The 57671-nt window shown below is 42.5% G+C and carries 54 protein-coding genes, 1 other RNA gene and 1 pseudogene (2 of these 56 running past the window's edge); 10 read left to right on the forward strand and 46 right to left on the reverse strand.

The window, feature by feature from the left end:
* The 4 genes from cls to Q1X33_RS07450 all read right to left on the reverse strand — a co-directional run.
* A protein-coding gene (gene cls, locus Q1X33_RS07435) for a cardiolipin synthase (RefSeq protein ID WP_015509734.1) crosses the window boundary here: on the reverse strand, positions 1-879 show its 5' portion. 588 nt of this gene lie to the left of the window's left edge; the window shows 879 of its 1467 coding nt (coding positions 1-879); its start codon is at positions 877-879; its stop codon lies off the left edge, out of view.
* 24 nt (positions 880-903) lie between these two features.
* The gene (locus Q1X33_RS07440; RefSeq protein ID WP_005231381.1) at positions 904-2046 is read right to left on the reverse strand and encodes a cation diffusion facilitator family transporter; all 1143 of its coding nucleotides are present in this window, start codon (positions 2044-2046) and stop codon (positions 904-906) included.
* 276 nt (positions 2047-2322) lie between these two features.
* Entirely contained in the window at positions 2323-4965 is a 2643-nt protein-coding gene (alaS, locus tag Q1X33_RS07445) for an alanine--tRNA ligase (RefSeq protein ID WP_005226131.1), read from the reverse strand.
* Positions 4966-5316: 351 nt separating this feature from the next.
* The gene (locus Q1X33_RS07450) at positions 5317-6369 is read right to left on the reverse strand and encodes a hypothetical protein (protein WP_005226132.1); all 1053 of its coding nucleotides are present in this window, start codon (positions 6367-6369) and stop codon (positions 5317-5319) included.
* A 70-nt stretch (positions 6370-6439) separates the two neighbouring features.
* Here Q1X33_RS07450 and Q1X33_RS07455 point away from each other — a divergent pair, with 70 nt between their 5' ends.
* The gene (locus Q1X33_RS07455) at positions 6440-6883 is read left to right on the forward strand and encodes a GNAT family N-acetyltransferase (protein ID WP_005226133.1); all 444 of its coding nucleotides are present in this window, start codon (positions 6440-6442) and stop codon (positions 6881-6883) included.
* 31 nt (positions 6884-6914) lie between these two features.
* Here the strand turns inward: Q1X33_RS07455 and Q1X33_RS07460 are convergent, their stop codons facing one another.
* Positions 6915-8261: a DEAD/DEAH box helicase gene (locus tag Q1X33_RS07460; protein WP_005226134.1), complete on the reverse strand. Its 1347-nt coding sequence runs from the start codon at positions 8259-8261 to the stop codon at positions 6915-6917.
* Between the two features lie 58 nt (positions 8262-8319).
* Positions 8320-9483 (reverse strand): VanZ family protein, encoded by a 1164-nt coding sequence (locus Q1X33_RS07465; RefSeq protein WP_034868620.1) that lies wholly within the window; start codon positions 9481-9483, stop codon positions 8320-8322.
* Between the two features lie 93 nt (positions 9484-9576).
* Between Q1X33_RS07465 and Q1X33_RS07470 the strand changes: the two genes are divergently transcribed.
* The gene (locus tag Q1X33_RS07470; protein ID WP_005226136.1) at positions 9577-9903 is read left to right on the forward strand and encodes a hypothetical protein; all 327 of its coding nucleotides are present in this window, start codon (positions 9577-9579) and stop codon (positions 9901-9903) included.
* Positions 9904-10059: 156 nt separating this feature from the next.
* Here Q1X33_RS07470 and Q1X33_RS07475 read toward each other — a convergent pair whose 3' ends face one another.
* The 8 genes from Q1X33_RS07475 to Q1X33_RS07510 form a co-directional block, all read right to left on the reverse strand.
* On the reverse strand, positions 10060-10254 hold the full coding sequence (locus Q1X33_RS07475) for a hypothetical protein (RefSeq protein ID WP_301969610.1): 195 nt from the start codon (positions 10252-10254) through the stop codon (positions 10060-10062).
* Between the two features lie 35 nt (positions 10255-10289).
* A complete protein-coding gene (locus Q1X33_RS07480) occupies positions 10290-10670 on the reverse strand; it encodes a hypothetical protein (RefSeq protein WP_005226138.1) in 381 nt (126 codons plus the stop codon).
* 83 nt (positions 10671-10753) lie between these two features.
* Positions 10754-11413, reverse strand: coding sequence for an HD domain-containing protein (locus tag Q1X33_RS07485; RefSeq protein ID WP_005226139.1), 660 nt, complete (start codon positions 11411-11413; stop codon positions 10754-10756).
* A gap of 146 nt (positions 11414-11559) precedes the next feature.
* Positions 11560-13074, reverse strand: a complete 1515-nt coding sequence (locus tag Q1X33_RS07490; RefSeq protein ID WP_005226140.1) for a carboxypeptidase M32 — start codon at positions 13072-13074, stop codon at positions 11560-11562.
* Entirely contained in the window at positions 13071-14234 is a 1164-nt protein-coding gene (locus tag Q1X33_RS07495; RefSeq protein ID WP_010748389.1) for a class I SAM-dependent RNA methyltransferase, read from the reverse strand. The genes Q1X33_RS07490 and Q1X33_RS07495 overlap by 4 nt, the downstream gene beginning before the upstream one ends.
* Positions 14235-14300: 66 nt before the next feature.
* Positions 14301-14666: RNase P RNA component class B (gene rnpB, locus Q1X33_RS07500), an RNA gene on the reverse strand.
* A gap of 24 nt (positions 14667-14690) precedes the next feature.
* Complete coding sequence (gene gpsB, locus Q1X33_RS07505; protein ID WP_005226142.1) at positions 14691-15101, reverse strand: cell division regulator GpsB; 411 nt, start codon at positions 15099-15101, stop codon at positions 14691-14693.
* A gap of 71 nt (positions 15102-15172) precedes the next feature.
* A complete protein-coding gene (locus Q1X33_RS07510) occupies positions 15173-15718 on the reverse strand; it encodes a DUF1273 domain-containing protein (RefSeq protein WP_005226143.1) in 546 nt (181 codons plus the stop codon).
* A 70-nt stretch (positions 15719-15788) separates the two neighbouring features.
* On the opposite strand from Q1X33_RS07510, the gene recU reads away from it, so the two are divergent.
* Both recU and Q1X33_RS07520 read left to right on the forward strand, forming a co-directional pair.
* Positions 15789-16415, forward strand: a complete 627-nt coding sequence (gene recU, locus Q1X33_RS07515) for a Holliday junction resolvase RecU (protein WP_015509744.1) — start codon at positions 15789-15791, stop codon at positions 16413-16415.
* Position 16416: 1 nt separating this feature from the next.
* Complete coding sequence (locus Q1X33_RS07520) at positions 16417-18738, forward strand: PBP1A family penicillin-binding protein (RefSeq protein ID WP_034857413.1); 2322 nt, start codon at positions 16417-16419, stop codon at positions 18736-18738.
* Positions 18739-18816: 78 nt separating this feature from the next.
* Here the strand turns inward: Q1X33_RS07520 and Q1X33_RS07525 are convergent, their stop codons facing one another.
* The 19 genes and pseudogenes from Q1X33_RS07525 to Q1X33_RS07615 form a co-directional block, all read right to left on the reverse strand.
* Positions 18817-20013 carry a hypothetical protein gene (locus tag Q1X33_RS07525; protein WP_301969611.1) on the reverse strand — a complete coding sequence of 399 codons (1197 nt, stop codon included), beginning with the start codon at positions 20011-20013 and terminating at the stop codon, positions 18817-18819.
* A gap of 2 nt (positions 20014-20015) precedes the next feature.
* Positions 20016-20867 carry a hypothetical protein gene (locus Q1X33_RS07530; RefSeq protein ID WP_301969612.1) on the reverse strand — a complete coding sequence of 284 codons (852 nt, stop codon included), beginning with the start codon at positions 20865-20867 and terminating at the stop codon, positions 20016-20018.
* Positions 20868-20988: 121 nt separating this feature from the next.
* Positions 20989-21468, reverse strand: a complete 480-nt coding sequence (gene lepB / locus Q1X33_RS07535; RefSeq protein ID WP_015509748.1) for a signal peptidase I — start codon at positions 21466-21468, stop codon at positions 20989-20991.
* A gap of 18 nt (positions 21469-21486) precedes the next feature.
* Positions 21487-23283, reverse strand: a complete 1797-nt coding sequence (locus Q1X33_RS07540; RefSeq protein WP_301969613.1) for a glucosaminidase domain-containing protein — start codon at positions 23281-23283, stop codon at positions 21487-21489.
* Positions 23284-23798: 515 nt separating this feature from the next.
* Positions 23799-26852, reverse strand: coding sequence for a WxL domain-containing protein (locus tag Q1X33_RS07545; RefSeq protein WP_301969614.1), 3054 nt, complete (start codon positions 26850-26852; stop codon positions 23799-23801).
* Position 26853: 1 nt separating this feature from the next.
* Positions 26854-27981 (reverse strand): DUF916 and DUF3324 domain-containing protein, encoded by a 1128-nt coding sequence (locus Q1X33_RS07550; protein WP_005226151.1) that lies wholly within the window; start codon positions 27979-27981, stop codon positions 26854-26856.
* 13 nt (positions 27982-27994) lie between these two features.
* Positions 27995-28807, reverse strand: a complete 813-nt coding sequence (locus Q1X33_RS07555; RefSeq protein ID WP_005226152.1) for a WxL domain-containing protein — start codon at positions 28805-28807, stop codon at positions 27995-27997.
* Positions 28808-28848: 41 nt separating this feature from the next.
* A pseudogene (locus Q1X33_RS07560) lies at positions 28849-29651 on the reverse strand (WxL domain-containing protein).
* Positions 29652-29665: 14 nt separating this feature from the next.
* On the reverse strand, positions 29666-30040 hold the full coding sequence (locus Q1X33_RS07565) for an LPXTG cell wall anchor domain-containing protein (protein ID WP_005226154.1): 375 nt from the start codon (positions 30038-30040) through the stop codon (positions 29666-29668).
* A gap of 596 nt (positions 30041-30636) precedes the next feature.
* Positions 30637-31293: an endonuclease III gene (gene nth, locus Q1X33_RS07570; RefSeq protein ID WP_005226155.1), complete on the reverse strand. Its 657-nt coding sequence runs from the start codon at positions 31291-31293 to the stop codon at positions 30637-30639.
* A gap of 24 nt (positions 31294-31317) precedes the next feature.
* On the reverse strand, positions 31318-32019 hold the full coding sequence (locus Q1X33_RS07575; protein WP_005226156.1) for a DnaD domain protein: 702 nt from the start codon (positions 32017-32019) through the stop codon (positions 31318-31320).
* 111 nt (positions 32020-32130) lie between these two features.
* Complete coding sequence (locus tag Q1X33_RS07580; protein ID WP_015509753.1) at positions 32131-32517, reverse strand: RidA family protein; 387 nt, start codon at positions 32515-32517, stop codon at positions 32131-32133.
* The gene (locus tag Q1X33_RS07585; RefSeq protein ID WP_005226158.1) at positions 32514-32954 is read right to left on the reverse strand and encodes a Fur family transcriptional regulator; all 441 of its coding nucleotides are present in this window, start codon (positions 32952-32954) and stop codon (positions 32514-32516) included. The genes Q1X33_RS07580 and Q1X33_RS07585 overlap by 4 nt, the downstream gene beginning before the upstream one ends.
* A gap of 168 nt (positions 32955-33122) precedes the next feature.
* Positions 33123-34052, reverse strand: a complete 930-nt coding sequence (gene cysK / locus Q1X33_RS07590; protein WP_005226159.1) for a cysteine synthase A — start codon at positions 34050-34052, stop codon at positions 33123-33125.
* 198 nt (positions 34053-34250) lie between these two features.
* Positions 34251-35129, reverse strand: coding sequence for a glucosaminidase domain-containing protein (locus Q1X33_RS07595; protein WP_016609285.1), 879 nt, complete (start codon positions 35127-35129; stop codon positions 34251-34253).
* Between the two features lie 309 nt (positions 35130-35438).
* Positions 35439-36827: a hypothetical protein gene (locus tag Q1X33_RS07600; protein WP_301969615.1), complete on the reverse strand. Its 1389-nt coding sequence runs from the start codon at positions 36825-36827 to the stop codon at positions 35439-35441.
* Between the two features lie 12 nt (positions 36828-36839).
* Positions 36840-37850 carry a hypothetical protein gene (locus Q1X33_RS07605; RefSeq protein ID WP_005226162.1) on the reverse strand — a complete coding sequence of 337 codons (1011 nt, stop codon included), beginning with the start codon at positions 37848-37850 and terminating at the stop codon, positions 36840-36842.
* A gap of 378 nt (positions 37851-38228) precedes the next feature.
* Positions 38229-40226, reverse strand: coding sequence for a transketolase (gene tkt, locus Q1X33_RS07610; protein ID WP_301969616.1), 1998 nt, complete (start codon positions 40224-40226; stop codon positions 38229-38231).
* Positions 40227-40326: 100 nt separating this feature from the next.
* Positions 40327-40566 carry a DUF896 family protein gene (locus tag Q1X33_RS07615; RefSeq protein WP_005226164.1) on the reverse strand — a complete coding sequence of 80 codons (240 nt, stop codon included), beginning with the start codon at positions 40564-40566 and terminating at the stop codon, positions 40327-40329.
* 136 nt (positions 40567-40702) lie between these two features.
* On the opposite strand from Q1X33_RS07615, the gene lexA reads away from it, so the two are divergent.
* Both lexA and Q1X33_RS07625 read left to right on the forward strand, forming a co-directional pair.
* Complete coding sequence (gene lexA / locus Q1X33_RS07620) at positions 40703-41323, forward strand: transcriptional repressor LexA (protein WP_005226165.1); 621 nt, start codon at positions 40703-40705, stop codon at positions 41321-41323.
* A 129-nt stretch (positions 41324-41452) separates the two neighbouring features.
* Positions 41453-41665: a hypothetical protein gene (locus tag Q1X33_RS07625; RefSeq protein ID WP_005236082.1), complete on the forward strand. Its 213-nt coding sequence runs from the start codon at positions 41453-41455 to the stop codon at positions 41663-41665.
* Positions 41666-41741: 76 nt separating this feature from the next.
* On the opposite strand, the gene Q1X33_RS07630 is transcribed toward Q1X33_RS07625, so the two are convergent.
* From Q1X33_RS07630 to obgE, 7 genes are all read right to left on the reverse strand, one after another.
* Positions 41742-42254 carry an adenine phosphoribosyltransferase gene (locus tag Q1X33_RS07630; protein ID WP_005226167.1) on the reverse strand — a complete coding sequence of 171 codons (513 nt, stop codon included), beginning with the start codon at positions 42252-42254 and terminating at the stop codon, positions 41742-41744.
* A gap of 11 nt (positions 42255-42265) precedes the next feature.
* Positions 42266-44566 carry a single-stranded-DNA-specific exonuclease RecJ gene (recJ, locus tag Q1X33_RS07635; protein ID WP_034868628.1) on the reverse strand — a complete coding sequence of 767 codons (2301 nt, stop codon included), beginning with the start codon at positions 44564-44566 and terminating at the stop codon, positions 42266-42268.
* Between the two features lie 146 nt (positions 44567-44712).
* Entirely contained in the window at positions 44713-45150 is a 438-nt protein-coding gene (locus Q1X33_RS07640) for a lipopolysaccharide assembly protein LapA domain-containing protein (RefSeq protein ID WP_005226169.1), read from the reverse strand.
* Between the two features lie 12 nt (positions 45151-45162).
* Entirely contained in the window at positions 45163-45951 is a 789-nt protein-coding gene (locus Q1X33_RS07645; protein ID WP_015509761.1) for an SDR family oxidoreductase, read from the reverse strand.
* Positions 45935-46891, reverse strand: a complete 957-nt coding sequence (gene rnz, locus Q1X33_RS07650; RefSeq protein WP_034857404.1) for a ribonuclease Z — start codon at positions 46889-46891, stop codon at positions 45935-45937. Before rnz ends, Q1X33_RS07645 begins: the two co-directional genes overlap by 17 nt.
* Before the next feature lie 72 nt (positions 46892-46963).
* Positions 46964-47539: a hypothetical protein gene (locus tag Q1X33_RS07655; RefSeq protein WP_005231384.1), complete on the reverse strand. Its 576-nt coding sequence runs from the start codon at positions 47537-47539 to the stop codon at positions 46964-46966.
* 180 nt (positions 47540-47719) lie between these two features.
* Complete coding sequence (gene obgE / locus Q1X33_RS07660; RefSeq protein WP_005226173.1) at positions 47720-49033, reverse strand: GTPase ObgE; 1314 nt, start codon at positions 49031-49033, stop codon at positions 47720-47722.
* A gap of 248 nt (positions 49034-49281) precedes the next feature.
* Here obgE and gap point away from each other — a divergent pair, with 248 nt between their 5' ends.
* On the forward strand, positions 49282-50292 hold the full coding sequence (gene gap / locus Q1X33_RS07665; RefSeq protein WP_005226174.1) for a type I glyceraldehyde-3-phosphate dehydrogenase: 1011 nt from the start codon (positions 49282-49284) through the stop codon (positions 50290-50292).
* A 50-nt stretch (positions 50293-50342) separates the two neighbouring features.
* Here the strand turns inward: gap and Q1X33_RS07670 are convergent, their stop codons facing one another.
* Positions 50343-51293: an alpha/beta hydrolase gene (locus Q1X33_RS07670; protein ID WP_034868634.1), complete on the reverse strand. Its 951-nt coding sequence runs from the start codon at positions 51291-51293 to the stop codon at positions 50343-50345.
* 178 nt (positions 51294-51471) lie between these two features.
* On the reverse strand, positions 51472-52563 hold the full coding sequence (locus Q1X33_RS07675; protein WP_005226176.1) for a DUF871 domain-containing protein: 1092 nt from the start codon (positions 52561-52563) through the stop codon (positions 51472-51474).
* A gap of 182 nt (positions 52564-52745) precedes the next feature.
* Here Q1X33_RS07675 and Q1X33_RS07680 point away from each other — a divergent pair, with 182 nt between their 5' ends.
* Complete coding sequence (locus tag Q1X33_RS07680; protein WP_010748413.1) at positions 52746-53495, forward strand: peptidylprolyl isomerase; 750 nt, start codon at positions 52746-52748, stop codon at positions 53493-53495.
* A gap of 50 nt (positions 53496-53545) precedes the next feature.
* Here Q1X33_RS07680 and fabZ read toward each other — a convergent pair whose 3' ends face one another.
* On the reverse strand, positions 53546-53986 hold the full coding sequence (fabZ, locus tag Q1X33_RS07685; protein WP_005226178.1) for a 3-hydroxyacyl-ACP dehydratase FabZ: 441 nt from the start codon (positions 53984-53986) through the stop codon (positions 53546-53548).
* Positions 53987-54192: 206 nt separating this feature from the next.
* On the opposite strand from fabZ, the gene fabI reads away from it, so the two are divergent.
* Positions 54193-54948 (forward strand): enoyl-ACP reductase FabI, encoded by a 756-nt coding sequence (fabI, locus tag Q1X33_RS07690; RefSeq protein WP_005226179.1) that lies wholly within the window; start codon positions 54193-54195, stop codon positions 54946-54948.
* A gap of 147 nt (positions 54949-55095) precedes the next feature.
* Positions 55096-56013: a mechanosensitive ion channel family protein gene (locus Q1X33_RS07695; RefSeq protein ID WP_015509767.1), complete on the forward strand. Its 918-nt coding sequence runs from the start codon at positions 55096-55098 to the stop codon at positions 56011-56013.
* A 35-nt stretch (positions 56014-56048) separates the two neighbouring features.
* Here Q1X33_RS07695 and cbpB read toward each other — a convergent pair whose 3' ends face one another.
* From cbpB to rph, 3 genes are all read right to left on the reverse strand, one after another.
* Positions 56049-56552, reverse strand: coding sequence for a cyclic-di-AMP-binding protein CbpB (gene cbpB / locus Q1X33_RS07700; protein WP_005226181.1), 504 nt, complete (start codon positions 56550-56552; stop codon positions 56049-56051).
* A gap of 109 nt (positions 56553-56661) precedes the next feature.
* Positions 56662-57174 carry a metallophosphoesterase gene (locus tag Q1X33_RS07705; protein ID WP_005226182.1) on the reverse strand — a complete coding sequence of 171 codons (513 nt, stop codon included), beginning with the start codon at positions 57172-57174 and terminating at the stop codon, positions 56662-56664.
* Positions 57171-57671 carry the 3' end of a ribonuclease PH gene (gene rph / locus Q1X33_RS07710; RefSeq protein ID WP_005226183.1) on the reverse strand. 852 nt of this gene lie beyond the right edge of the window, so the window shows 501 of its 1353 coding nt (coding positions 853-1353); its start codon lies beyond the right edge, outside the window — the gene reads right to left on this strand; its stop codon occupies positions 57171-57173. Before rph ends, Q1X33_RS07705 begins: the two co-directional genes overlap by 4 nt.

The following is a 57671-nucleotide window of genomic DNA, read 5'->3' on the forward strand; positions in this document are numbered from 1 at the left end:
CTCGTATTCCAGCTGATCCTCTTCTCTTTTTACAGATGCGTTCCAGTCACGAATAAAAATCTCTTGTAGTGTAAAACTGGCAGTACCTACGATTCTCGCATGGGTGTCTCGCCAATAGCCAAATTTGGCCTTTTTCCCTAAATATTGATCGCCGACATTAAAGCCGCCAGTCCATCCGATTTGACCATCGATCACAACGATTTTTCGATGTAGATGGTAGTTCAATCGTGTGTTGCGGATCAGGTTCTTCGAAGTGATGAAAGGCACGACTTTTCCACCGGCATCAATCAACGGTTGAAAGAATTTCCGATTGGCCTTCGGTGACCCCCATGGATCATAGACCAAACGCACTTCAACACCTTCACGGGCTTTATCGATCAAGATTGACAAGAATTGGCCACCGATCTCATCATTAAAAAACGAATAATACTCCACATGCAGATTATCTTCTGCTTGCTTCATGTCCTCAAACAATGCTGCAAATTTTTCTTTTCCATCTGTATAAAATTCTACTTTGTTTCCTTTCGTCAAGGGCGATTCATCAAGGTTCTTAAAATAGCGCTCTAATAGATGATTGTCATCTGAGTAAGGATGTTCAGGAAAAGAATAATTGTGCACTTTGATGATTTGATTCAACTCATTGATCCTACTTTGGTGGTGCTCACTAAATTTATAAATAATTTCTCCGTCGATCCCCCGACCACAAAACAAGTACAACAAGAACCCGATGCCGGGGATGAATACCAACGTCATCATCCAAGCAAAGACACTTGCAATCGAGCGTGGTTTCCGAAAAACAGTAATAAAGGCAGCGATCGTATTAATAAACAAAAGTGCCAATAATACCGTGGAAATCATGCTCATATCCATTTTTATCATAGTTTCCTCCTATATCCTGTAACCCTATAATAGGTAACTGTGATCGAAAGCAAGCTTCAATTCATAGTCCCCTAGTGTTTCTTTGATTTTTTGTTTCAGCATTTCTTCGATTTCTTGATCACTATACGCCGATTTTGCGGGAATCACTAAATCAAAAGCCAACAGATCTCCTTTGACCTGAAAATCATGCATCCGTAACTGTGGGTCAACGAAGCGAATGATCTTTGACACTTCTTTTTTTAAATGCCGATACTGCTGATCTTGAATTGGTACTGGATCAAGATGACAGACCAGGTCGACCTTTAAAGATTGATGAAAATCTTGTTCAATCGCATCAATCACCTCATGCGCTTCTCGTAAAGACCACGTTTCATCCACTTCGATATGCACACTGGCAAAGCGATTTTTCGGTCCATAATTATGAACCAGTAAATCATGGTAACCGAGAATCGTCGGATAGTGATCCAAGCGTTGCTCCATGGCAGCTACTTCTTCTTGGGTTGGGCGTGCCCCTAATAATTCGTTGATAAAGGAACGAATCATTTTGATTCCGCTAATCAAAATATACAAGGCAATCAGACAGCCGACAAAGCCATCGATACGTAGGCCAGTCAGCCACTCGATCGTCGCTGAAAACAAAACTGCCCCCGTTGTATACACATCGTTGAGACTGTCTTGTCCGCTGGCTTTAAGTGTTTGAGAGCCGATCAGGTTCGCCAGTTTGCGGTACATCGCTCCCTGCCAGATTTTGATCAAAATCGATAAGACCAAAACGATAAACAATAGTGGGGAAAGACGGATACTCGTCGGTTCCATGATGCGTTGCACAGAGCTGATGAGAAATTGGCCGCCAACAAACGTGATGATCAAAGATACTACAAACCCACTGATGGCTTCAAATCGCTCATGACCATATGGATGTTCACTGTCGGCTGGTTTCGCAGAGATCCGAAAACCGATCAATGTTAAAATAGACGAAGCGGTATCTGAAAGACTGTTGATGGCATCTGCCATAATCGAAACAGACTGGGCAGATAAGCCAATGATAAATTTCCCAGCAAATAATAGTAGGTTGGAAAGCAACCCGAGGCTACCTGCTAACTTCCCGATGGCTGTACGTTCGTAGACACCATTTTTTTTGCTGCGATTTAAAAAAAAGTTTAGCAAATCATCACCCTCTCAAAAAACCATCTTTCTTATTTTACCCCGAAGGAATTCAATTAAACAACTATTCGTATCGTTTTTTCGAAAAAAAAGCGAATTCCCTTCAATTATCAAACGCATTTTCAGATAACACGTAGGAAAAAAGGAAAAAGATAACGGAAGGGTCTCCCCCTCCGTCATCTTCGTTCAAAAAAGGAATGTGTTAAAGACCTACGCTCCTCTTTCACCTATCTTCTTAAAGGAAAGGAACTCGCGGGTACAGATTCAACCATAGTGTGCTTACTTGGCAGCTAACCACGCTGCTGCTGTCTCAAGTGCTGCTGCGATTCCTTCTGGATTCTTCCCGCCGGCTTGTGCCATATCAGGACGGCCGCCACCGCCGCCGCCAACTTTAGGTGCGATCTCTTTGATCAAATCGCCTGCTTTCAATCCTTTTTCGTTGGCTGCTTTGTTCATGGCAGCTAAAAGATTCACTTTGCCATCATTCGCGGTAGCTAACACTAAAATATCAGAATGGTCTTTTTGTTTCCATTGGTCAGCTAGTTGACGTAATTGGTTCATGTCCTTTACAGTCACTTTGGCTGTGATCAGACGCAGACCATTTACTTCTTTGACATCCTTGAAAACATCCCCTGCTTGCTGGTTTGCTAACTTGCTGGCAAGAGCTTCGTTTTCTTTTTGCAATTCACGCAGCTGCGCTTGCAGTTGTTCTGTTTTGGCAACGACTTCTTTTAATTGGGCGGATTTAACGATCCCTGCAATTGCTTTTAATTGCGCTTCTTCTTCATGCAATAACGTATAAGCTTCTTGACTAGTCACTGCTTCGATCCGACGAACACCAGCACCGATCCCTGATTCAGAAACGATTTTGAAAATACCGATATCCTCCGTATTTGCTACATGGGTTCCCCCACATAATTCGATCGACCAATCGGCAACATTGACGACGCGAACGTCATGCCCATATTTTTCACCAAAGAGTGCCATCGCTCCCATGCCTTTTGCGGTATCGATATCCGTTTCGATCGTCACAACAGGAAGAGCTTCCCAAATTTTCTGGTTGACGATTTGTTCCATTTGGCTCAGCTCTTCGCTGGTCACTTGCCCAAAATGACTAAAGTCAAAGCGCAAATGTCCTGGAGCAACTAATGAACCTGCTTGGTTCGCATGGCTGCCTAATACTTCTTTTAAGGCTTTATGCAATAAGTGAGTCGCCGTATGATTTTTAATGATCTTATTGCGACGATGCTGATCCACTTGTAAGAAATAGTTCACGCCTTCTTTTAGTGGCGCTTTGATTGTAGCAGTATGCAAGAACTGACCGTTCGGTGCTTTTTTGACATCCGTCACTTCCGCTACAATCGTACCATCTTCTGCTACGATCGTGCCTGTATCCGCAACTTGTCCACCCATTTCTGCGTAAAATGGTGTTTCGGCAAAAATCATTTTTGCTTCACCTGTCGAAACAGAATCATGTAACGCTTCGTCTTGGATGATCACTAATAATTCGCTGTTTGCTTCAAGTGAATCATAGCCAACGAAACGGCTGTCTACTTTGATATCTGTCAATAAAGCGGATTGTACGCCCATTGAAAGCTCCGTTTGTCGAGCCGCACGAGCACGGGCACGTTGTGCATCCATTTCTTGTTCAAACCCTTGGTGGTCCACTTTCAACCCTTCGTCTTCCGCCACTTCTTCTGTCAATTCAACTGGGAAGCCGTAAGTGTCATACAATTTGAAAATATCTTGACCAGCTAACGTATCTTGACCGTCTGCTTTTACTTGGGCGATCACTTGATTTAAAATATCTAACCCTTCATTGATCGTTTCATGGAAACGTTCTTCCTCGTTGCGGATCACTTTCTCAATAAATTCTTGCTGTTCTAGTACTTCAGGATAGTAGCTTTCCATGATCTCGCCAACGATCGGTACTAATTTGTATAAGAAGGCAGTATCGATCCCTAATTTTTTCCCATGCATGACTGCACGACGTAATAAACGACGTAAAACATAGCCACGGCCTTCATTTGAAGGAAGTGCCCCATCGCCGATCGCAAAAGAAAGCGCGCGGATATGGTCTGCAATCACTTTAAAGGAGATATCTGTCGTTTTGCTGTCGCCGTAGTTCACACGACCGCTTAAATCTGCCACTGCATTAATGATCGGCAGAAACAAGTCTGTTTCAAAATTGGTTGGTGCATTTTGAACGATGGAAACCATTCGTTCCAGCCCCATCCCCGTATCAATGTTTTTATGTGGTAGTGGTTCATAGGAGCCATCTGGTTGATGATTGAATTCTGAAAAGACCAGATTCCAGATTTCCAAATAGCGTTCATTTTCGCCACCAGGGTAGTTTTCGGGATCATCTTCCGCTACGTCATTAAACTCAGGACCACGGTCATAGAAAATCTCTGAATCCGGTCCACAAGGTCCTGCACCGATGTCCCAAAAGTTGTCTTCAATCTCAACGATATGCTCTGGTGGTAAGCCGACTTCTTCTGCCCAAATCCGTTTTGCTTCTGTGTCTTTTGGATAAACCGTGACATATAATTTGTCTGGATCAAAAGCCATCCATTCTGGTGAGGTCAAAAACTCCCATGCCCAATGGATCGCCTCATTTTTGAAGTAATCGCCGATTGAAAAGTTGCCTAGCATTTCAAACATCGTATGATGTCTTGCTGTTTTCCCAACGTTTTCAATGTCGTTAGTCCGAATCGATTTTTGCGCATTGGTAATTCTTGGGTTTTCAGGAACAACACTGCCATCAAAATATTTTTTTAGCGTTGCCACCCCTGAATTGATCCATAACAGGGTTGGATCGTTGACTGGAACAAGGGACGCACTCGGCTCGATGGAATGTCCTTTTGATTGAAAGAAGTCCAAAAACATTTGGCGTACTTCTGCACTGGATAATTGTTTCACGTTATTCTCCTACTTTCTTCTGTGTTCGCTTAAGATACAGGGGCTGACAAAATTGCTGGTAAGGCGCTCTTATTCCTGTAGAGTCATTTTGACGATAAAAAAACACCATTGCAGAGCAAGGACGTCGATACGCGGTACCACCTTGCTTGCAATGATGTGACTCATTACCTCTTAGACTCGTTAACGCGGAGTGGACGGCAACATTTCTGCTGCAGTTGAGCACCAAAGGGAGCAATCCGTCCGAATTCATGTTTTTCTCTCAGCAATGAAAAACTTTCTGTAATGAATCATCAAACCGACCATATCCTTCGTCATTCAAAGTATAAGGAAATGTTTCGAAAAAGTCAATCCTCAAATCCGTTCTTTGTTGATCAGAATCGCTTTGCGGTAACGATAGCTCTGGGGAGAAAGCTTTTGATCTGGCTGCAGCATTTTCCGTGAACGGTAATAACTGGCATATGGCAAGGCATCGAATAAAGGATGCCCACAAATCTGCCAGTTCTCCATTTTTAAAGACAAGCCATCTGTCAGCTCCCACGCATCCGCAAGCCCATAGGTGCAGCCAAATAAATTCGGTTCAAGCAATTCAGCGGTTGACAAAGAGACACCATCGTCGCAGGACTTTTCATTGCCCCAGCGAAAAAGTCGCCGAGTCGCAGCACCGCAAACGTATTCCCATTGATCCTCTGATAGCAACTGAAAGCCTTGTTTGTCTAACTGCTGTTTCAATTCTGTTTGACTGACGGATTCGTGGGTAAATAACTGATAGGTTTCCGATAACGGCTCGAGTGCAGCAAAATAGCGATTCTCTTCGTGGTAAAAAGCGGGTAATTCCCAACGCAAGCTTTCCTCAAAGGACGCTGGTGCTGTGAATTGTGCCTTTAGCTCTTTTTCGAAAACACTGAATTGATCGACTAACCCGTGAAACTCCCCAGTGATTGTATTTAACTGCCCGATATACCTTGCGCCAGCAGGCAGAGAACTTTTTTGGACTAGCATAGGATCAATCACAGCTTTGCGCAAAGGGCTCGTAGACTCATTGACAAAAATCCCCCAATCCTGGCTGGTTTCTAACTCATAGATTGTTTCCAGCTGGCGAATGATCTCGTTGGGTGGTGACTGCCAATTTTTACTCCAGCAAGTAGCTGGTAATCCTTGCACACCGAGATCCCAACCTAAGATCGCCTCAGAGTTCCCTGGTATAAAGACAAAGTCTTCGCCATCGATCGTTAATTCAAAGGTAGCACATTTCAACCCTGCATACGTCAACTGACTAAAATGGACATCGGTGATCTCCTTTAAAGGACTGACAAAATACATTAAAATTTGCTGGATCAGCTGTTCTTTGATTTCAAAGGACAGTGTCTTCCAATTTGACCATTGTAACGCCTCAAAAAAATCCACGTCATTTCTCCTCTCATCTGCTACAATTACTATATAACGAGTATACCACGAAAAAGGAGGAAAACGACGGATGCTTTATTTTGGACGCAGTCCGTGGATGCTACAAGCGGTTTTCGCCCTGCGGCAAGCCGTTTTTGTGGAAGAACAGCACATTCCTATAGATTGGGAATTTGATGAAAAAGACCAAACTTGCCCATACTATCTTTGGTTAGATGGACGCATCCCGATCGCGACCATTCGCTATCAATTCTCTTCACCGAACACTCTGCAACCTGATCGCTTTTGCGTAGCTAAGGCCTATCGGCACCAAGGATACGGCACCAAATTATTGCATTATCTCGAAATGCGTGGTGCCCAAGAGGGTGCCCTCCAATCAGTGTTATCCGCAGAGATCGACGCTTGTGCGTTTTATGAATCCTGTGGGTATCAAAAAACATCTGAACCCTATGCTGAAGATGGCGTATTGTGTGTAGAAATGACCAAACAATTAAAAACAGCAGTCAAGGAAGAGTAGTTCTCTTCCTTGACTGCTGTTTTGGTAAGCATTAGCTATTCGAATTTTTCTTGTTTTTGCGGGCGGTTCGAGTCGTTTGACGACGTTCGATCTTCCGTTTTTCTTTGTTCTTCTTATCAACGGCCCATTGAATTTTTTTCTTGTAGCCAGGCTTGATTTTCTTCTTCTTTTTCTTGACTAAGCCAATCAAGGTTGGGTCTAATTCGTCACGAGATTTTTCCCGCTTTTGCCGACGATTCCGATCGTAAGTCGCAACGATCTCGCCATTTTTGATTTCCTTCGGTTGGAAAACAACCCCTAGATCTTCGATGGCTTGGATTGCCCCTTCATCGCTTGGATCATATAAAGTGATCGCGGTCCCATCCATTTGGTTTCGACCGGTCCGACCAACACGGTGGATAAAGAAATCCAAATCAGCTGGAATCTCAGCATTGATGACATGAGAAACCCCTTCAATATCAATTCCTCGCGCAGCTAAATCTGTTGCGACAACATATTGGTAGTCCAAATTTTGCACTTGGCGCATGATCCGTTTTCTTTCACGAGGACTGATGTCGCCGTGGATCTTCGCTACTTTTAAGCCTTGTTCCTTTAAGTAATCCGTAATTTCATCCACACGGCTCTTCGTGTTGGCAAAAACGATGGCAAGATAGGGATGGCCTGTAGTCAATAATTGATAGATCAATTTATTGGTATTTTTCCCTTTGGTAGAAATCAACCAATTCTCGATCGTATCAGAGATGACTGCTTTCGATTTGATTTCTTCGATCAATGGATTGGCCATGTATTTTTTCAAGAATGGGCGCAATTTCTCTGGAATCGTTGCGGAGAAAACCAGCATTTGTAGTTTCTCAGGCAAACGCCCCGCAATTTGATCGACTTCTTCCAAAAAGCCCATATCCAAGGTCATGTCTGCTTCATCCACGACAAATACATTGGCAGTGTGAACCCCTAACGCTTGTTCGTTGATCATATCCAAGATACGACCAGGTGTCCCAATCACGACATGGGGCTGTTGATTTTGCAGACGGCTTAATTGACGTTGCTTATCCGTTCCTCCGACGAAATTTGACACTCGAATTTCAGGATCATGAAATCCGCCGATTTGTTTTGCGGCGTGATAGATTTGCGTGGCTAATTCACGACTCGGTGCAGTGATCACTACTTGCACTTCATCTTTTTCGGCATCGATTTTATCCATCAACGGCAGTAAAAATGTGTGGGTCTTACCACTTCCGGTCTGTGATTGCCCTACAACACTGCGCCCTTTTTGGATAACAGGTATCAGTTTTTCTTGCACTTCTGTTGGTTTAGAGAACTTTTTATCAGCAAGTGCTTCATAAATAAATGGTTGAAATTTAAATGACTCAAAAGACATTCAAACACCTTCTTTCTTTTAGCATCCTTTGGATTATAGCATATGTTGCCTTGTTTTCCTAACTTTCTTTTGTAATCGATTGAGGATCGATCGTACTGATAGTATACGTTGCACTGCGGCGTTCATAGAAAAAGCGGCTTTCTTTTTTTATTGCTGCCCACAAAAGATTCAAGTAAAAACCAAACTGGATCAACCCAAAAATAACTACCATCAACAAACTAACGACTAAAAGCAGCAGATTGTTGGACTCAAGAAACGGTGCGAAAAAGATATTGACCCGACTGATGCTGGCATAAATCAGATAAAACAAACCATAGCGTTTAAATAAAGCCCCCAAGCTGACACGCTCACGGCCTTCTTGCATGATTTTGATTCGTACGAGTTTTTTTCCAATCGTTTGTCCTTTGGCAAGGTAAGCCAACAACACAAAGTACAGCAACACTTCAAGAGCAAAGTACCAATAGTCCCCACTAAAGTCCCGAACCGTCTGTTGAGTGAGCAAACGAACAGCGATCACCACAATAAAACTGACCACATTCAGTATTGCCCAGTCGATCAACCAAGCAAACACCCTTCGTGTCACAGTCACCCGAGTGCCTTTTGCGTAAGAATCGGCATCCATCTCTTCCCTTGATGGCAATAAGAACGTAAAAAGCGGGGCGATCGTCCAGCCCACAAGCCCTCCAACTGTATTGACAAAGAGATCATTGACATCGAATAAGCGATACGGACGAGGATAAATAAAATACAGTCCCGTCAACTGCGTTAATTCAAAAAACAACGTCAAGCAAAACGTAATAACGAGTGTTTTTAAAAAGGAACATTTGAAGTAATAACGCAAATAGACCCCAAATGGTAAGGTCAACAATAAATTAAAGAGTGGCTCAAGGAAGACCCCCTGCTTCATAGCGGGAAGATAGGTTTGCGAATCGTGAATGTTTAAGACGGTCTGTTGGACAAAATGTTGCCACGATGCCCCTAACTGCAATTCCATCTTAGGACCAGTCATCTGCGCTACCTCTTCGATCGAGGGCAATGGTAGGATAACTAAGAAATAGGCGCACAATAAATAGAAGACAAATGAATACAGAACCAGTGCGCGTGACAAGATAAAACGACCGTATTTTCGATATTGGATAACAAAAAAAATCATTGATATCGCCAATGCTAGGAAAGGAAAAACCAGCAAGGCAACCTTTATTGGGGTAATATAAGCGGACATAAAGAACTCCTTCACGTTTTCTTTTTATCTTACACGCTATTTCCCAAAACGTAAATTTTGGAGTATCATAAAAGAAAAGGAGGTTAAAAAACCATGTTAAATCCCTATTTTGCCTTTGGCGTACCGGCATTCCTTTTGGTTTTATATGCAGCTTTTGCTCTTTTTCGCCGGTCTTCCGATATTCCCTATTTAGGCTTCGTCCTTTTCATCATTGCTGGTTTTCTGACAGGATTTAGTTTACAAGTCATTCAACAAGCCATCAATGAAGTGGAGAAAACATCTCTTGAACACGTGCAAGCAACCCACCTTTACTCGCCTTACTTATTAGCGATTCCATTGATTGTGGGCATTCTTTTACTGATTGTCAACTTGATTCGCGGCTATTTAAAAGTCAAAAACGTTCGTCTGCGGACAAAATAAAAGCAACCTACCTAGAAATACGAATTGATCCTGCTCCTCTTGACGGGAAATGAGATCGCTTCGTATTTTTTTGGTAAGCTGCCTTGATTGCTAGACCCCTTCTAAAGATCCATCCGCCACTTTCGTAGTAAAACAGTTTATCAACTAAAAAAAGGTTTATTCGTCGGCTAGTTCTTCATCCAGGTCTGTCTCTGAGGTATCAGCAAAAGACTCTTTCACATCATCATTGACTTGCTCCAATAAATATTGCCAATCACTATTCGACACAACCACCACATCGATATTCTTTTCTTCATCGATCAGCTCGAGATTCGAAACATCCTCTCCTAACTGCTGGAATAGGTCGATCAATGTTTGGTCTTGTAGCGTTACGTATTAAGTCCGTTTCATCCTTCTTCCCCCCATGAGTCAAAAAATTCATAAAACAAGATATCGAAACTAGTAAGATCGGTCATCTTTTGTAAAGTAGATAGATCTAAACGAATAAACGCTTTTTCCACTAATAAATAATGGTTTTCTTCCAGCGCTTCTTCGATAAATGGTAAAATCTCTTCTTCATCCCCTAATGTTTCACTAGAGATTTGGTCGATTTGATCAAACAAGCGATCATCTTGCAACAAAAAGAATTGATCGTCGTAAAGATAGACTGCGATTTGATATTGCCGGATGGGTAGCTCAGCCCGAATGACAAAAAAGCACTCTCCTGAATTGGAAATCGCTGGCAATAATTCATTCGGTTGTAATGCCTGTTGGTAGTACATTTCCATCCCTCCTTTGTACTTACTATTATAAAGAACAAAGGAGGAAAAAGGAAATAATCGAATTTTAGTTTAAAAAACTCTAAACAAAGTTAGACATCCCATTCTGCATAGAATTCTTCTAAAAAATCCTTCATGAAAGCCACACGTCGTTGGGCTTCTTTTTTGCCATACGCCGTGGTCATCTTTTCAGGAAGCAAAAATAGTTTCTCATAAAAATGATTGATCACCGTCGTCCCTTTTCGGTAATCTTCATGATTTTGAAACGTCTTTGGGGCTAAGTCACTGACATGGATCGGGTGTTGATGACTGCCACCAAAATAACTCGTCCGTAAAATACCGATCGCACCTAAAGCATCGAGACGATCTGCATCACGAACGACGCGGCCTTCTACTGAGACAACTTGCGCGCCTTGCAAAAGTTCTTTTGAAAAAGACAGATTCTCGATAATAGAAAAAATTTCTTTCGTTTGTGCTTCACTGGCTCCCGCTGTGGTCAAACAAGCTCGCACTTCATTAGACGCCGCTGTGACATCCGCCACAACTTTGTCATCCACCGTATCATGGAGATAGGCTGCCGCCTGTACGACAAAGCAATCAACTGCCAATTCGTCGGCATCAATGATGGCTTGACTTAACCCAGCCACTCGTTTGACATGATCAAACCCATGTCCTGTGTAATCATTCCCCAGAATACTTTCGGCATAAGCAATTACTTTGCTAAGATCGGCAACATTGTATTCTTCCTTCATTTTTTTCCTTCTTTCGATATGAAAGCAGCTAGCCTTCTTTTTTCGATGGTGATTGATACAAAAGGAAAAGAAGTTCAACAAGACGAGCACCCCATGAAATAATTGGGGCGGCAACGTCTTGCGAAGCTTCTTTCCATTCGTTACTTTTAAGCGAAATCTTGCGTCTCGCTGATTTTATAGACACTAAAATAGATCTTGCGTAAATAGTCTAATAGATATTGAGGATTCAATAATTCATCCGTTGCATCTAAAATCAATTCATTTGGTTTCTTGGATGCGCCATATTGATGAATATTTTCAGTCAGCCATTTACGAATCGGTGAATAATCATCCGAAGCCAACACTTCATCGACATTAATTTCTTTTTCCATGGCGTGGAGTAATTGCGCTGCATACATATATCCTAGAGCATAGGATGGGAAATACCCGAAGCTTGAACCTGACCAATGAACGTCTTGTAAGATCCCTTCCAAGTCATTTTCTGGACGAATCCCTAAATATTCCTCGTATTTGTCATTCCAGATTTTTGGCAGTTCATCGATCGATACGGTTTCGTTAAAGATCATTTTTTCGATCTCGTAACGAATAATAATATGAATGACATATGTCAGACTATCAGCTTCAATACGGATCAAGCTAGCTTTTGAATGCTTTAAGGAGTCATAGAAAGTGTCAAAAGACACATCATCAAACGTGCCTTCCGCACATTCTTGGAAAAATGGGTATTGCTTTGCCCAGAAATTGCGGTTGCTGCCGATAATGATTTCATTAAACAGCGATTGGGATTCGTGGATTCCCATGGACGCCCCTTCATGAACAGGCGTGCCTTCGTATTTCTCATCGATGTTTTGCTCGTACATCCCGTGACCAGCTTCATGAATCACACCGAACAGTCCCATCGAAAAGTCAGTTTCGCTCCAGCGTGTGGTCAACCGTACATCATTGTGGTTGATCCCCGTAGCGAATGGGTGGACCGTATTATCCAAACGGCCGCGAGAAAAGTCATAGCCTAAGTCGGCGATCACTTTTGAGATAAATTTACGTTGTTGCGCTTCGGTCATATTACGTGAAAGGATCGAAGTATCTGGCGCTGTTCCTTTTTCAGCCAATTGACGACGAATATCCATGATACCGTCTCTCACTTGTGAGAATACGTTATCCAAGATCTCAACCGTCATATTCGGCTCGTATTGGTTTAACAAGACGTCATAGTTCGTCAGCTCATTTTTCTTCCAATAAGGAATCAATTCTTTCGTCAAGCGAATGTTTTCAGAAAGAGCGTCTTTAAATAAAGAAAAATCTTTTTCTTTACGGGCTTTGAGCCAAGCAGTATGTGCTTTTGACGTAGCTGCGGAAGCCGCCATCGCCAACTCATTGGGTACATCTTTTTGCAATTCATATTCTTCTTTGACTAATTGATACGCAGCTTTCCCTACTTCTGATAATTCATCTGGGTGTTTCCCGAAATAGCTGATCGCTTCTTGGATTGGTTCCCCCACTTTTTTGTCAAAGTATAGACCATATAAATAGCTGTCAACTTCCGCACGGTAATCACTGGCTTTTTCTGGCATCCCTGTTTGATTATCCCAGCCTAAGATCCCCATTGCTTGTTGTAATAGATCGATTTCTTTTAATTCTTTCAGAAATTCTTGTTCTTTCATTCAGCAGACTCCTTTTTGCGTGGCGGACGTTGTCCCCAGTATTGGAAGAGATCGGTACGAATCGCACCGTTGTATAATTTGCGTTTTTTTGTCGCTTTTTCGCCGTAATGGGTCTCAAAAGTCAAGTCACTGGTCAAAAAGTACTTGCTCCAGGTTTTTAGCGGCCGAAACACTTGGCCCATTTCCTGATACAGTCGCTGAACGGACGCTTCTTCTCCTAAGCGTTCACCATAAGGAGGGTTAGCCACAACGACACCATACTCTTTTTCTGTTTTAAAGTCTTTAACGGCTTGTTGTTTGAATGTGATCGAGTCTCCTAGACCGATTTCTTCCGCATTTCTGCGGGCGATCTCAATCATTCGACCATTGATATCCGAACCGGTAATATCTAATTCGACATCATAATCTGCTGCTTCATCTGCTTCTTTCCGTACTTTTTCAAATACTTCTGCTGGGAACCAATCCCACGTTTCGCAAACAAATTCCCGATTAAAGCCAGGGGCGATATTGTGACCGATCAACGCTGCTTCAATGCACAACGTGCCTGATCCACAAACGGGATCGACAAACGGCTTGTCTTTGTACCAATTTGTCAGCATCACTAAAGCCGCAGCCATGTTTTCTTTCAGCGGCGCGCCTCCTTTTTCTAAACGATAGCCACGTTTAAACAAACTAGGGCCAGTCGTATCCAATGTGATCATCGCATGGTCTTTCAATAAAGCGACTTCTAATTGGAAAAAAGCGCCCGTTTCAGTCAGCGGCACACTTGCTGGACGATGGTATACTTCTCTTAAGCGATTGACGATTGCTTTTTTGGTAATCGCTTGACAATCAGGTACACTATACAATTTTGATTTGATTGATTTTCCAGCTACCGGAAATTCAGCATCTAAAGGTAAAAAGTCTTCCCACGGTAACGCTTTAACTTCTTCAAACAGCTGATCGAAAGTCAATACGTCAAATTCCCCGACGACAATTTTGATACGGTCCGCTGTACGGAGCCACAAGTTCGCGGTAGCAATGGTCTCCATCGTCCCTTTAAAACGCGCTCGGCCGTTTTCAACCTCACACTCGATCCCTAAATCCCGTAATTCTTTGCCCACTAGTGCTTCTAAACCGCTCGCAGCGGTGGCAATACAATTAAATGTTTTTTCAGTCATAACGCTCTCCTTCTTGGTATAAAAAAACCTTCCGTTGCTGGAAGGATTCCCTGATAGGTTGTGATTTTCTATAAGCCATGTTTTGTCCGTATTTTCCTCAGGGAGAAGAAAACACTGGGTAATTATCTATCTGCAATTACTTGCCTTCTTGCTCCGTTCATTTCCGTGCAAAAAGTGCCCCTACCATTGTTTGGGTTGCTCGCTCGAGGGGTTTACCGCGTTCCACCAAGACGGTTTCCCGCCTTGCTTCGTCACTGTGGCACTTTCAAGGATACTTAGGCATAGCTTACACCTTAGCCATTTTTCCTGCCGTTACTTTCTCAAGTACCCTAGCTTATGGTTTCGCTAGGCACGAACACTACAAGCATCTCAGCTTGTGCGAGCATGGACTTTCCTCAGCATAATCGAGTTATGCCGCAATTACCCGAAAACCACAACTATCTTTTCTACATTAGATTAGAATTGACGGGTTTTTTCGTTGTCATCTTCAAAATCAGCATTTGTATAGTTGCTGTTGTAGGAAGAAGAACGAGTGACAGGTTCTGATTCACGATCAAGCTTTTTGCCAAACACTTCTTTTTCAAGATTAGACAAACGTTTCAAAATATCAAAGTTTGTAACGGTTTGGCTTTTCGGCGCTTCTTGTTGAACACGAGATGCGATCGCTTGGTTTTTCGACAATTGATCGATTTTCGCTGTCAGACGGTCATTTTCTTCTTGCAGGGCTAAGATCTCTTTATTGTAGCTTTCGTAGTCTTTAATGATATTATCTAAAAACTCGTCCACTTCAACTGGATCATACCCGCGCATTTTTGTTTTGAATTCTTGTTGCAGAATATCTTTTGGACTATAAATTAAATTTGCCATTATTTACACCTCATTGTTTATTCCAAATGGTTTTCACTTTCTAGACCATTCTATCAAAAAATATACGAAAATCAAAGTAAATTACTATCAAATGTTGCGTTTTGTAGGTCATCCATTGTTATTTGATGAATAAAGTAGGGATTTTGCTCACTATAAGCTTTGGCATCTCTTAAGAAATAATTAGGTTTTCCTGGAAATTCGTCATCATATAACACAAGTGCACCTTCGGTATGCTCCAGTAAAAATGCCGTGTGATTTCTTAATTGACTGGGGTCTTGGTAAGGCTTATGGCTGGTGGCATTGACATAATCGGCAAATGACTTCGCTGTTTGCAGTGCCTGCTGATTTGTTTCGTTCCAATTTTCACCAAACCCTTCAAATGGAAAAATAATTCCTAGTTTCAGTTCTGGGTATGTCTGTTTTAATTGTTCAACGGCTTCGGCACACCACAGCTCCGCTCCAAGATTCCCGCTGATCAAGAGCCATTCTAACCCTTCTTCGACATAATTGGTCAAAGTCGACATTATTACTTTCTTAATAACTGCAATCTTGGGATCTTTTGCTTGAAAGACACCTAATTCATAATTACGATAGCCAGTAAAGTATAAGGTTTTCATTGTTTCTCTGGTCATCTCTTTTCTTTCCAAACGACTTTTTGGTATAATGTTGCCTAGGAGTGTGAACAACATGGTTATTCGTTACCCGAATGGACAATCTACTACCTATGATGACGGCAAAAAACAAAAAATGCAAGAGAAACTAATAAAGCCAAAAACGTATGCCAATCGTGGGATGCGTTTTGAAGAAGCGATCAATGAAAGCAACCTTTATTATTTGAATCGGAAACTTGCTGTCATTCATAAGAAACCGACACCAATTCAAATCGTGAAAGTAGATTATCCAAGAAGAAGCGCCGCCGTAATCAAAGAAGCCTATTTCCGTGAGGCATCCACCACTGATTACAATGGGGTTTATCAAGGGCAATATATCGACTTTGAAGCGAAAGAGACTCAAAACAAAACGTCATTTCCCTTTAAAAATTTTCATCCACACCAAATCAAGCATATGGAAGACTGTTTGGAACAAGCGGGTTTATGTTTTGTTCTTTTATGGTTTTCTAGTCTACAACGCTGCTTTTTTCTCGATAGCAAGTGCTTAGTTTCTCAATGGCACCTGCAAAAAGAAACGGGAAAAAAATCAATGACACTGGCCTATATTGAAACGAATGGGATTGAAATCATCCCTTCAATTGCGCCGCGTATTCCCTATTTAAAAGCAGTTGATCAATTTTTAACGATGAAGGAGAATGATTAGTATGGCAAATGGATCACAATCGAGGACCTCTCGGCATGATTCTAAAAAAGGTACAGCTAAAAAAGCACCAAAGCCTCCTAAGGCAAAAGGCAAACGAAGCATTGGGAGTATTCTTTTAAAAGTATTTATGGGGCTGTTTTTCTTAGGCTGTATCGGGATTCTATCCGGGATGGGGCTATTCTGGTGGTATGCCAAAGATGCGCCTGCACTTGATGAAACACGTTTGGATTCAACGGTTTCTTCTCGTTTCTATGCGTCAAATGGCGAATTGATCACTGAATTCGGTAGTGAAACCAGAGAAAAAATTACAGCAAGTGAGATTCCTCAACTGCTGGAAGACGCGATCGTCTCTGTCGAAGATCGCCGCTTCTACCAGCATATCGGAGTCGATCCGATTCGGATCGTCGGTTCCGCATTATCCAATGCCACAACCGGCGGTATGCAAGGCGGAAGTACGTTGACACAGCAATTGATCAAGCTGTCCTTCTTTTCTACCAGCGCTGAAGACCAAACATTACGTCGAAAAGCACAAGAAGCATGGATGGCGGTTCGTCTTGAACAAATGAAATCAAAACAAGAGATCCTCACTTACTACATCAATAAAGTATATATGTCCAATGGTGTATATGGGATGCAAACGGCCGCAATGAAGTTTTACGGCAAGCCGTTAGCTGAACTAGACCTTGCGCAAACCGCTTTGATTGCCGGTTTACCAAATGCCCCTTCAGCTTTTGACCCATTTGCGCATCCTGATAATGCGAAAAGTCGGCGAGATGTTGTTTTAGGTGCGATGCTGGAAAATGAAAAAATCACGCAAGCAGAATATGATGCGGCCGTTGCCGAGGATATTCAAGAAGGCTTGCAAGACAATCCCCGTGAAAACCAAGAGTGGAAATACTTTGACAACTACTTTAACGAAGTGATCGCTGAAGTCAAAGAAAAAACTGGGAAAGATGTGTATACTGACGGCTTAGATATTTATACTAATGTCGATATCGATGCACAAAAACGATTATATGACATCGTCAACAGTGACGACTACGTTGATTACCCAGATGACAAGATGCAAGTTGCCGCTACCTTAGTTGATGTTAACACAGGCAAGGTGACCGCTCAGATCGGTGCCCGTAATGTTGATGATGTTCTAGCAAATAACCTGGCTGTCAATGTCGCACGAGACTTTGGTTCGACCGTCAAACCAATCACAGACTATGGCCCTGCCTTTCAATTTCTACAAGATTCCACGGGTAGAATGATTTTAGATGAACCTTACACGTATAAAGGGACGAATATTCCTGTTTACAACTGGGATCGCCAATATATGGGCAATATCACCTTGCGGACCGCTCTAGCAGAGTCTAGAAATGTGCCGGCAGTGAAGCTGTTTGATGAAGTCGGCGCGGACAATATCGCAGACTTTCTCAGTGGTTTAGGAATCGAATATGATACGATCACCCAATCCAATGCGATTTCCAGCAATACGGATAAATTGGATGGCACAAAGTATGGGATCTCCAGTCTGAAAATGGCCGCTGCTTATGCTGCGTTTTCAAATGGTGGCACCTATTATGAACCACAGTACGTCAATAAAATCGTCATGCAAGATGGTACAGAAGACGAAGAATCCTTTAAAGTTTCTGGTCAAGAAGCAATGGATGATACGACAGCTTACATGGTGACCGATATCTTGAAAGATGTTATTTCTGTCGGAACTGGAACCAACGCGCAAATCGATGGTTTGTATCAAGCAGGGAAAACGGGAACGTCCAACTACACCGATGACCAGTTAGCACAACTGGATACATCGAATGGTGCCTACCCTGATATTACCTTTGCCGGCTATACTCCCTCCTACTCATTGGCGGTTTGGACAGGCTACAACGACAAAATGACACCGATCACTGATAGTAGTACCCATGTGGCTTCAGATGTCTATCGTGAATTGATGCGCTATGTTTCTGCTTCTGTAGAAAACACGGACTGGACAATGCCTGACGGATTGACACGGATCGGAAGAGAGCTTTATCTTGAAGGGACGTACACCCAACCAAGCTATTCAGCACCAAGTTCGTCCAGCAGCAGTTCCTACGTTGAACCAACGACACCTTCTACAGAAAGTAGCGAATCAACACCATCAAGTACAACAGAATCATCAAGCGAAGTAACACCACCAGTGACAACACCTGATGAGGATGATTCATCATCGGTCGTTACGCCTCCTGCTTCTAGTCAGGATCCCGGTTCAACAACACCTTCCAGCAGTGAGGATAATCCTTCCTCACCACCGGACCCGCCGGAACCAAACGATGGTAGTGTCGAATAATGGAGAATCGCAAAAAAACAGTAGATCAAAATCTGATCTACTGTTTTTTTTAAATTCCTGCCATATAAATGTAGAAGCTTACTTTTCAAGCTCTTCAAACAGCAATTTTTTATCGGAAAGCTTATAAACTTGATTATGCAGATCGTCAAATAAATGAATCACATTTTCTTTCGTCTCGTTCACTTCAAAAAGAATCTCTTTGGCACGATCATGAATCCCATCGATCCGCATTTCTGTTGTACGGATCATTCGTTCAGATTCGATTTTCGCTTCCTGAATTGTGCGATTCGCTTTTCTTCTAGCAAAGACTAAGACCTCACTGATTTCTGTTTGGAACTGCTCGTTTTCGATTTGTAGGGCTGCATTTTCTTCCCTTAATGCTTCGATTGTCGCCTGAAGCTCTGCGACTTCTTCATTTGATTCGCTAGCTGATACATTTGCAGCAAGCTCTTCTTTTTCTGCCAATTGCTGTTTCAAATCAGCAATTACCTCTTGCAGCTGCTGGATTTCTTGCCGCTTCAAGGTCCATTCAGCGCGTTCCTTTTCGTAAGTTTGTTTCTCTTGTTGCTCTTTTTCTTGCTGAACAGCTAACTTGGCTTCTAATTGCTGGATTTTTACTTCAAGTTTTTCTGTATCTACTTTTGCAAGCTGCTCTTCTAGGTCTTTGACTTTCTTATTCGCTTCTACTAGCGAAGCTTTTAATTCTTTTGCCTCTGCTTCTTGTTGAGCCACTACCTTCTGCTGTTTTTTTAACTGATTTTTTTCTTCCTGTAGTTGCTCATTTTCTAAAATCAATTCTTTGATTTCAAAAGATAAATTTTCAATCATATGATCCTTTTCTTGTTCTTTTGACTCTTGCTTATTTGTCTGGTTTGTACTCAATTCTTTCTCCATACGTTCTCCTTTATCTTCAACGAGTTGACTATCCTTGGCGTAGCTATCACGGTTGCCAGAGGACTTTTGCTGCACTGCTATCTTTTTGACACTTTGCTCTTTCTGCTGATCTCCAGCCACTCTTTGGTGAGAAATCGGTTTTGCGAAAGTTTGTGCGACAGGTTTTACTGCTTCTTTCTGGGTTTTAGGGGGTTCATTGTCCGCTGGTCGATTGGTCTCGTCCTCATTTTTTTCAGGCGTAGCCTTTGCGGACCCTTGATCCTCAACGATTCCCTCTTCTTGATTTGTCTCCTCAAATTCATTCAGCTCTTCTATGGATAATTGATTCACTTCATCCATTAGCTTTTGGGCAGAAAACCAACCTTTGTTTTTCTTTTTCATCATTAATTTTTCACACTGCCTTTTTGTTCATTTGTATTGATCGTTTCACTTTGATCCGTTTGAGGAGTAGACGATATGCTCTCGCTCCTCTCGTTGTTGGCTACTTCTTGAGCATCAGTGTTTGGGAATCTGCGTTCTAAAAGGGTCCAGACCCCATTCTCGTCACGAATGATCGTCTGCTCAAAGGACTGATCAGAATCCTTGGAAAATTGGACAGAGAAGGTTCCTTGGGTGATCAGGGGAACGTTCTGCATATCATGGAGTAGACGAGAAAAATTCTCTTCCCATCCGTTTAAGTCATCAATTGATGGTAATTTGCTAGATAGAACAATCGAGATTTCTTGCAAAGGCTGATCAACAAAAATCATCGCTACAGTGCGACCTAGATATGGTGATAACTGATAGGCCAACTCATATTCAGCTGCAAACTGTGCTTCACGATCATTGGAGACGAGTAAATGCTCCCAATCAATCGCTTCAAAAGAAAAGCCGTTCTCAGGATATGCAAAAATCGGCATACGCATCCATTCCGTTTGTTCAGTTCTTAGCGCGAAGACTTCCTCTTTCAATTGACTGGTTTCTTCTTGCAGCTTTTGCAAATGAATGCCGCCTGTCAGCTGAAAAACTGTTAGTAGCAAGACACTTACGATTATGGCACTACTGCAGCCCAATAAAATTAGCAGGTGCCCACTGCGCAGGTTGTGCTTAAATAAACGCAGTTTCCTTTTGGCTAAAGCATCTGACGACAGCTGCTTTTCAACTTTTCTTAATAAATATTCTCGATACAATCGCCAACCGATGATACTACCTGCTCCAATGGCAAGCAGTATCATCCCAATATAGATAAAAATCACAGTCTCTTCCTTCCATCAAAACTAAAATTCGTTTTATTCATCCATTTTGATACAAACTTAGTCTCGTTGATATGTTGCAAGAAATGAATCATCGCAAACTTCCTTTCAAAAAGCTGATGTGTCAGAAGAACGTGGTCACCACACCATAAAAGGTTTTACTTGAAATGATTCCAAATTCTCTACTATCACTTGAAGTGAGCAGTGCATCGCCAACGACAAAGTACTCATCTTCTTTGAGGTACCCCCGAATCGGCAACGCCTCAACGGCTTCATCCTTCACAGTGATCATAAATGAAAAATCAAAGTCAGTATCCTCCGCCCCAATCAACAACCGCTCCTGTGTACGAACGAAGGAATCCCCTGGCACACCAATCACTCTCTTGATCAAAAATTTTCCTTCCTGTTCGAAAGCGATCAGCTGATAGCGATTTGGCTGGCGCTTTTTATGAATCAGCACAACTTGTCGATCCTCGATCGTCGGCAGCATGGACGTTCCTCTGACTAACGCCAGTCGATACGGCTGAAGAAACGCAATAAGCAAAAGGACCATCAAAAAGATACCGCTGATAGGAAGACCTATTTGTCTATGCCTTTTACTCATATTGCCAGCCCTCCATCCTTATTTTGGCATAATATATGAAACACTTGATGAGTGCGCCAATTCATTGCTGATCACGCGATAAGAGATTGTCGTTCCACCATAGACATTTCCTTCTGAAACCAAAATACCATTTGGACCAACGGCTTCAACAAAAGCGACATGACCATAACGAGGATCAGATCCAGCTGTTCCAGGTGCAAAAGATATCATACTGCCTGCTTTAGGCGTTTGACTGACGTTGTAACCTAAACGTCGTCCGGTATTGCCCCATTGACCACCATTTCCCATGTAGTCATCTACTTGACCGCCTAATTGACTCACCCGATTGAACACATACCAAGTACATTGTCCAACAGGATACGAACCAGAAAGATTGTAGTCACGACCGTTGTATTCTGGAAATGTCATGAGGGAGCGATACTCTTCTGGAATTTGTTCTTTTCCTTGGATAAACAAGCCTGTTTCTGTTGCGATCACTTGGTCATATTGCGTCAATCCATAGACCGCAATCAGTGAATTGATTTTTTTACTATAATTAACATCGGTCGCATAAGTACCCGTCAAAGCATCTGCTGCCCGAAGATAGTTTTTTGATTCAGAGCGCCACACGTCTTGATAAAAGGTTGGATTTCCAGTGATTCCTCCGCGAATCAATTTGACATAATCTGCCATCGAATCTCGATAACTTGAATAGGAACGAAAGGCGGCTTGAATTTGGAATAGTTCTCCGTTGCCTTTATCTTCCATTGTTGGTAAAGTCACGCTGTTTCCTTGATAACTGCCTTTGATCCCAAAAAGGTTATAATGGGGACTGCTGGAAAGCCCGCTGTCGCCACTGCCGCTTTCAAGGATCGCTTGCGCGATTAATACAGAAGCAAAGACATCGTATTCTTGCCCTAAGCTTTGGGCTTCTTGTGCCAATGTTTCGATAAACGTCTGGGTCTTTTGATTCACTGTAAATTCGTAAGGGGCTGGATATTCAGTAACTAGCTTTTCGCCATATGTAGCCAATTCAGGATTTGATAGCCGTCTGATCGATAGCGGCTCTTCGATTGAAACCCGCTGAACTTCGATGGCAGTTTTCGTTGGCTCTTCTTGATTTGTCACTAAACTTGCTTGGTAACCATCTGCGAGGTAGATACCGATTAACTGATTTGCGTCATATAAAAGATCCCCCGGTTGTAATTGTTCAACCTGCTGTTCTTTTTCTATCCAGCTAGCTTTTCCTTCTATAACCGCTTTGATCCGTTCATTGATCCATTCGTCCATTGTCGATGGTTCTTCTAGTTCACCAATTTGCCCGATGATCTCGTAGACCAATGCCGCTTGCCATTGGGCATCATAATTAGCTAATATCGGCAAGGTGAAATCTAACAGATTCGAATCTGCGATCTTCGCTGCCCGAAAACTCTCTGGTAAATCAATGGTACGTCCATCATAAAAAGAATTTTTCAAGTGAGAAGTAGCATCTGGTGATTGAACGACAGGGTTTATTACTTGCTCAGGTGCAATAATCGGAGGTGTTTTCGGCTCCTCTTTTTTTGCATTTTCAGTATTTTCGTTGCTCTCAGTTGAAATTTCATTTTCTTTTGGTGCCAATGACTCATCAATCAAGTCGGTCTCTTTTGGCTTGTTCTCTGTTTCTACTTCTAGATCGTCCGTTTCAGCATCTATTTTTTCCTCTTCCTCGGAAGGTTCCGTGGACTCTAATTCCTCTAGTTCGGTCGTTTCCGCTGACTCGGTCGTTTGTGTTGAGTCTGATTCTTCAGACGAATCAAGAGATTCTACAACGGGATCTGCTGTTTCTGAATCCATAAGCGGTTCATTTGATTCGGAGGATAACTCGGTCGAGTCCTCCGTTTGCTCTTTGCTGACGTCTTCTTGACTTTCTTGGTCTTCTGCTGCCGATGAATCTTGGTCATCAAGTTGCTGTTCGACATTTGTATTTTCTGAATAGTTATCAGGCTGAGGGCTTTCTTTCGCCAGTAATACGGGAGAAACAAAAAGTTGGCTTGCTAAAATCCCAGCACTGAATAATGTCAGATATGACTTCTTTTTTTTTACTCTTCATACAGTTTCCTTTCTCTTGTTTCAGCTGGCATCATTGGTTTTGAACAAAACCTGACGAACTGATTCAAAGCTGCTTGAATAGTTTTTGCACGAGTTTAGGTGAACTCTATATCTTCGCGGTTATTATGAAGCAAGCGTGATCTACCGCAAAAAAACGGTAAAACCCACTGCTTTTCAAGCGATTTACTCACTATCTTCCTATCATGAATGGAAGCTGTCATAGGCGTCAACAGCTTCCATTTGATAAGATTGAGCATTGATCATTCGGTAGATGGGACAAAACTTAACTCCCATTCAATCGTTGCTTGGTAGGTCATGTTACGCGGATTTGATCCAATGGGTACTTCAAGTTTGACACTATCCCCCATCGTCCCCATATCCCCGTAGCGCTGAATCCAGGTACCGCTTCCTTCATTTGCATCTGCTTCAGCGATCAAAGCGGGTACCCCAGGATCAAGGATCATTGATTCACTATAAGTGGGAGGAATTGCTGAATTGGCAGCATTCGTCAGCATAACTGCATTTTCTAAAATAATTCGTGCACCCCGAAGTTCTTCTCCTCGATCATTACGAAATCCTGCAGCGGATAATGTCGCGTTAAGTTCCCAACCGGTAAATTGAGCGCGCCGGTCAGAAATCTGCACGTAATTTGGCCGTTCCTCAGTTACTGAGCCATCTGCACTACTAAGACGTTGCGGCAATGCCTTGTACTGTTTGGTATCTGCACTTATTGATACATCTCCAAAGCTATACTGGGAGATGAAATCGATACTGATAAACCCTAAATGTTCTGGTATATCCGGTTTATTTTCTGGGTTCACTTCAATATCTGGTGCGATCGGATCTCGTGGATTCATTGTGGCAATCTCTTGAACAACTGTTTCAGCTGTATCAAATTTTCCATTTAAGAAAGCGTAAGCCGTCACCGTATTATGTTTTGTAAACCGATCCCCCTCGGCTAAAGTCAAGCTGAAATCACCATTGGCATCTGCTTGAAGATGGAACAAGCTGTTATCATCAAAAGAAGGTGATTGCAGTTGCGGTGCGGGAATCGCTGGATCTCCGTCAAAACGAATCACACTATAAGGTGTGGCTTTTCCCTTAATGATTCTTGAACCTTCCAGTGCCGGGTCTTCCGTTAATGGTTCTAAATGAACCTCGACATCTGGAATATATTCAAATAGGATACGTTGTGCTCTTGTCGTAAAATTCGCGCGAAAATGATCAACGATCTCTTGAGAGATGGAAGAAACATTCGAAATCGATGACAAGGTAGAGGCAAAATTCACTTTTAAGTTGAAGATTGGACTCCAACTGAAGTCTGGTTCCTCCGTCAAGTTTCCGTGCCGCCATTGTTTCGCTGCTTGAATATCCACATCTAATAGCCCACCGCTGCCGGAGATCGAAATAAGGCTGCTATTTGCTGCATTTCCGGTAACCGCCCTTGTTTTCTCTAAATTGATGCGTTGTGCATCCGCAAAAGTGAAGGTTGAGGCCGAGCTCAAAAATGTCATCAAGGAATGAGAGGGATTGGTTCCGTCTGACTTAATATCCAAGATTCCTTCTTTAGCAACAATAAATGTGGCGGCACCAGCTACATGGATCACTCCGGAGGTGGTGGTCCCTTGATTCACTGCATCAATTTCGACACTGCTTTTATTTCCAATAAGCATCGTGCTTCCAGCACCCATGTAGATAATGTTATAGCCCCATCCATTGAGGCTTGTGGTACGTCCGTCAGCTTTGATTACCACTTTGCTATCCTCAGACATTTCAAAGTGGGCGCCGCTAGCATACATACTGATTGCGGGGGAGTTGGCTCGAGCATTCAAATGAAGCTCTGATCGATTACCGATATCGATCCGACCATTTTGAATGTAAATATTTGCCCCATAGGCTTCTCCTCCTGTGCCAGCTGTTCGCAAGGTCATTTTCACATCATCGCCAATAATCATTCGACCCGTTGCATAGTACAAATAAATATTTCCCGCATTAATCGTTGACATGTCAACTACTGCGTTATCGAGAACTTCTAATTGGGTTATTTCCATATTTACCTGATTCGTTGCGTTGATCGTTTGTACTCGTCCTGATCGGGACGTATACGTCGGTGATTGATGCGATGTTACCTCGCCAGACATAACGACAGGTGTTGCGTGCGAGTGAATCAATTGATTTCCCGCATTGGTCAAATTATGGTAGCGCATTCTGGATAGATTCTGTTGTGGAATGCTCATATTCGTAAAATTCATGAAGCCATAATAGTTGCCATGAACGATATCGATATTTTGGTACGTGATGTCCCACGGCGTTGCACTATTGACGGTACTATCATAAAATCCGACAGCAACAGCTCTAAAGTCGATTTGATACCCATTGCCTTCGATCACAAGCGTTCTTGAAATTCCAGAAGCATTGGTCCAAATATAGGCTAATCCATTTGTTGGGTTGGAAGTTGCACTTCCCACAGCCACTCCAGAAACTCCTTGAGTAGGATTATCCGAAGATTCAAAGTCGTTTACGATATTGATATAATTTACATCTTTATTCACGATTGCCGCCATAAATTCTTGCCAGTTGGAAACATCCCGGTGACTGATTTCGTTTAACGGTGTGACCGGTTCTGTCAATTGGGCAATCGCTTCTGCTTGATCAGCTTCTGTGTCTTGCTGATTCTCGTTTAGGTTCGCGTCATTGGAAGGTTGCGTGGTTCGTTCCCCTTCCTGCGGCGTCTCTGATGGTGAGACTTCTGTCTCGATCGTTTCATTATCTGCATCATCATCCGAGTCCTCTTCCTCGTCATCTTCTGCCTGTACTTCGATCGTTAGTTCCGCTTCACCTATAACCAGTTGATAATCGCCTATTTTATTAAAGACGATAGGAATCTCGAACTCCATTAGCTCTTCATCAAAGGTAAGCGTCCATTCCTGTTCATCTTCAGACAGCTTTTTACTCTTCACTTCTGCAGCAAATTCTTCTTCCACGATCGCTGCTTCTTTCGCTACAACCAGCGTAATCTCATCTAACGGTTGGCTTGATACGACGAAAACATCGATCGGTTGATCCACGACACCTTCAATCACACTAACTGGAAACTGAAAAAAAGGGGTATGGATGTCAAATTCTTTTGTTTGGATCGGTTGTGTTGCTTTATCAAGCAAGGACATGTTCTGCGTTTCGTCCAATGGTTCAATCGTGTGATCGATGGCGTGGATTTCTGGCAATAGTAAACTGCTCAGACTTGGAAAAAAAGTTTGCACACTTAGTAATCCAATAATGATCGCAATTATTACCTTGTGTGAGGTATTCTTCATTTCAACTTTTCCCACCTTCCTTTGCATTTTTTTTCTGACGAACAATTAGGATGATCGCAAGCAATAGAAACAAGCTGATTAGACCAGCCGTGGCGATCATCCACCAATTGAGTGACGTATCTACAGTGACATCGAGTTCATTTAAGCGGCGAGCATCTTCTGCCTCTACGCTAAATGTCTGTTCCCAAGACCACTCTTCCTCTCCTGACCGCGCAGTAAGATTCAATACATACTCCCCATTACGAAAACGATCACCATTCAAGGGAATTGGGAAATGCATATGTGAATTAGGAGCCATTTGCATCGCTGATTGACTTGTTTCATATAAAATCGTCTCACTGCCAACAGATCGAATTTCAGCTGTTACTTCCAATTGATTGACAAATGTTGAAGTATAATTTTGGATAACAGCACTAAATACGTTTCGGTAGTTTACTTGATCGGCAAAAACATCAAGCAGTTCCAATCCCGGATCCGTTGCGGACCGATTGTTGCTTACTACCACACCAATGACATAGGAAAATGCATTCCGAATGCCTAATCCTTGTTCAGCAGATTGTGTTTGCTCCTCTTCCGAAATAACCTCTTTGATTCGAATGCCACCTGCCAAAACCCCTTTAAATTCCTCTTCTGGCATCGTAATCGGTAAAGAAATGATTCGTTTTTCTAATGGATCGAACGATACGGTTTCAGGCACCTCTACCAGTTCATCAATTGATGCAGGTAAAGTCGGATCAGGGGATTCTGCATCCCGGCCATATTCCACAACACCATTCACATTCGTAAATGCCGTATGGGCAGAAATTTCTATTTCGATCGCTTGATCAGAACCATTTTCGATCTCTAAAGCCAATTCATCACGTTCTCCTGCCCCAAGATTTAAATCGAAATACCCCAACGCCCCTCCTTCCAGCTGACTTTCAGGTAAGATAGGCGTCACATAGAAGTTTAATTCTGATTCTGTCTGAGCATAGCTCAATCTTGGTGAAAAAAAGAATGATAGTAGGATGACCGCACAGGTAACCGTTTTTGTCCATTTCATTCTCATACGTTGTTCAGTCAAAAGTGGTTCTCCTTCCAAAAAAGGCAGGAATAATTTACTATTCCTGCCAGTTGTTTCTTGTTGCAAGCTATGATCCTTCTTACGGATTTACTGTTTCGCCACTACTATCAACAGAAGCAGTTAGCGTCCATGTCATTTCCGCAGTATAGTTAGTTGCTAGCTGCGTGGTAGAGCCTGGTACAAATAGTTGAATATCATCATTTCTGATAATTTCGCCTTCTTGTTTATTAAGATTTTGTTCCGTCAATTTTTCTTGATCTCCCCAGTAAATCGATGAAGCGCCCGCACCTTGACCGACCGAAGCACGCATGACAGGAATGTCTTGATCGTTGACATCTAGGATCAACGCATTTTGTTCTTCATTATTGATAACGGCACTTGGCTGTAAGTCTCGATCACCCTCACCTTTGTTGAACACGATCTCAGGGTTTGCCAACTTGATTTTTGCCCCAGTCAAGACATCCCCTGATTCAGAAGTAAAATCAGTTAGACTAACATTTAATGTCCAACCAGCATGCGTTCCTCGGGTATCTTGTACTTGGGCAAACGATACATACGGTGTCGTACCTGATTGATCAGCCAAATTACGCTCATCAGCAACGATCGAATACCAACGATCACTGGTAGAAATAGCATTCTGACCAAAATCGAATGTTTGTGGTGCATAAGCAATGGTAAATGGACCCGTTTGTCCTGGCGGTGTTGGTTCGATCGTTTCTACTTCTGGGTGCACGACTGGCGGTTGTACCACTGTTAGATCGCTTCCGTCTGAGGTAAATCCTACAACGTTATCGGTAGTCGTTTCTAATGAAGATTGGGCAAAGGCTTGAACGCCTCCTGCTAGTAAAGTGGTGGATAATACAGCGACCGTAGCTAAACGAATCTTTTTCATTTCTAGTTCCTTCTTTCTTTTTTATTCAGTACAAAACTAAGTTATTGAACCGTTTCTCCGTCCGGTCCAGCTGTTGCAGCCAATGTCCAAGTAAGGGTTGCTTCATAAAGAGCAGCGTCTTTTGCTGTTGATCCAGGAACAAGTAACTCGATTCCAGCATTTTCAACAACCTCTGCGCCTGCTTCCACTTGTCGATTGATTTCTTCCTGATCGCCCCAAACGACTGACGATACGCCAGCACCTTTTGTTTGAGCAGCGGTCAGAACCGAACGCTCACTATTTGTAGCATCTAAAATCAATCCATCCGCATGAATTTGTGGTTCATTTTCTTGGTTGCTTCCGTTATATTCCAATTTTGGCGAATTAAAACGAATTCTTGCTCCAGTCAGTTCATTATTCTGTGTTCCTGATTCAAAAGCACTTAAGGAAACTTTTAAGTCCCAACCAGCATTTGTCCCACGCGTATCTTGGACTTGAGCAAATGAAACATATGGAACTCTTTCTTCACTATCTTCCGCGTCTTTTAGCTTGTGTAATTCAGCCACTAGCTTATATTCCTGATCGGTATTAGAAATCACTTGCTCACCGAAATTAAGCGTAGGTGCGTAAGCAATCGTCAATGGTCCCGTTTGTCCTTCCGGGCCGACTGGATTGATCTCTACATCTGGACCATTAGGACCAGGATTTGGTGGTTGAACCACTGTCGCTTCGCTATCGTTTGGTACAAAGAGAACTTTCCCTTCTGTATCATGGTTTGTTACACTTTCAGTAGCGAAGGCTTGCGCGCTAATAGTAAATAAAGTTGCAGCTAAACAGCTGCCGATGCAAATCGTACGAATTTCAAATTCATCCCTGCTTTCAAATTATTTGTCTTTTCTTTTTAACCATCATAAATCTTGATCGATGTTTGGTATATTGCACATACAATACAACCAGTACGAGCAGTAATCCAAGTAAGATTACGCCGTAAGTTCTTGTCTCGTTGGTCTTTGGTAAAATACCACCTGGTTTTGCTACCTCGTTTGGTGGCGAGATATTCTCTGTAGGGCCTGCTGGCGGTGCTGGTTCGGGTTGCCCAATAGGCTCATAAACACCGGTAAAAAGCACAGAGCTTTCTGTTTCAACCGACTGCACTTCCTGAGCATTCACCGCTGCCGTAGAAATAGTTATCCCATAAAAAAGAGTGCAAAACAGAACCATACGAACTAATTTCCATACCTTTTCTCCTTTCATTCTCCCTCCTCCTCTATACTTGCCACATCTTATAAGTGATCTTTTCAAAACTGTGTTTGTCTAAGACCCGTTAACAAAAAATGATTTTGAGATCGTTACAGAATCATTTGAACTGTGCAACGCTTTTTCTGTCATTCGTAAAATAGCAGAGAAAGACTTATAACCTTTGACAAAGTTCACTATACTGATGATTTTCAAAGATTTGAAATACTATTTTTCACCAATAGGTGAATTTTCTTATTAATTTTACGTTTTATTGACCGAAAATATGCTGTTTTATAAAAAGAAAGGTTAAAAACTGTGCGAAAGAAGCCCATCATACTAAGCTTACAAATAGTTTCAAAAAAAAGGCGTATCGGAAGGTTCATTTCGCATCGAGCATCATCCCTCACACGATCTCTTTGTGAAAAAACATCTGATTTTGAGTGGTGTAATCAAAAAAATTCAGTAAGCTTATGTTTTTCCAGTTACTTGAAAGGGCTTTAATAAAGGGTATTACGTTAATTACCTGTTTTTTTATCAATTTGTGCAAAAAAAAACGCTAAGCGATTTCGCTTAGCGTCTTGATCCTAGTTACTTTTGGTTTATGTTCACCATTAAATGGTTTTCTTCCCCTTCATCCGAAGTTTTCCTTCTTGGCACATTGTCAACAATGGACAAACCTCACACTTAGGTGCCCGGGCTGTGCAATGATAACGACCAAAGAAAATTAACGTGTGATGCGTTTTGACCCACAACGTATCTGGAATCTTTTTCATCAATGTTTGTTCGACTTCTAATACGTTGGCGTCTAGTTTACAGATGCGAAGCCTTTTTGATACCCGTTCGACATGCGTATCGACAGCGATTGCTGGAATGCCAAATGCATCGCCAAGAACGACGTTCGCTGTTTTTCTGCCGACACCTGGCAAAGAAATTAAGTCTTCTCTGGTTTGAGGCACTTCGCCTCCAAAACGCAGCAACAATTCAGAGGCACAAGCTTTGATATTTTTCGCTTTGTTTCGATAGAGGCCAATCGATTTGATTTTTTCAATAATGTCTTCTAACGGCGCCTCGCTGAGAGCCTGCGGCGTTGGATATGCTTCAAAAAGTGCCGGTGTCACTTTATTGACTGACACGTCCGTTGCCTGTGCGCTTAGAATGACAGCAATCAGCAATTCAAAGGCATTTTTTGACACTAGTTCTCCATGTGCTTCAGGAAACATCTCATACATTATTTCTATCGCAGTCATTGTTTTTTCTTTACTGATCATTGGACGAATTAAACTCCTTGTATCTTACTCTCCTTCTAACCAATTATGCATAGGGATTTTGGGCATTGGGCCATCTTCTTGTGGCGTGGTTTCACTTTGAAGAAACTGTTTTTTTCTTCTTTTTTGCTCTTCTTCTACTTGCGCTTTTGAGGTAATATTCTTGCGTTCCCACGAAAGCAAAATACGATCGATATAGTTTAAACTATACGCTTGATTCAAGACCGCTTCTCGCAAAGCAAACTGGACCAGCTCGGGATCATAGTGGTCCTCATCCAACCACTGCCCGATCCGTTGGTATTCGATCGCCGATAAGGGGCGACCAAATTCTCCTTCAAATAAGCGATACAACTCGCGTATCTTCTCTTCATTTGTTTCAGCGACTTCTTTTTTGGATTGCTGCTGCAAAAGAAACTCGAGCCGTTCATAAATGCCAGTGAAATCATAATAATCAACCATTTTTCCTGCGTCGTCTTTTTTAGAACCCATTCGCAGCACATCTTTTTTCAGCAATTGATTCAACCAATGATAGATCTCTTTTTGGTCGCTGCCCATCACCGAGGCGATCTCACGTAAATCTGGAAAATCATTGCCTTGCTCATGGCTGCGATACAGTTGCAGCCATAACAAAAATTCATCATTCGTCAAACCAAGATGATGGTAATTCTCTAAAAGCAAATTTGAAATCGTCGTTTGCCCTTTTGCCAAATATTCCTTTAACGAAACCATACTACATCCTCTTCTCCTTGGCTCACTTGAAACATTAAGATTCTTCCTATCAGGATCGAATCAATAAAAAGGGGACGACGCAAATGCGGACGTCCCACGATTCTTTGTTGGTTACGCTTTTTCTTTGACTGCTGCGATGATCTCAACTTCAACCAAAACATCTTTTGGTAAGCGAGCAACTTCGACAGCAGAACGTGCAGGTAACGCTTCATTGAACAATGTGCTATACGTATTATTGAAAGGAACGAAATCATTCATATTTTTTAAAAAACATGTCGTCTTAACGATGTCATCTGGCGTAAGTTCCGCCGCTTCAAGAATCGCGTTGATATTTTTCAATACTTGCTGAGTCTGTACTTCAATCGTCGTACCGACAACTTCCCCCGAAACAGGATCTAATGGCACTTGACCAGAAGCAAACAAAAAGCCGTTTGCGATTTTTGCTTGAACATAAGGACCGATTGCTTGTGGTGCTTGATCTGTAGAAATTATCTTCATTTTGTTTCCTCCTCTTTCACTTGGCATTCAGGACATAGACCATAAACTTCTAGTCGATGGTTATTTATTTGATACCCAGTTAATTTCGAAGCCGCCATTTCGACATCTTCCAATCCTGGATAGTAAAAATCAGCGATCTTTCCACACTTTTGGCAGATAGCATGATAATGAGGCTCCGTTGTAAAATCAAAACGACTGGAGGCATCTCCATAATTCATTTCTTTTACAAAGCCAATTTCTGTGAACAAACGTAAGTTATTGTATACCGTTGCGACACTTATACCAGGAAAATGAACTTCGATCGCCCGATAAATCTCTTCAGCGGTCGGATGGGCATCGTGACTGGCTAAAAATTCTAATATCGCTACTCGCTGCGGTGTAATACGAATATTTTCATGTTTTAATCGTTTGATCGCTTCATCGTAGATCGTACTCACAGGAGTTCCTCCATTTCTCTTATCTTACCTATCATACTATGTAAAACCTAAAAATTCAAACAGCTTTCCTTGTTTTTTTAAAGGAATAACGCATTTGCCTAGCCCGTCTTCCCTCAGTTTTTCGAGAAAGAAAAGCAGACAAACGAATGCCTGCTTTCCCCCTCTTTGCTAGTCTTCAAACTGATACAGTGCCGTAGACAAATAGCGTTCACCATTATCTGGTACGATCGCTAAGACTTTTTTGCCTTTTCCTAAGTCCTTAGCAACCTCTAATGCCGCTTTGATCGCTGCACCAGAAGAAATTCCTACTAAGATTCCTTCTTTCATCCCAACTTGACGCGCAGTTTCCATGGCATCCTCACTAGCGATGGCAATCACCTGATCATAAATCTCAGTGTCTAGTACTTTAGGAACAAATCCCGTGCCGATCCCTTGGATCTTATGGGGACCAGGTTTGCCACCTCCTAAAATAGCTGATTCTGCAGGCTCAACGCCCACGATCTTCAAATTAGGATAGACGCGCTTCAATTCCTTCCCCGCACCAGTGATCGTGCCACCTGTGCCGATCCCAGCAACAAAAGCGTCTAACCCTTTAGATTCAAACGCATCCTCAATTTCTTTCCCTGTCGTTTTTTCATGGACTTCTGGATTGGCTGGGTTTTCAAATTGTAATGGCATATAATAGCCGTCTTGTTCTGCTAATTCTTTTGCTTTATTGATAGAACCAGTGATTCCTTCAGACCCAGGGGTCAAAATCAACTCTGCGCCATAAGCTTGAACAATTTTACGTCTTTCAATACTCATGGTTTCTGGCATAACCAGCACGACACGATAGCCTTTTGCCGTACCGATCATGGCTAAGCCGATCCCAGTATTCCCAGATGTTGGTTCGATGATGGTATCACCAGCTTTTAACAAGCCATTTTTTTCTGCTTTTTCAATCATGGCTAAAGCAATTCTGTCCTTGACACTTCCCCCAGGATTGAAGAACTCTAATTTCAGATACACATCCGCAGAACCTTCTTCTACGATGTGATTTAATTTGACGATTGGCGTATGCCCAACTAACTCATTGACCGATTGATAGATTTTTGTCATTGAAAATCCCTCCCGTTCTTATTCTTCCATTCTACCTAAAATAACCCCGAGTTGCGAATAAAAAGTAAGCAATTTCAATTTTTTTCTTATTTTTTTATATTTGTTTGTATTCACTTTCTTGATTTTGTTTTTCCATTACAAAAAAACCTTAAGAATGATGCCATTTAGAGCAATCATTCTTAAGGCGGTATCAGATAATTAAACGATTAATTCTTGGCCAACAACAATGACCTCACTAGATAACCCATTTGTTGCCATTAGAGCGTCGACCGTTGTGCCAAATTTATTGGCGATATCCCAAAGTGTATCGCCTGAAGCAACGTGATAGCTCTGCGCTGTAGATCCGCTGTTTACCTGAGTCGTCGTTGTAGTTTGCGTAGTACTGGTGCTAGTCGTGCTCGTTGTACTTGTCCATGCGGTACTTTGCGTTGTCCCAGTATCAAAGCGTGTGAGCTGATACGTTTCAATTAACCAGTTCAGTTTTTGTGCATACCCTGGATCGGTAGCATAGCGCCCCGTCAAGTAATTCGTTGCATCATAAAATGAGGTTGTTTGGCTTTTCCAAACACCACTGTAATGAGCAGTTCCTGTCGCGAAACTCGTGCTGCGCAAGACATTCGCATGATCCTGAAACGATTCCCAGTAAGAGTTATATTGACGAAACGGTTCATTCATCTCTACCCACTGACCATTCAAATACTCTTGTGTAGGCATATAGACACTTTGTCCGTTGTAACTGCCTTTGACCCCAAACAAATTGTAATAGGGTGCATTGGATAACGCGGAAGAACCATAGCCGCTTTCCAAAATCGCTTGAGCAATCATCACAGAAGCATAGAGATCATTGTTGGCAGCAACATCTTGTGCTGACCAGCCAATTTGCTCAATAAAACCTGAGATGTCCTGCGTCGCGTATTGATTCTCAGCAGCTTGTACCTGTTGAGGAACGAAAGTGACCGTCATTGGCGCTAACATCATTCCTGCCCCCATCAAAGAGACCACCGCCTTTTTAGTAGGTCTTTTTATCGTCTTCTTTGGTTGATGATGTCTTTCACTTCTTGTTTGATAACTTCCCATTTTTTTCCTCCAGTAACTGTACGTTTTTTCAAATAAATCAATACAGCTATTATACGGAAAAACATCTAACAGTGCAAACAATGTTCACTTTACACTCGGGAAAGAGTCTTTTAAAAAACTAAACGAACATTCTTAGTATTCTTAACAAAATGAAAAACTTTTAAAAGTTTTTTTGCTTTCTTCTTTTCTATTTCAGAAATAATCAAAAAGCAAATTTGCAACAACTCAGCTTCCTTCAACCACCTTGCTTTCTTAGCTCCTTTCTGAACCTGCCTTGTTGATCGCCGTCGATTCCTGAAAAATCTAAAACTATTTGGGACGAAAACGCACTCGGTTCCAAAGATACACACAAAAAATGAAGCATAAGTAAATTATGGGGAGACTTATGATAGTGCGGTAAGTTGACTTCATAGTCGGTGTGATCCCTATCCATTTTACCGAAGACAGCGAGCCTACGGTACCATTCACATTGATCACAACTGGTACTTGCCTATGCACCTCTTCGTAGAATGGTTCGCCATTTAGAAAATCATTGATCAAGACCATCTCTGCTTGGTCAAATACATCCGCGGATTCTCTCATTACTTTTTGGGCTTTTTCAATCAATTCATTGGGACTATTTTCATCGAGTTCTACCCATATATACGGAAACATCGGCAGAGGATCGATTACTCTGATTCCATCGATTTGCCTTACGGCATCGTCCGCCCGTTGATAGAACAATGATCGTCCTAAATCAGTGGACGGAAAGTACTTGTGCAGCAAATAATTCTCCTCACTCAGGGTAAACTTAAACCTGAGCAGATTCGCTTGATATTTGCGCAAAAATAGTCCAGGGACCCACCCTGTCTGAACCATATCTGAAGTAATTGTCATGGGCCGAGCTGCATGCTTTTCGTCTCTAGGATCAAGTGAAACAGTCGTGGGATCAATTTCTTCCAAAGCTCCCCTTTTGATCAACCCAGAAGAAAATTGTCTGATTTCAAAGAGGATCTGATGAAATTCCTCAAAGGAAAAGGGTGCTACTTCAATTGTTACTCGATCATTTTGATCAGGTCCAGCTAAAAGTTGAGCTTCACGTGTGATGAGACTATCCAACAATTGTTCAGTCAATGTGGGAAACTGCTCATCGCGAGCAGCACGGTCGATTTCAAGGTGTATGCGATTGTTCACAAAACCCTTTTTTACGCCGTCTGCCTCATAAGTAGTGATATCCTCCAAAAACAGTGCAGGTAGGCCTGGAGATTCGTTCATATAAAATGGTTCTTCAAATGAATAGGTCGCCATTGCTCCTGTGCTGTCAATGGCTACAAGTTCAAATCGATGCGCTTCAGATTCAGTTGGAAGAAATAAACGTGCGTCAGCTATTTTTCGACCGGGTTCGATCATTACTGATGAAGTGATACTTCGAAAAAGATAACGATCGAATTCCCCATCGACCTTCACGAACACTTCATCAATAAAACTACCTGTAGTAGGGGTTATTGCGTAGATTATCTCAAAAAAGGGCACATTTAATTCTGCACCAGGCTCTTCACTGAGTAGTTCGATGATCGGTTTATCTTCCATGTTTATAATTGTTTGCCCGTCTCTTTCTGTATTACTATTCGTTTCAGCATGACTGATTTTGGGTGTAAACAGCAAGATGATCACTAATACCACGACTTTATTGCGCAATCGTTTCTTTTTTATTTCCATTTTTCCTCCTATTTAGCGTTTGTGTCTGAGTAAAAACCATGTTACGGCCAAACTTGGCACTGGTATTACCATTATTATATAAAGAAATAGTGTCATTCCGGTGGGAATCTCCAACGGCTCAGTAGAAGCTGCAGCCTCATTTGATCGTGCATAGGCCAACGGATCATTTAAGGTCTCGTTCGTGTCCACATCAAATGTCTCACTTGTCTCTCCTGCATGTCCGACATTCTCAATTATATCTAAACTGCCCCCGTCGAAGACCTCAGGATAATTCGTCACCAGACTCATAATCATGGCGATCAGCTCTTCAGCGGTACTTTTTTTGACACCTATGAGAATATGCCATGACCAATCCGCTTCTTGCAAAATTGTCCCGCCAATCGATTCGACTGCTTCATGGATCTTCGCTTCTGATACTCGGAATCGATCTATTTCTGTTTCTCCAGCGATTCCCATGTATAAGCGATTGTTCACAAATGTTCTTTCATCCTCCCAAAAGAATTCAGTACTAATTTCATCTGGAGTTGGTGACGGCAGAGTGGGTGGATCTACCACAGTAATCGGATGTTCTAATTTGAATCGCCCACTGGCGCCGCTGCTGTCAACCGCTACAAGCTCAAGATACATCGCTTCTGATTGATGATAGGGCAAAACAACGATTCCACTGCCGAATTCGAATTCCTCCACTGTTTCGTGATTGTTTTCATCTTTCAAATAAAGATGACTATGGTATGCCCCATTGATCTCAACGTGAACATCAATTATCTCACTTCCACTTGACGGAACGGCCGTATAGGTGAGATAAATAGACGGATTTGTCACTTCACTCTTGAGAAAATCAGTATGTATCACAACGTTTGCTTCATCACCTGTTGCAATTTCATTCAATTCTGTTGCGTAAACGTCTCGTGAAAATAGCTTTAGCAGTAGTATTACTAAAAGAATGGTTTTTTTCTTTTTTCCACTCATAACGCCGCATTTCTTTCGTCGGTTCGTGTGACTAACCCTCAACCTTTTCATCATGTTTTCTCATCTCCTTATTCCTCTTTCTTCAAGTAGTCGTTCTTCCCTGTTCTCTTTTCTTGAGCCATTCTCCTTGGCTCTTATTGTTTAGTTTCCTTTTCTTTAACTATACACAGGAACCAGTCTTGCAACAACGAAAACTAGCATTTTTATTCATATATATTCAATTTTATACAACAAAGTGACGTTTATTATTTATTTGATCCAGTTTCTCTCTGACGATTGGCTCATCGATAGAAAGTATTTCCCTGTTGAATCGGTGACTTGCGTTTCTCATTCCTCTCCCTTGTGGTTCTCTAACCATGCTCCAGACAAAAAAACACGCTCGAAAATCGAAAAGATTCTCGAACGTGCTATTTTTGATTGATTGTCGATCAATTAATCGATTGATTTGAAAGTATTCACGACATTCTCAACACTGAAGCCGAATTCCGCTAAGACTTTGTCACCAGGTGCGGATGCACCGAAATGATCGATCGCGATCACTTTTCCATGGCAACCGGTGTAACGTTCCCAACCAAATGGGGAAGCTGCTTCGATCGCTACCCGTTTCTTCACTGCTTTTGGCAAGACGCTTTCTTTGTATTCTGAGCTTTGTGCTTCAAACAGATCAAAGCTTGGTAAGGAGACCACCGATACATCGATGCCTTCTTCTGCCAATTTAGCTTGTGCTTGGACCGCAAGATTCACTTCAGAACCTGTGGCGATCAAAATCCCCGCTGGTGTTTCACCAGCTTGTTTTGAAATCACGTAGCCACCTTTTGCGACATTTTCATCCGCACCGGTTTGCGTGCCTTCGATCACTGGTAGATTTTGTCGGCTTAAGACTAAGACCGTTGGTTTATCCGTTGTTGTCATGGCCAATTTCCAGGCAGCACGGGTTTCATTGCCGTCTGCTGGACGAATCACTTGGACATTTGGCATGCAACGGACGCTGGCTAATTGCTCGATTGGCTCATGCGTCGGTCCATCTTCTCCCACAGCCACGGAGTCATGCGTCAAGACATAGATCACAGGTGCATGCTGGATCGCAGACAAGCGCACCGCTGGACGTAAGTAATCAACGAAGACGAAGAAGGTTCCGCCATAGATTCGCGTACCGCCATGCAATTGGATGCCGTTCATCGCTGCCGCCATCGCAAATTCTCGGACGCCAAACCAAATGTTGCGGCCTTCGTATTGGCCAGGTTCAAAGTCTTTTTCTGCTGCCACCATCGTGTTGTTGGATCCAGAAAGGTCAGCCGATCCACCCCAGAGACTAGGGACGGCTTTGGATAAGGCTTGGATCATCTCTTTGCTAGATACTCGACTAGCTTGTGAGCTGCCAACTTCGTAGCTTGGTAATGCTGCATCCCAATCTGCTGGCAATTCACCCGCAAAGGCTTGTTTGAATTGCGCAGCAAGTTCTGGGTAGGCTGCTTCATAGGCACGGAAGGTTTCGTTCCAAGCTGCTTCAGCTTTTTGCCCTTCATCGATCATGGTTTCTTTGAAGCGCGCGGCAACTTCTTCAGGTACGGTAAATTCTGGGTATTCCCAACCATAAATCGCTTTAGCTGCAGAAATGCCTTCGGCACCGATCGGCGCACCATGAACGGCAGAGGTGCCTTGATTTGGCGCACCGTATCCGATCACAGTCTTGATTTCGATCAAGGTTGGTTTGTCGCTTTCAGCTTTTGCTTCGTCGATCGCTTTCGAGATCGCTTCTAAATCATTGCCGTCTTCAACGAGAATGTGTTGCCAGCCATACGCTTCAAAACGCGTACCGACATTTTCTGTAAAGGCTTTTGAAGTTGGGCCATCTAGGGAGATGTCATTTGAATCGTACAAGACGATCAGTTTGTCTAATTTCATGTGACCAGCCATGGATGCAGCTTCTTGCGAAACACCTTCCATCAAGTCGCCATCGCCACATAAAGCGTAGGTATAGTGATCGATGACTTGATACTTTTCGCGATTGTAGGTTGCAGCCAAGTGGGCTTCGGCCATTGCCATACCGACTGCCATGGCGATCCCTTGTCCTAAAGGTCCAGTGGTTGCTTCCACGCCGTCTGTGTGATCGACTTCTGGATGTCCTGGCGTGCGGCTATCCCATTGACGGAAGTTTTTTAGATCCTCAATGGTCACATCGTAGCCAGACACGTGCAACAAGCTGTACAATAACGCCGAACCGTGTCCAGCAGACAAAACAAAACGGTCACGATCCACCCAGTTGCGAGAAGTCGTTGGATTGACTTTCAAGTGTTTCGTCCACAAGGCATAGGCCATGGGTGCTGCCCCCATCGGTAATCCTGGATGTCCTGAATTGGCTTTTTGTACGGCTTCGATACTTAATGTACGAAGGGTGTTCACTCCTAATTGATCGATTTTATCAAACAATGGTAGTTCCTCCTAATTTAGGTTTTTTTTACCTTTATTACATCTTTCATTATACGTGATTCAAAAGCTTATTTCAATAGCAATGAAAAGGAATTCACAATTATCTGCCGTGGAGACCTTTTTTCTTTTGAATCTCTTTTAACTTCTCTGGTGTCACATCAGCACCTTCAGGGTCAACGATTTTCATTCCTTCGATATGGTGTCGCATCCCTCCACGAAAGGCGGTTAAATACTCTTCACGCAGAACTTTTTGTTCGTGGGTCTCAGCCTCAGTCAATCCTTCTGTTTTTTTCTTGTTGGCAAGTTCATTGATTCGAGCTAGTTTTTCTTGAGATAGCATAGTTGTTCCTCCTTTTCCCTCTTGATTTTACTACAAACTAGCGAGCAAAAACAATAGCACAAAAAGCGAACATTTGTTTGAATAATCGATATAGCTATGGTACACTAAGGTTATCAAATGAAAGAAGGTGTCAGTTTTGGCAAAACGAACAGAAAATCGACAAATCGAAATTCTTAAGTTCATTCATACACGTGTCACTGAAAAAGGCTATCCGCCGACTGTTCGCGAAATTGGCGAAGCCGTTCAGTTATCTTCTACCTCAACTGTTCATGGCCATTTGTCCCGACTTGAAAAAAAAGGGCTGATCTTACGAGATCCTACAAAACCCAGAGCCATTGAATTAACTGCTTCCGGTCTTGAAAAAATCGATGTTCAACCAGCATCCATTCCGATGCTTGGTGTCGTAACTGCTGGAGAACCGATTTTAGCCGTGGAAGATGCATCCGATTTCTTTCCGATTCCGCCAGATTTAGCGAATAGCACAGGAAGTTTATTTATGTTGACGATCCGAGGAGAAAGTATGATCAATGCTGGCATTCTCGACGGTGATCAAGTAATCGTTCGTAAACAACAAAGTGCTCAAAATGGCGATATCGTGATTGCTATGACAGATGAAGACGAAGCTACGTGCAAACGATTCTATAAAGAAAAGAATTACATTCGTTTACAACCAGAAAATGATTATTTAGAACCAATCATTTTGCCTGACGTAACGATTTTAGGATTGGTTGTTGGATTGTATCGCCATCTGCTTTGATGCTCAACGAGCTGACTAGGAAATCTTCGTTTTTACGAAGATTTTTTTTCTTTCCTCTTTACAAAGCGAACAAACATTCGTATAATAAGTATACAAACATAAGTTCGTATTATTTAAGGAGTGAATGAGATGAAAGCAGTTCGTCGATTTGGTTTTATGTTGTGGGTATTATTGATGGGAATTGTTATTGGCTATTTTGGCGTTTTAAGTGCTGTTCTGATTTTTTGCCCTCTAATGATGCTTTGGTTCATGCTTTGGGATGAAAAGAAATTCCGCCAAGCAGAGCGCAAACGTAACCGCCATTATTATCATGATCATGATTTTTATCGTTATGAACCATGATCCTTCCCCTACATACGCCCATAAGGCAGCAGAAACAAAAAAGGACTCCAGCGAGTCCTTTTTTGTTTCTGCTTTTTTAGTATTCCATTAACGTCTTGATTTCGACACCTTGGATCTTGTCTCTTCCATGTAGATCCATCAGTTCGATCAAGAAGGCACAGCCAACAACGATGCCACCTAGTTTTTCTACGAGTTCGATCGTTGCTTTGATCGTTCCGCCAGTTGCTAGTAGATCATCACAGATCAAGACACGTTGACCTGGTTTGATGGCATCGGCGTGCAGCGTCAAGACATCCACACCGTACTCTTTTTCATATTCTGCTTCAATCGTTTCCCGTGGCAATTTGCCTTTTTTACGTACTGGGGCAAAGCCGACACCTAATTGATAGGCAACTGGACAACCAACGATAAAGCCGCGGGCTTCAGGTCCTACCACCATATCGATGCCTTTTTCTTGTGCATACTCAACGATTTGTTGTGTCGCATACCGATACGCTTCTCCATCTGCCATCAATGGCGAGATGTCCCGAAAAATAATTCCCTCTTGGGGATAATCAGGAATACTAGCAATATACTCTTTTAAATCCATTTTCTTTCCTCCTAGACTGTCAACCACTGACGAAGGGTTGATAAATCACTCATTAATAAAAATTCTTCTGTTTTGATCAGTTTTTGTCGTTGCTGATACAAATGACTCTCCGTCAATGGACGGGAAACAGGATCAGCAGTTTTATTCAAAACACCATCTTGTATTGTAACAAATTCCAGCTCAGAAAACACCTGAATCATGAAAATAAGTAATTTTTGTGGAATTTTTAGGTAGTCAGCGACCATCTTTAGTTTGTAACGAATGTCCAAACGAGGCTGCTGTTTGATCAGTTGAAAGAGACGACTGTATTGCTCTCTTGTCCCTACCCCATCTAAATAAGCATCTTCTGTCGAGTAGAAAACAAAAGCAACTCTTGACGCCTGGAGCGCTTGAACGATCTCTTTGATCACTGCAGGGTCAGCAGGACAATCTAAAAATGCAATCTCTTGGAACTGACCAGCACGAAAAGTATCTTCCAAGGCTGTAAGTGAGTCAAATATGGTGGTTTGCCCACAAAAGCCTTGCAATTCCCGAGGAAGTTTCTGCTTGAAAAGAACGCCTAGTGTTTGACTGCCCAGAGAGACACCTTGACGGCTTCTTTTCGAACGATAATCAAATAGCTGAATCCCTTCCACTGCAAAATCATCCAACATGAGCTGCGGTTTTTTGTTGCCATTCCATTCATTGATGGAAAGCTGACCAACGATCGATAAGCGGTCGTTTTCAAACGCTACTAAATCTTTTCCAAAACCAAACCCAATGACATCCAGCTGCGTGTTAGACTCATCGCTCATCACTAACTTCAAATGCTGATTTTCTGAACCAATCTGGCGAGCATTTTGAGTCATCAGATTAGAAAATAAAAATTTCGGTAAGGGGTTGTCCGTTCCAAAAGGCGCTAAGACTTTTAATGATTCAATAAAACTGATCGAAACTTCTGTTAACGGTAACTCCTCATCGATCGCTAATGGGATGCCCTGACTGAGGTCAATGCCATTTTCTTCAACATAACGATTCATTTGGGCTTGCAGCATATCTAAATGATCGATGGGGATACTTAATCCAACTGCTGCATGATGGCCGCCAAAGCTAGTAAACATGTCTTTCATCGTCGACAGCATTTCAAACAGATTCAACGCAGCAATGCTTCTTCCCGACCCTTTGGCTAAGCCATTTTCTTTTTTGGTCAAAACGATTACTGGTTGTCCTGTACTTTGCATGATTCGTCCTGCCACGATCCCTAAAACGCCTTCGTGCCAATGATCTCCTACCACCAAATGAACATGATTCGCAGGATCGATTTTTTCTTGTGCTTCTTTCATGATTTCTTCAACAAATGTTTTTCGCTGCTGATTGATCGTATCTAAGGTTTGGGCTAAGCTGACTGCCTCTTCTTCATCGAAGGTAGTCAACAAGCGAACAGCCGGATTGGGGTCCTCCAAACGACCGATCGCATTTAACCGTGGTCCAACGGCGAAGCCAATATCTGTTTCGTTGACTGTTTGTTTTTTTAAACCGCTGACTGACAGCAACTCATTCAGTCCGATGCGATCCGATTGCTGAATCATTTTCAACCCGTTGCTGACTAATAGCCGATTCTCATCGGTTAAAGAAACCATATCAGCGATCGTCCCAATCGCAACAAGATCAAGCAATTCCACTGGCACTTCTTCTAACAAAGCGCAAGCCACTTTAAATGCAACGCCGACTCCAGCCAAATCACCAAAAGGATAATTTCCTTGAGGGTGACGGGGATGGACAATAGCAAACGCCTCCGGTAGTTCTGCAGGTAGTTCATGGTGATCTGTGACGATCACGTCAACTCCTTGTCCTTGAGCATAAGCAATCGCCTCATGACCAGACACCCCATTGTCGACGGTGATGATCAATTGCGTCCCTGCTGCAATTTTATCTTGATAGACAGTTAGATTGGGCCCATATCCATCTGTAAAACGATTAGGCAAATAATACTCAGCTTCCGCCCCTAGCAATTCCAACGTTTCCTTTAACACGGTAGTGCTCGTAATCCCATCCGCATCGTAATCACCATAAATCAAGATTCGTTCGCCATTTAAAATCGCTTCATGGATTCGTTCCACGGCTTTAGCCATATCATGAAATAAAAACGGATCATGAAGATATTGCAGGTCCGTTGATAAAAAAGCATCGAGCGCCTCTGCTGTTCGAATATTTCGCTGCCATAGCAACGCGCCGATCCGCTCAGGGATCTTTCTTTCTTGGATCAGCTCTTTAAATACTGGGGTCGTTTCGCTTTCTTGCGGACGCACCCAGTGAAAATTTGCACGTTTCACCAAATCACTCCTAACTAGGATATTATAGCAAAGTTTATGCAAAAAAGAAAAACAACGAGAGAAACAGCACTCGTTTTACAACACAAAAAAAGAGCTTGCAGCAAATCTTGCACTAGCAAACTCTTTTTTTGTGAAACGTCGTTCTTTTAGGCTTGCGATTCAAAAGACTTCATTTCCTCATCGATCGTTGGTGGCGTGGATGCGCCCGCAGCACGTGAGGAAAGCTGGGCTTCTTGATCATCGAGCTGCTGCTGTCTTGCCGCTAACTCCGCCTGCTTGTTCGTGTATTCCCGTTCCAAAGCTTCTCGTTGTTCTTGGAGAACCTTCTCATTATTCGAACGATAATCTGAGAGCTCTTTTCTCAATTGCTTTAGTTCTTTTTTTTGGCGGAACATTGCGCTTGTGGAAACCAGCAGCAAAATCAATGCGCCTAACAAAGCAGAACCAATAATGACTAAGATCAGTGGCGATTGAATCGTTGTGAAGCCAAAGTTGATCGGGACAGTCATATTGTTTGCAACGGCAAATAAAACGATCACTAAAATCAGTAAAATACCAACGATAACACGCCATTGATTTTTCATGGGCTTCAACTCCTATTTTTTGTTGAACATCGTTCCCGCCATATAATCGCCGATTGAAGGAAACAGCGTATATAGTTTCGCAGCAGCGCCTAAAATATGTGGGCGATTGATTTCTCGTTTTGGATGGATCATCGCTTTGACGATCGTTTGCGCTAATTTGTTCGGTTCGAGCACTAGGCTGCCCACCGACGATAAGTAACTACCGCTTGGGTCTGCTTGGTCAAAGAATGCCGTTTCGATCGGTCCAGGATTGACCGTTGTTACGTTGATCCCTAATGGTTTTAGTTCTAAACGTAATGCGTTAGAAAAACCGAGCACAGCAAATTTTGTTGCAGAGTAGACGGCCGTTTTTGGCGTAGCGATCTTACCTGCGATCGAAGCAACATTTATGATATGACCATGCTTTTGTTCAGCCATTTGGATCGCTACTTGCTGGGTCAAAACCATCATGCCAAGCACATTGACTTCGAACATATTTCGGATGACCGCCGGGTCCATCTCTGTAAATTCTTGAAAGATCCCGTAGCCAGCATTATTGACGAAGACATCGATCTTACCAACTTTTTCATTGATTTTTTCTAGTAAGCGCTCCACACTTTCAGGATTTGCTACATCCAATTGAAACGCATACGCTTCTTTGCCGCTTAATTCCATACATTGTTCTTTGACTTTCCCAATCAGATTCGTTCTTCGGGCACAAGTCACGACGATCGCACCACGTTTTGCGGCTTCATAACAGATTTGTTCTCCAAGTCCAGCAGAGCCACCTGTTACAACGACAACTTTATTCTCTAAATTCATCTGTTTCTTCCTCTCCGGCAAAAGGGATCTCGACAATATCAAAATCTTTGACGATCAACGTATTTGGAAATACTTCTTTTGCTTCATTTACTAAATTTGTAATATCTTTGCCAACGTAACGCGCACTGATATGGGTCAACAGCAAACGCTTCGCTTGAGCTTCTTGTGCCACTTCGGCAGCTTGCCGCGTCGTCGAGTGAAAATAAGCGCGAGCCAACTTGGCTTCTTCTTTGTTAAAGGTACTTTCATGCACCAATACATCCGCATCTTCTGCTAGCAGTACGGCGTTTTGACATTTACGCGTATCACCTAATATCGCCACGATCCGACCTTTTTTCGCTTGGCCCAAGAAATCAGCCCCATTGATTTGACGTCCATCATCAAGGGTAACTACTTCACCTTTTTTCAAACGACCGAAGAGCGGCCCAGGTTTCAACCCAAGTTCCAGTAAAGCCTGCACTTGCAATTCCCCTTGATGGCTTGCTTCAACAATCCGATAACCAAAACTGTCAATGCCATGATCAAGGCGCAGACACGATACTTCAAATTGCTGATCTTTAAAAAGAATCCCTTCTTCTTCAATCTCGAAAAAATGTAAGGGGTAGCTGACTTTGGTCTGAGAAATCCGCAAAACGGTTTGAACGTATGCTTTGATCCCCTTGGGTCCATAAATCTCTAGAGGCGTGTCGCCTCCTTGAAAGGAGCGGCTGCTGATCAATCCTGGCAACCCATAGATATGGTCACCATGAAGATGAGTGATAAAGATTTTTTCAATCTTTCGTGGACGAATCGTAGAATGCAAAATCTGCATTTGCGTCCCTTCGCCACAATCAAAAAGCCAAACGGCATTCCGTTCATCTAAAAGTCGTAACGCAATGCTGGTCACGTTTCGATGTTTCGCAGGCACACCCGCGCCTGTTCCTAAAAATTCTAATTCCATAAGCTTCTTTCCTTTCATCTCTTTCCAATTTTAGCGGAAAAGAAATCAAGTTGCAATTGAAGCTTGTGGATTTTATTTCTCAGATTGGCGATCTTCTGCGTCGTTATGAGAGTTTTTCCAGTCTTCTTGAACGCGTGCTTTGGTGGATTCTTCGACTTTCTTAGCCGTTTCAATCTCTGCTTCCACTTCATCGTAGTCAAAGCGCGTGATGTCACCGCCTAATTCATTCATGATCAATTGATTCAAAGGACGATTGTCTTCTTCATCTGCGATCAATAATAACCCCGTATCACCAACACCAATTTGGTTTCCGACATGTTCAAAAAGCATTTGCGCATTTTGGATCTCTTTTACATCACGAGTAGCACCGATCATACTGCCACCAAACCAGCCCAGCATGATTCCTAAAGGTCCGCCTAGCACACCAACGAGCATCCCGATCAATCCACCCGTTGATGTCTTATTGTTCCCAGTAAAATCGAGAAAGTCCTCGACTTTAAATTGATGCACGCCTTCATTTGTGTGGGTAAGAACTGCCATTTGTTCCCCTTTGATCTTCCGTTCCATATGCATCCGTTTCACTTCCGAAAAGGCTTGGTACGCTTTGGCACTGGCATCAAAATTCATTACAATGACACGTTTTGACATAAAAATCGCTCCCTTTGGTTTATTTGTTCTCTTCTTTATTTTAACAGTAAATCATTTAAATGAAAAAAGAAACCAAAAAGACTACCAATCATTGATTTCTTAGTGAAAATCAATGATCGGCAGTCAAATCCACAGCAGTTAAAAAGGTATTTTTTAGGCAAATGATGTTCTTTTAAACGATTATTCGACAAACTCGAACTCAAAGTTGCCGATCCGAACGATATCGCCGTCTTTGGCACCGCGCGCCCGTAATGCTTCATCGACACCTAAACCACGCAGCTGACGAGCAAAACGCATCACGGTCTCATCATGATCAAAATTCGTCATCTGGAATAGTTTTTCGATTTTTTCACCGCTCAAGATCCAAGTTGCATCAGGATCGCGATCAATTGAGAACTCTGGTTCATCCGATTGGAAGCCATAATGAACAACATCTTCTTCCATTTCTTCATCGTATAAAAGAAACTCAGGAGTGACTTCCAATAGATCCGCTGTCGCATTCAACAAGGCATCGATTCCCTTACGAGTGACACCAGAGATTGGGAAAATCATTGGTTCATCCGCGAACTCATCCGTTTTTTCTTTTGCCAGCTGCTCTTTGAAAAGGGCTAGATTTTCTTCAGCATCCGGCATATCCATCTTATTGGCAACGATGATTTGTGGTCGCTCTAGTAAGCGCAAGTTATGGGTCGACAATTCATTGTTGATGGACAAATAGTCCTCGTATGGATCGCGTCCTTCCATGCCACTCATATCGATTACATGTAAAATGACGCGGGTCCGTTCGATATGGCGTAAAAACTGAGTCCCTAAACCAACCCCTTGTGAGGCTCCTTCGATCAGACCAGGTAGATCAGCGACCGCAAAACTACGGCCATCAGTAGTTGTTACCATACCTAAATTTGGTACCAGCGTGGTAAAATGATACGCACCAATTTTTGGTCGAGCAGAGGAAATCACAGAGAGTAATGTAGACTTCCCAACTGAAGGGAAACCAACTAGACCAACATCTGCTAAAACTTTTAATTCGAGCTCGATTTTTCTTTCTTGACCAGGTTCTCCATTCTCAGCTAATTCTGGGGCTGGGTTTTTCGGAGAGGCAAACCGAATGTTGCCACGGCCGCCACGGCCACCTTTAGCAATCACTAATGTTTGGCCTTGCTCAATCAAATCACCTAATAAGGCACCTGTTTCAGCGTCACGAACGGTAGTTCCCTGTGGTACTTTGATGTAGGTATCATCTGAGCCACGACCGTGCATTCCTTTACTCATGCCGTTTTCCCCGGGTTGCGCTTTAAAATGACGATTAAAACGGAAATCCATTAATGTACGCAGACCCTCGTCTACGACTAAAATGACATCACCACCACGTCCACCGTCACCACCTGCGGGTCCGCCGTCTGGGACATATTTCTCTCGGCGAAAAGCAACCATTCCGTCGCCGCCTTTTCCTGCTTTGACATCGATTGTCACTTGATCTAAAAACATGGACATTATTTGTCCTCCATTCTTTTTTTACTACCTTCTATACTTTTTGATTATCAGTTATCTCACCTTAAGTGGTTACTATTTCTCTAATAAGAAAGTCTATTTTATTGTAACGACCGAAACGTCTTTTGTCTATCTTTTCTCATGGGTTTCCGTAAGAAATCGCGAATTCTTAAGGGTTATTCTTTGACAGTCACTTGAAATCGTAGCAAACTTTTAAGTGTACCAGACACAATCAAAGGAGGAAACAAGAAATGACAGTAAAAGTTGGAATCAATGGTTTTGGACGAATTGGACGTTTGGCTTTTCGTAGGATCAAAGAAGTTTCTGCCGATATTGAAGTTGTGGCAATCAATGATTTAACGAGTCCAGTCATGTTAGCACACTTATTGCAATTTGACTCGACCCACGGCACGTACCCTGGAACTGTTACTGCAACGGATAATGCTATCGTTGTCGATGGCAAAGAGACCCGTGTGTACGCTGAACCAGACGCAAGCAAAATCCCTTGGGCAAAAGAAAATGGCGTCGATATCGTTTTAGAATGCACGGGTTTTTACACTTCTGCAGAAAAAGCACAAGCCCATCTTGATGCGGGTGTCAAACGAGTCGTTATCTCCGCACCAGCTGGTAATATGAAAACGATCGTTTACAATGTCAACTCCGACACGTTAACACCAGAGGATACTATCATATCCGCAGGTTCTTGTACGACCAACTGCTTAGCTCCGATGGCCTACTTCTTAAATGAGGAATTCGGGATCGAAGTTGGTACGATGACGACGGTACATGCCTATACTTCTACCCAAATGCTATTGGATGGTCCGGTAAAAGGCGGAAACTTAAGAGCCGCTCGGTCCGCTGCAGATAACACGATCCCTCACTCGACGGGTGCTGCTAAAGCGATCGGTCTAGTTATCCCAGAATTAAATGGCAAATTACAAGGACACGCCCAACGGGTTCCTGTCGTCGATGGTTCTTTAACAGAATTAGTCTCAATTTTGAAAACCAAAGTAACCGCCGATGAAGTCAATGAAGCGATCAGAAAACACACCGTCGATAATCCGTCATTCGGTTACGATGACCGTGAGATCGTCTCTGGAGATGTGATTGGTACCACCCAAGGTTCTATCTTTGATCCGACACAAACAGAAGTAACCACGGCTGGCGATTTCCAACTGGTGAAAACCGTCGCTTGGTATGATAATGAATATGGCTTTACTTGCCAAATGATTCGTTTGCTAGAAGAATTTGCTCGTTTATAAGCCAAGGGTCAAGCAAAAAGTGCCGGTTCTTTTTTTGAACCGGCACTTTTTTATTCACTTGCTGGGTGATCGTATTTGTCCAAAAAAGCTGCAATTTTTTCTTTATAAAGCGCTGGATCTGTTTTGTAGCTTTTCGCATGCTCGGCACCTGAAACAACCCACTTTTCTTTTGGTGCATCGGTCGCGTTATACAAAATTTCCAGCATCGAATAAGGAACAAACGTATCCGCATCGCCATGGATAAAAAAGATTGGACGCGTATTCTTTTGCAGTTGTTTGACTGCATCTGCTTCACCAAAGAAATACCCCGCTCGGATTTTTGTGACAAGGCTAGTGACATTCATCAATGGAAAGGCAGGTAGACCAAACAATTGATCGAGTTGATAACCCAATTCTTCATTGACGTTGGTATACCCACAATCTTCAATGATAGAAGTGACATTTTTCGGCAAGTCTTCCCCACTGGTCATCATTACCGTGGCAGCCCCCATACTGATGCCATACAAAGTGATCGTTTCTTCAGGACCATTTTTTGCGAGTACTTCATCGATCCATTGCAGATAATCCTTACGTTCGTGCCACCCAAAACCAATATAATCTCCTTCGCTTTGACCATGCCCTCGAGCGTCTGGAACCAAGACATTATAGCCTAAATCATGATACATCTTAGCATAGTCCGCCATCGTTTCTGCATTCCCCATGTAGCCATGCGCGATGATCGCCGTTTTTCCTCGATTCTTCTCCTCCGCCGGTAGATAAATGGCGGATAATTTTAAATCATCTTCAGAAGTCAGCTGCCACATCTCACGATTTGCTGGATCTGTAAACCAATTTTGCGATTCATTTCCTGTCTGATTTTCATCCGTACCTGGGGTATCTCCTTCCAAAAAATCTTTTTCTGAAGGAACCACCGCATAATCGTAAAAATAGTTTCCTGCATACCCTAATCCTGCAATTGCTAATACAGCCACTCCGATGGCAATCTTCCAGCGCAATTTCACACTTGTCACGTCCTCTTGTTATATTGTTTACATAATATTATTATAGTTTCATCGTTCTTCATGGAAAGAACCCACTACATAAATTACCGTTTTTTGCTCGTGTTTGTCAATTGCAAGCGCCCAAAAAGAAAACCATTGCCAACACGCTTTGTTGGCAATGGTTGATTTCTCGTGATAATTAGTTATTTTCGACCAATTTAAAACTTGACCAAGGTTTCAAAAATTCTAATAAGAATAGTTCCTCATCAGCGATCTTACCAACGACATTGACGCGACCATCATTTTTCATTGCTTTCAAGGCGATTTGCGTCTCACCTTTGTATTGTCCATAGCCAGCATTATCGATCAAGACATCCCCTCTTACCATATCACGGGTATCATGAGGTGGAAATTCCTTGTCTTTATAATAGATCCGCGTCATCGTTGAACGCAAGATGTACTCTGAGCGATCTCCTCGATAGCTATGCAGATTATCGAAGAGGCAAATTCGTTCATCTTCAGTGATTCCGTCAACGACATCGACTCTTAATGTCGGATAATCAGCATGAAACGCTTCAGCCATTGCTGCCAATTCTGCTTCTGAAGCATAGGCATTTCCAATAGAGATATCATCGATCAAACCAGTCAACACTAAATGTTTGACTTGTGTAGCTAGTGACAGATCACGATGGTCTTCCAAAGAGCATAAACCATCTTGTGTTGGCCATGGACCGAAATCAGCTTCGTGAGAATTCACGAAAGCCATCGTATTTAAATTGTATTTGCGGAATTTTTCCGAACAAAAAACAAAATGGTCATAGCCTAACCCTGAATAGCGATGAGGATAGAAGTTATGCGAACCGAGTAAATTTTCAGTATTAGGTGAATAACTCATGATGTTATCCACGTAGCTCGTGCCGCTGCTCATATTGATTTCGATTTTGATCCCGTAAGGATTACGGGTCATTTTGGCTTCTTCTGAACCAGTGAAACCAATATCTAACCGAACACCGTAAGCCCCCATCTCATCAAAGAAGGATAAATCATCATAAGAAATACCTAACTGTTCGAATAAACCAGGATTGATATCTACCATGACTTCCATTCCTAACTGATTGGCATAATCTACGACTTGCTTAAAGTCTGCCAAGACTTTTTCTTTGTCATCGTTGATTTGCAGCAAACTGGTAAATACCCGTTTAAAGCCGTATTTGTGTGCCAAGTCTAGATACGCTTTGTCCTTTTCAAACGTTGAGCGCTCTGGATAAATCGATATCCCTAATTTTCCCATCAAAAAAACCTCCTGTAAATTCTATCCGTTTATTATAATGAATCCTCTTTCATTATAGCAAACATCTAAAAAGTGGTCTACACCTTTCCGTCTGTTTCTTTCACATTCCACAAAATCTGCGCTTTCTTCTATGTCTCTTTTTTGTTATGATTATCAATAAGAAAACTGGAAGGAATGAAAGAATGAAAAAAATTCTATTCACACTGACAGCAGCTGCTAGCCTTTTACTATTAGCTGCTTGTACAGGTTCAAGTACCACCGATCCCTCATCAAGCAATTCGGCAGAAAGCACGTCAACCTCAGAATCTGTTGACTTGAATGCCCTGGAATTGCCGCAATTATCAACGGATGTGCAAGAGAATGAAGCTTTAGTTGAAATGGTAACGGAAGAAGGCTCGATCAAAATCAAACTTTTCCCAGAGATCGCGCCCAAAGCAGTCGAAAACTTTTTGACCCATGCCAAAGATGGGTATTATGACGGCTTGACTTTCCATCGTGTCGTAGAAGAGTTTATGATCCAAGGGGGCGACCCTAATGGTGATGGCACTGGCGGAGAAAGCATTTGGGGCGAAGGATTCGGCGAAGAATACTCCAACCAGCTTTATCACTTGCGAGGCGCATTAGCAATGGCAAAATCAAGTGCGCCAAACAGCCAAGGCAGTCAATTCTACATCGTTCAAAATGATCAAGATGTATCTGACGGTCTAGCGATCCAACACTATCCTGAAAAAATCATCGAAGCCTACAAAAATGGTGGAACACCACGATTGGACGGCAGCTATACCGTTTTTGGTCAAGTGATCGAAGGCATGGATGTCGTAGATAAAATTGCACAAGCAGAAACCCAAGACTCTGGCAATGGTGAGAATTCTCAACCGGTTGAGCCAGTGAAGATCGAAACGATCAAGGTCTTGCAAGAAGCCAAAGAATAAATAAAAAACCGCTGAAGTCTCCGTTAATCGGGAATTTCAGCGGTTTTCTTTTATTTTTGGTCGCCAACGATAAAGGTGAATTCGCATTCCGCAGCTTTTTTGCCGTCCACTGTAGCGACCGCATCAGCAGTTCCTACAGAGCCTTTGATTTTAGTGATCTCGAAAACAAGTTTCATGGTATCTCCCGGAACAACTTTTTGACGGAATTTGGCTTTGTTGATGCCGCCGATATACGCCGTTCTACCTTGGAATTCCTCGGATTTCAAGATCAGGATCGATCCTGCTTGTGCCAATGTTTCTAAAATCAAGGCACCTGGCATTACTGGATTTCCTGGGAAATGTCCTTGGAAAAAGTCTTCGTTGATGGTGACATTTTTCGTTGCGATAATCTTTTTGCCAGACTCGATTTCATCGACGTAATCAATATATATAATTGGGTAGCGATTTGGAATCAAATCCATGACTTCTGTTTCAGTCAATAGTTTTTTCATGGTTTCCCTTCCTTGCTTAAGAATTTATTATAGTTTGATTATCAAAGTATCATAGTTCAGCGAAATTCGCAACTAAATATTTATTAAGAAAAAAATAGTTTGACAATCAAACAATTATGCTTAATAATTAGAAATCAAGATAGTTTGATTTACTATTTGTCATTATACGTATTTTATTATTGTTGAATTTATTAAGGAGTGGAATTATGAGTTTTTTAACTGGTAAAAAAGTTGTCGTCATGGGCGTTGCTAACAAACGCAGTATCGCTTGGGGCTGTGCACAAGCATTAAAAGCACAAGGAGCCGAAGTGATCTACACGTATCAAAACGACCGCATGAAAAAGCCTTTAGAGCGCTTATTGGAATCTGATGAATTTGTAGTGGAATGTGACGTCGCCAATGACGAAAGCATTGCTTCCGCCTTTGAAACGATCAAAGAATATGCAGGTGAGATCCACGGTGTTGTCCATGCCGTTGCTTATGCCAATAAAGAAGATCTATCTGGCGATATTTTGAATATTTCTCGTGACGGTTATGCTTTGGCGCAAGACATCAGCAGTTATTCATTGATTGCCGTCACCAAATATGCCAAACCAATCTTAGCTGAAAATGCTGGAATCGTTACCCTTTCCTACTTAGGTGCCGAACGGGCAGTACCGAACTACAATATGATGGGGATTGCAAAAGCCGCTTTAGAATCAAGCGTTCGCTATTTAGCTGCCGAACTTTCACCGCAAAAAATCCGCGTCAATGCGATTTCAGCTGGTGCCATCAAGACGCTGGCAGTAACTGGTGTAAAAGACTATCAAAAACTGATCCAATTGTCAGAAGATCGAACACCTGATCATATTGGTGTGACGATTGAAGAAGTGGGCAATACTTGTGCCTTCTTGATCAGTCCGTTATCAAGCGGGATTATCGGCGAAGTGATTTTCGTTGATAAAGGCGTTCATTTATCTTAAACAATAATTGTCATAGAAAAGTCTGCTATTTGCCTACCCGTTGGCTAAGCAGGCTTTTTCTGAAAAAAACAGGTATTTCAGAAAACCTCCTTTGCATTTCTATTTTATCTTCGTTAAAATAGATGCAGTAAGACTTGGAGGGATTTTATGAAACAACTGCTACTTGCAGCTAGCACGACCGATTCAAGTGGTTCCAGCATTACCGAACCAGCAGCTGCTCAGCTCAATGCATTACAAAAATGGTGGGCATCGATCGACTGGGAATCGATCATTGGCCTACTGATCCAAAAAGCACTAATGCTGCTTTTTTTGTGTATCTTATTTGGAATTTTATTAAAAATAAGCAACATGATCATTGACCGGATCTATCGGTCCTATGAAAAAAAAGCCACCTTCAATGTGAGTCGAATCAACACGATCCATACCCTGATCCGCAATACGGTTCATTACACATTAGGCTTCTTTTTTGTCTATGCACTCCTTTCAACCATCGGCGTACCTGTAGGCTCGCTACTAGCCGGTGCCGGAGTCGTCGGTGTCGCCCTCGGTCTCGGTGCCCAAGGCTTTATGAATGACTTGATTACTGGCTTCTTTATTATTACCGAACAACAAATCAACGTTGGTGATTACGTCCGCTTGACCAATCTGACGCTTGAAGGTACAGTGACGGCCGTCGGTATTCGGACTGTTCAATTAAAATCCGTTGATGGAACCGTTCATTATATCCCAAATCGTAACATCACAACCATCAGTAATACATCCAGAGCCAATATGCAAGTCGTGGTAGACGTACGTATCTTACCATCTGAAGGCTTAGATGAAATACGTGCCATCATTGAAGAAGTCAATGAACAGATTGCTCAGCAGCACGAAGAAGAGATTCAAACGGCCCCTACGGTCTTCGGTCTGGTGGATCTAGGAAACAACAACTTTGCAATTCGCACGACCATGTATGTGACCAACGGTACGCAATGGAAAATCAAAGAGGAATTTTTGGCCGCATCGATCGATGCTTTAACTGCCAAAGGCTATACGATCCCCAATGCGCCGATCGTCGGTATTTAAAAAAAGGTTATCCCGAAACTGGGATAACCTTTTTTCTATACCACATGCAGTTCATCTGTCATCTTTGGGGCATCTTCTTTCGAAATCAGCAAATAGCGTCTTTCGATTTCATGCGCCAAATGATTGACGGATTTTAAAATCTCTTTGCGGGTGATAATCCCAACAAAGACATTGTCATCATCAACGATCGGCAAGAATGCTTGATCCACTAACAGATGCAGCATACTTTCCAACTCATCGTTTTCTTTGATGCAATTCACATTGACTTCCATGACATCTGCCACAGTCAGCCCTTCAATATTTTCCATACTGAAGCCAGTGAGATCCATCATTCGTTCTACGATGTTTGAGAGGCTGATTAAGCCGACTAAATGGTCCTCACTATCTAGTACTGGGATCTTTGAATAGCCCACTTTTGATAAAACAAGCAATGCGTGACTCAAAGGGTGGTTATAAAATACCGATGCCACATTCTCTGCCGGCACCAAGAAATTTTCTTGATTCTCGAGTAATATTTTTTCTACGGTCTGTCCTATCAATCTAATTGCCTCCATTTCACAGCTACTCTTCTATTTTACTTGAAAATGAGAATAGAAAGTAGAAACCTGCAAAATTATAATGAAATTTTTACTTTTTGATTCCGCTTACTTAACGTGTAAAAACGAAAGCTAGCTCTGGGACTTTATGAAAGGAACGATCATAGTATTGGATTGCCCATTGTTCTGGCGTACTTTCAATAATCGCAAAACTTTTGATTTGAATTTGCCCTCGCGGTTGGGAAATACTGCCGGGATTCAAGAAAAGTCGATTCCCGACTTTCTCACAAGCAATTTGATGCGTATGACCAAACAAAGCGATCGAGGCATCTGCTTGTTGCGCTTTTAAGCCTAATTTGGTTACGCCAAAACGAACATCCGCCAAATGGCCATGGGTCATATAGATGGTATCCAGCGGCGTTTTAACGATACGCTCATTCGGAAAACCACCACCGTAATCGCAATTGCCACAAACGACTTGGAATGTTTCCCATAAAGGATCCGTTTCAGGAAGTTCTGAATCCCCACAATGAAGGAACAAATCGACTTGATTTTCGAATTCATTTTTAAGATCAACAAGAATCTCACGATCTGAATGATTGTCACTGACAACTAAGTATTTCATACATTTTCTCCTTCTAACCACTCCTGCCACTGTTCCTGCAGTTTTTTGATTGCTAGACCACGGTGGCTCACTCGGTTCTTTTCTTCTTGACTCATTTGGGCTGCGCTTTGCTCTGAACCATCAGGAATAAACAATGGATCGTAGCCGAACCCATTTTCTCCGCGAGGGATGCGGCCGATTCTCCCCGGCCATTGAGCTTCAACCACCAAACTCTCTTTTCCTGGCGCTGCGAAAACTAACGTACAGTGAAATTGGGCACTGCGTTTGTCATCTTCGACATCCGTCAATTCATAGAGCAATTTTGCATTATTGGCAGCGTCACTTTTTTGCTCACCAGCAAATCGAGCAGAGTACACCCCTGGTCGTCCCCCTAGTGCATCGACTTTCAGTCCTGAGTCATCAGCTAACACCGGTCTTCCCAAAATTCTGGCGATGGTTTCGGCTTTAAGGCGGGCATTTTCTTCAAAGGTGGTGCCGGTTTCTTCAACATCTGGCAA

It is taken from the genome of Enterococcus sp. B2E4, from assembly GCF_030499455.1.
GTDB lineage: Bacteria > Bacillota > Bacilli > Lactobacillales > Enterococcaceae > Enterococcus_D > Enterococcus_D casseliflavus.

Coding starts and splice junctions, on each gene's coding strand:
- Q1X33_RS07455 (WP_005226133.1), top strand. CDS start 6,440: ATGCTTTATTTTGGACGCAGTCCGTGGATGCTACAAGCGGTTTTCGCC.
- Q1X33_RS07460 (WP_005226134.1), bottom strand. CDS start 8,261: ATGTCTTTTGAGTCATTTAAATTTCAACCATTTATTTATGAAGCACTT.
- Q1X33_RS07465 (WP_034868620.1), bottom strand. CDS start 9,483: ATGTCCGCTTATATTACCCCAATAAAGGTTGCCTTGCTGGTTTTTCCT.
- Q1X33_RS07470 (WP_005226136.1), top strand. CDS start 9,577: ATGTTAAATCCCTATTTTGCCTTTGGCGTACCGGCATTCCTTTTGGTT.
- Q1X33_RS07480 (WP_005226138.1), bottom strand. CDS start 10,670: ATGGAAATGTACTACCAACAGGCATTACAACCGAATGAATTATTGCCA.
- Q1X33_RS07485 (WP_005226139.1), bottom strand. CDS start 11,413: ATGAAGGAAGAATACAATGTTGCCGATCTTAGCAAAGTAATTGCTTAT.
- Q1X33_RS07490 (WP_005226140.1), bottom strand. CDS start 13,074: ATGAAAGAACAAGAATTTCTGAAAGAATTAAAAGAAATCGATCTATTA.
- Q1X33_RS07495 (WP_010748389.1), bottom strand. CDS start 14,234: ATGACTGAAAAAACATTTAATTGTATTGCCACCGCTGCGAGCGGTTTA.
- gpsB (WP_005226142.1), bottom strand. CDS start 15,101: ATGGCAAATTTAATTTATAGTCCAAAAGATATTCTGCAACAAGAATTC.
- Q1X33_RS07510 (WP_005226143.1), bottom strand. CDS start 15,718: ATGAAAACCTTATACTTTACTGGCTATCGTAATTATGAATTAGGTGTC.
- recU (WP_015509744.1), top strand. CDS start 15,789: ATGGTTATTCGTTACCCGAATGGACAATCTACTACCTATGATGACGGC.
- Q1X33_RS07520 (WP_034857413.1), top strand. CDS start 16,417: ATGGCAAATGGATCACAATCGAGGACCTCTCGGCATGATTCTAAAAAA.
- Q1X33_RS07525 (WP_301969611.1), bottom strand. CDS start 20,013: ATGAAAAAGAAAAACAAAGGTTGGTTTTCTGCCCAAAAGCTAATGGAT.
- lepB (WP_015509748.1), bottom strand. CDS start 21,468: ATGAGTAAAAGGCATAGACAAATAGGTCTTCCTATCAGCGGTATCTTT.
- Q1X33_RS07540 (WP_301969613.1), bottom strand. CDS start 23,283: ATGGATTCAGAAACAGCAGATCCCGTTGTAGAATCTCTTGATTCGTCT.
- Q1X33_RS07545 (WP_301969614.1), bottom strand. CDS start 26,852: ATGAAGAATACCTCACACAAGGTAATAATTGCGATCATTATTGGATTA.
- Q1X33_RS07555 (WP_005226152.1), bottom strand. CDS start 28,807: ATGAAAAAGATTCGTTTAGCTACGGTCGCTGTATTATCCACCACTTTA.
- Q1X33_RS07565 (WP_005226154.1), bottom strand. CDS start 30,040: ATGAAAGGAGAAAAGGTATGGAAATTAGTTCGTATGGTTCTGTTTTGC.
- nth (WP_005226155.1), bottom strand. CDS start 31,293: ATGATCAGTAAAGAAAAAACAATGACTGCGATAGAAATAATGTATGAG.
- Q1X33_RS07575 (WP_005226156.1), bottom strand. CDS start 32,019: ATGGTTTCGTTAAAGGAATATTTGGCAAAAGGGCAAACGACGATTTCA.
- Q1X33_RS07580 (WP_015509753.1), bottom strand. CDS start 32,517: ATGAAGATAATTTCTACAGATCAAGCACCACAAGCAATCGGTCCTTAT.
- cysK (WP_005226159.1), bottom strand. CDS start 34,052: ATGACAAAAATCTATCAATCGGTCAATGAGTTAGTTGGGCATACGCCA.
- Q1X33_RS07595 (WP_016609285.1), bottom strand. CDS start 35,129: ATGGGAAGTTATCAAACAAGAAGTGAAAGACATCATCAACCAAAGAAG.
- Q1X33_RS07600 (WP_301969615.1), bottom strand. CDS start 36,827: ATGGAAATAAAAAAGAAACGATTGCGCAATAAAGTCGTGGTATTAGTG.
- Q1X33_RS07605 (WP_005226162.1), bottom strand. CDS start 37,850: ATGATGAAAAGGTTGAGGGTTAGTCACACGAACCGACGAAAGAAATGC.
- Q1X33_RS07615 (WP_005226164.1), bottom strand. CDS start 40,566: ATGCTATCTCAAGAAAAACTAGCTCGAATCAATGAACTTGCCAACAAG.
- Q1X33_RS07625 (WP_005236082.1), top strand. CDS start 41,453: ATGAAAGCAGTTCGTCGATTTGGTTTTATGTTGTGGGTATTATTGATG.
- Q1X33_RS07630 (WP_005226167.1), bottom strand. CDS start 42,254: ATGGATTTAAAAGAGTATATTGCTAGTATTCCTGATTATCCCCAAGAG.
- Q1X33_RS07640 (WP_005226169.1), bottom strand. CDS start 45,150: ATGAAAAATCAATGGCGTGTTATCGTTGGTATTTTACTGATTTTAGTG.
- Q1X33_RS07645 (WP_015509761.1), bottom strand. CDS start 45,951: ATGAATTTAGAGAATAAAGTTGTCGTTGTAACAGGTGGCTCTGCTGGA.
- rnz (WP_034857404.1), bottom strand. CDS start 46,891: ATGGAATTAGAATTTTTAGGAACAGGCGCGGGTGTGCCTGCGAAACAT.
- Q1X33_RS07655 (WP_005231384.1), bottom strand. CDS start 47,539: ATGTCAAAACGTGTCATTGTAATGAATTTTGATGCCAGTGCCAAAGCG.
- obgE (WP_005226173.1), bottom strand. CDS start 49,033: ATGTCCATGTTTTTAGATCAAGTGACAATCGATGTCAAAGCAGGAAAA.
- gap (WP_005226174.1), top strand. CDS start 49,282: ATGACAGTAAAAGTTGGAATCAATGGTTTTGGACGAATTGGACGTTTG.
- Q1X33_RS07675 (WP_005226176.1), bottom strand. CDS start 52,563: ATGGGAAAATTAGGGATATCGATTTATCCAGAGCGCTCAACGTTTGAA.
- Q1X33_RS07680 (WP_010748413.1), top strand. CDS start 52,746: ATGAAAAAAATTCTATTCACACTGACAGCAGCTGCTAGCCTTTTACTA.
- fabZ (WP_005226178.1), bottom strand. CDS start 53,986: ATGAAAAAACTATTGACTGAAACAGAAGTCATGGATTTGATTCCAAAT.
- fabI (WP_005226179.1), top strand. CDS start 54,193: ATGAGTTTTTTAACTGGTAAAAAAGTTGTCGTCATGGGCGTTGCTAAC.
- Q1X33_RS07695 (WP_015509767.1), top strand. CDS start 55,096: ATGAAACAACTGCTACTTGCAGCTAGCACGACCGATTCAAGTGGTTCC.
- Q1X33_RS07705 (WP_005226182.1), bottom strand. CDS start 57,174: ATGAAATACTTAGTTGTCAGTGACAATCATTCAGATCGTGAGATTCTT.